Annotated in this window: 47 protein-coding genes and 5 tRNA genes (1 of these 52 running past the window's edge); 31 read left to right on the top strand and 21 right to left on the bottom strand. The window is 46.2% G+C overall.

Annotated elements, in window-relative coordinates; all coding sequences use genetic code 11:
* Positions 1 to 162: 162 nt before the first annotated feature.
* Complete coding sequence (ilvY, locus tag R7190_RS09860) at positions 163 to 1,053, bottom strand: HTH-type transcriptional activator IlvY (RefSeq protein WP_005379097.1); 891 nt, start codon at positions 1,051 to 1,053, stop codon at positions 163 to 165.
* 143 nt (positions 1,054 to 1,196) lie between these two features.
* Between ilvY and ilvC the strand changes: the two genes are divergently transcribed.
* Positions 1,197 to 2,681 (top strand): ketol-acid reductoisomerase, encoded by a 1,485-nt coding sequence (ilvC, locus tag R7190_RS09865; protein WP_005379098.1) that lies wholly within the window; start codon positions 1,197 to 1,199, stop codon positions 2,679 to 2,681.
* Between the two features lie 265 nt (positions 2,682 to 2,946).
* On the opposite strand, the gene ubiK is transcribed toward ilvC, so the two are convergent.
* The 4 genes from ubiK to R7190_RS09885 all read right to left on the bottom strand — a co-directional run bounded on the left by ubiK (position 2,947) and on the right by R7190_RS09885 (position 8,171).
* The gene (ubiK, locus tag R7190_RS09870; RefSeq protein ID WP_005379099.1) at positions 2,947 to 3,198 is read right to left on the bottom strand and encodes a ubiquinone biosynthesis accessory factor UbiK; all 252 of its coding nucleotides are present in this window, start codon (positions 3,196 to 3,198) and stop codon (positions 2,947 to 2,949) included.
* Positions 3,199 to 3,329: 131 nt separating this feature from the next.
* The gene (vmeD, locus tag R7190_RS09875) at positions 3,330 to 6,452 is read right to left on the bottom strand and encodes a multidrug efflux RND transporter permease subunit VmeD (protein ID WP_005379100.1); all 3,123 of its coding nucleotides are present in this window, start codon (positions 6,450 to 6,452) and stop codon (positions 3,330 to 3,332) included.
* Positions 6,453 to 6,464: 12 nt separating this feature from the next.
* Positions 6,465 to 7,571 (bottom strand): multidrug efflux RND transporter periplasmic adaptor subunit VmeC, encoded by a 1,107-nt coding sequence (gene vmeC, locus R7190_RS09880; protein WP_005379101.1) that lies wholly within the window; start codon positions 7,569 to 7,571, stop codon positions 6,465 to 6,467.
* A gap of 18 nt (positions 7,572 to 7,589) precedes the next feature.
* The gene (locus R7190_RS09885) at positions 7,590 to 8,171 is read right to left on the bottom strand and encodes a TetR/AcrR family transcriptional regulator (protein WP_005384254.1); all 582 of its coding nucleotides are present in this window, start codon (positions 8,169 to 8,171) and stop codon (positions 7,590 to 7,592) included.
* A gap of 170 nt (positions 8,172 to 8,341) precedes the next feature.
* Here R7190_RS09885 and rep point away from each other — a divergent pair, with 170 nt between their 5' ends.
* A complete protein-coding gene (gene rep / locus R7190_RS09890; RefSeq protein ID WP_005379104.1) occupies positions 8,342 to 10,357 on the top strand; it encodes a DNA helicase Rep in 2,016 nt (671 codons plus the stop codon).
* 73 nt (positions 10,358 to 10,430) lie between these two features.
* Here the strand turns inward: rep and R7190_RS09895 are convergent, their stop codons facing one another.
* The gene (locus tag R7190_RS09895; RefSeq protein ID WP_005384252.1) at positions 10,431 to 10,844 is read right to left on the bottom strand and encodes a c-type cytochrome; all 414 of its coding nucleotides are present in this window, start codon (positions 10,842 to 10,844) and stop codon (positions 10,431 to 10,433) included.
* Between the two features lie 335 nt (positions 10,845 to 11,179).
* On the opposite strand from R7190_RS09895, the gene R7190_RS09900 reads away from it, so the two are divergent.
* The 5 genes from R7190_RS09900 (at position 11,180) to R7190_RS09920 (ending at position 11,775) form a co-directional block, all read left to right on the top strand.
* Positions 11,180 to 11,256 (top strand) — tRNA-Arg (locus R7190_RS09900).
* A gap of 33 nt (positions 11,257 to 11,289) precedes the next feature.
* Positions 11,290 to 11,365, top strand: a tRNA-His gene (locus R7190_RS09905).
* Between the two features lie 69 nt (positions 11,366 to 11,434).
* A tRNA-Pro gene (locus R7190_RS09910) sits at positions 11,435 to 11,511 on the top strand.
* Between the two features lie 47 nt (positions 11,512 to 11,558).
* Positions 11,559 to 11,634: transfer RNA gene (locus R7190_RS09915), tRNA-His, on the top strand.
* A gap of 64 nt (positions 11,635 to 11,698) precedes the next feature.
* Positions 11,699 to 11,775, top strand: a tRNA-Pro gene (locus R7190_RS09920).
* Positions 11,776 to 12,113: 338 nt separating this feature from the next.
* On the opposite strand, the gene R7190_RS09925 is transcribed toward R7190_RS09920, so the two are convergent.
* A complete protein-coding gene (locus R7190_RS09925; protein WP_085570081.1) occupies positions 12,114 to 12,839 on the bottom strand; it encodes an HAD family hydrolase in 726 nt (241 codons plus the stop codon).
* 661 nt (positions 12,840 to 13,500) lie between these two features.
* On the opposite strand from R7190_RS09925, the gene R7190_RS09930 reads away from it, so the two are divergent.
* The 5 genes from R7190_RS09930 (at position 13,501) to R7190_RS09950 (ending at position 20,119) form a co-directional block, all read left to right on the top strand.
* Positions 13,501 to 15,216, top strand: a complete 1,716-nt coding sequence (locus R7190_RS09930) for a dipeptide ABC transporter ATP-binding protein (protein ID WP_213986418.1) — start codon at positions 13,501 to 13,503, stop codon at positions 15,214 to 15,216.
* A gap of 94 nt (positions 15,217 to 15,310) precedes the next feature.
* Complete coding sequence (locus R7190_RS09935; protein WP_318137543.1) at positions 15,311 to 16,864, top strand: ABC transporter substrate-binding protein; 1,554 nt, start codon at positions 15,311 to 15,313, stop codon at positions 16,862 to 16,864.
* Positions 16,865 to 17,011: 147 nt separating this feature from the next.
* A complete protein-coding gene (locus R7190_RS09940; protein WP_005379110.1) occupies positions 17,012 to 17,989 on the top strand; it encodes an ABC transporter permease in 978 nt (325 codons plus the stop codon).
* A gap of 2 nt (positions 17,990 to 17,991) precedes the next feature.
* Positions 17,992 to 18,942 carry an ABC transporter permease gene (locus tag R7190_RS09945; protein ID WP_033907403.1) on the top strand — a complete coding sequence of 317 codons (951 nt, stop codon included), beginning with the start codon at positions 17,992 to 17,994 and terminating at the stop codon, positions 18,940 to 18,942.
* Positions 18,943 to 19,099: 157 nt separating this feature from the next.
* Positions 19,100 to 20,119 carry an SPOR domain-containing protein gene (locus R7190_RS09950; RefSeq protein WP_213986419.1) on the top strand — a complete coding sequence of 340 codons (1,020 nt, stop codon included), beginning with the start codon at positions 19,100 to 19,102 and terminating at the stop codon, positions 20,117 to 20,119.
* Positions 20,120 to 20,326: 207 nt separating this feature from the next.
* Here the strand turns inward: R7190_RS09950 and R7190_RS09955 are convergent, their stop codons facing one another.
* The 5 genes from R7190_RS09955 to R7190_RS09975 form a co-directional block, all read right to left on the bottom strand.
* A complete protein-coding gene (locus R7190_RS09955; protein WP_132937271.1) occupies positions 20,327 to 22,648 on the bottom strand; it encodes an acid phosphatase in 2,322 nt (773 codons plus the stop codon).
* 263 nt (positions 22,649 to 22,911) lie between these two features.
* Positions 22,912 to 24,480, bottom strand: a complete 1,569-nt coding sequence (locus R7190_RS09960) for a hypothetical protein (protein ID WP_132937272.1) — start codon at positions 24,478 to 24,480, stop codon at positions 22,912 to 22,914.
* A 2-nt stretch (positions 24,481 to 24,482) separates the two neighbouring features.
* Positions 24,483 to 25,055: a sigma-70 family RNA polymerase sigma factor gene (locus tag R7190_RS09965; protein WP_005379118.1), complete on the bottom strand. Its 573-nt coding sequence runs from the start codon at positions 25,053 to 25,055 to the stop codon at positions 24,483 to 24,485.
* A 2-nt stretch (positions 25,056 to 25,057) separates the two neighbouring features.
* Entirely contained in the window at positions 25,058 to 26,530 is a 1,473-nt protein-coding gene (locus R7190_RS09970) for a chromosome partitioning protein ParA (protein ID WP_132937273.1), read from the bottom strand.
* A 13-nt stretch (positions 26,531 to 26,543) separates the two neighbouring features.
* Positions 26,544 to 27,896, bottom strand: coding sequence for a serine/threonine-protein kinase (locus tag R7190_RS09975; RefSeq protein WP_132937274.1), 1,353 nt, complete (start codon positions 27,894 to 27,896; stop codon positions 26,544 to 26,546).
* A gap of 219 nt (positions 27,897 to 28,115) precedes the next feature.
* Between R7190_RS09975 and R7190_RS09980 the strand changes: the two genes are divergently transcribed.
* The 4 genes from R7190_RS09980 to R7190_RS09995 all read left to right on the top strand — a co-directional run bounded on the left by R7190_RS09980 (position 28,116) and on the right by R7190_RS09995 (position 31,114).
* Positions 28,116 to 29,123, top strand: coding sequence for a substrate-binding domain-containing protein (locus tag R7190_RS09980; protein WP_017636149.1), 1,008 nt, complete (start codon positions 28,116 to 28,118; stop codon positions 29,121 to 29,123).
* Between the two features lie 55 nt (positions 29,124 to 29,178).
* Positions 29,179 to 30,114: a LysR family transcriptional regulator gene (locus tag R7190_RS09985; protein WP_005379132.1), complete on the top strand. Its 936-nt coding sequence runs from the start codon at positions 29,179 to 29,181 to the stop codon at positions 30,112 to 30,114.
* 269 nt (positions 30,115 to 30,383) lie between these two features.
* On the top strand, positions 30,384 to 30,788 hold the full coding sequence (locus R7190_RS09990; protein ID WP_005384225.1) for an SMR family transporter: 405 nt from the start codon (positions 30,384 to 30,386) through the stop codon (positions 30,786 to 30,788).
* Positions 30,785 to 31,114, top strand: a complete 330-nt coding sequence (locus tag R7190_RS09995; RefSeq protein ID WP_005478614.1) for an SMR family transporter — start codon at positions 30,785 to 30,787, stop codon at positions 31,112 to 31,114. The genes R7190_RS09990 and R7190_RS09995 overlap by 4 nt, the downstream gene beginning before the upstream one ends.
* A 710-nt stretch (positions 31,115 to 31,824) precedes the next feature.
* Here R7190_RS09995 and edd read toward each other — a convergent pair.
* Positions 31,825 to 33,621, bottom strand: coding sequence for a phosphogluconate dehydratase (edd, locus tag R7190_RS10000; RefSeq protein ID WP_318137544.1), 1,797 nt, complete (start codon positions 33,619 to 33,621; stop codon positions 31,825 to 31,827).
* Entirely contained in the window at positions 33,621 to 34,145 is a 525-nt protein-coding gene (locus tag R7190_RS10005) for a gluconokinase (protein WP_186584555.1), read from the bottom strand. The genes edd and R7190_RS10005 overlap by 1 nt, the downstream gene beginning before the upstream one ends.
* Positions 34,146 to 34,298: 153 nt before the next feature.
* On the opposite strand from R7190_RS10005, the gene R7190_RS10010 reads away from it, so the two are divergent.
* Both R7190_RS10010 and R7190_RS10015 read left to right on the top strand, forming a co-directional pair.
* Complete coding sequence (locus R7190_RS10010; protein ID WP_012841240.1) at positions 34,299 to 35,675, top strand: GntP family permease; 1,377 nt, start codon at positions 34,299 to 34,301, stop codon at positions 35,673 to 35,675.
* Positions 35,676 to 35,684: 9 nt separating this feature from the next.
* Entirely contained in the window at positions 35,685 to 36,296 is a 612-nt protein-coding gene (locus tag R7190_RS10015; RefSeq protein ID WP_005394384.1) for a bifunctional 4-hydroxy-2-oxoglutarate aldolase/2-dehydro-3-deoxy-phosphogluconate aldolase, read from the top strand.
* 105 nt (positions 36,297 to 36,401) lie between these two features.
* Here R7190_RS10015 and xapA read toward each other — a convergent pair whose 3' ends face one another.
* Positions 36,402 to 37,226 carry a xanthosine phosphorylase gene (gene xapA, locus R7190_RS10020; RefSeq protein WP_025793785.1) on the bottom strand — a complete coding sequence of 275 codons (825 nt, stop codon included), beginning with the start codon at positions 37,224 to 37,226 and terminating at the stop codon, positions 36,402 to 36,404.
* A 121-nt stretch (positions 37,227 to 37,347) separates the two neighbouring features.
* Between xapA and R7190_RS10025 the strand changes: the two genes are divergently transcribed.
* The gene (locus R7190_RS10025) at positions 37,348 to 38,253 is read left to right on the top strand and encodes a LysR family transcriptional regulator (protein WP_005379156.1); all 906 of its coding nucleotides are present in this window, start codon (positions 37,348 to 37,350) and stop codon (positions 38,251 to 38,253) included.
* Between the two features lie 80 nt (positions 38,254 to 38,333).
* Here R7190_RS10025 and gorA read toward each other — a convergent pair whose 3' ends face one another.
* Positions 38,334 to 39,689, bottom strand: coding sequence for a glutathione-disulfide reductase (gene gorA, locus R7190_RS10030; protein WP_005379157.1), 1,356 nt, complete (start codon positions 39,687 to 39,689; stop codon positions 38,334 to 38,336).
* Between the two features lie 259 nt (positions 39,690 to 39,948).
* Complete coding sequence (locus tag R7190_RS10035; protein ID WP_005379158.1) at positions 39,949 to 40,788, bottom strand: 23S rRNA (adenine(2030)-N(6))-methyltransferase RlmJ; 840 nt, start codon at positions 40,786 to 40,788, stop codon at positions 39,949 to 39,951.
* A gap of 399 nt (positions 40,789 to 41,187) precedes the next feature.
* Between R7190_RS10035 and prlC the strand changes: the two genes are divergently transcribed.
* Positions 41,188 to 43,230 (top strand): oligopeptidase A, encoded by a 2,043-nt coding sequence (prlC, locus tag R7190_RS10040; RefSeq protein WP_017635033.1) that lies wholly within the window; start codon positions 41,188 to 41,190, stop codon positions 43,228 to 43,230.
* 66 nt (positions 43,231 to 43,296) lie between these two features.
* On the opposite strand, the gene asnC is transcribed toward prlC, so the two are convergent.
* Positions 43,297 to 43,761, bottom strand: coding sequence for a transcriptional regulator AsnC (gene asnC / locus R7190_RS10045; RefSeq protein ID WP_005389595.1), 465 nt, complete (start codon positions 43,759 to 43,761; stop codon positions 43,297 to 43,299).
* 113 nt (positions 43,762 to 43,874) lie between these two features.
* On the opposite strand from asnC, the gene R7190_RS10050 reads away from it, so the two are divergent.
* From R7190_RS10050 to R7190_RS10060, 3 genes are all read left to right on the top strand, one after another.
* Positions 43,875 to 47,000 (top strand): EAL domain-containing protein, encoded by a 3,126-nt coding sequence (locus tag R7190_RS10050; protein WP_186584553.1) that lies wholly within the window; start codon positions 43,875 to 43,877, stop codon positions 46,998 to 47,000.
* An 89-nt stretch (positions 47,001 to 47,089) separates the two neighbouring features.
* Entirely contained in the window at positions 47,090 to 47,869 is a 780-nt protein-coding gene (locus tag R7190_RS10055; RefSeq protein ID WP_017635032.1) for a class I SAM-dependent methyltransferase, read from the top strand.
* Between the two features lie 186 nt (positions 47,870 to 48,055).
* Positions 48,056 to 48,628 carry a hypothetical protein gene (locus R7190_RS10060; protein WP_017635031.1) on the top strand — a complete coding sequence of 191 codons (573 nt, stop codon included), beginning with the start codon at positions 48,056 to 48,058 and terminating at the stop codon, positions 48,626 to 48,628.
* A 69-nt stretch (positions 48,629 to 48,697) separates the two neighbouring features.
* On the opposite strand, the gene R7190_RS10065 is transcribed toward R7190_RS10060, so the two are convergent.
* Positions 48,698 to 49,576, bottom strand: coding sequence for a carboxylate/amino acid/amine transporter (locus R7190_RS10065; RefSeq protein WP_025768287.1), 879 nt, complete (start codon positions 49,574 to 49,576; stop codon positions 48,698 to 48,700).
* A gap of 64 nt (positions 49,577 to 49,640) precedes the next feature.
* Positions 49,641 to 50,066 carry a universal stress protein UspA gene (gene uspA, locus R7190_RS10070; RefSeq protein ID WP_005379165.1) on the bottom strand — a complete coding sequence of 142 codons (426 nt, stop codon included), beginning with the start codon at positions 50,064 to 50,066 and terminating at the stop codon, positions 49,641 to 49,643.
* Positions 50,067 to 50,348: 282 nt separating this feature from the next.
* Here uspA and ftnA point away from each other — a divergent pair, with 282 nt between their 5' ends.
* The 3 genes from ftnA to R7190_RS10085 all read left to right on the top strand — a co-directional run bounded on the left by ftnA (position 50,349) and on the right by R7190_RS10085 (position 52,664).
* On the top strand, positions 50,349 to 50,876 hold the full coding sequence (ftnA, locus tag R7190_RS10075; RefSeq protein ID WP_005379167.1) for a non-heme ferritin: 528 nt from the start codon (positions 50,349 to 50,351) through the stop codon (positions 50,874 to 50,876).
* A 91-nt stretch (positions 50,877 to 50,967) separates the two neighbouring features.
* On the top strand, positions 50,968 to 51,291 hold the full coding sequence (gene uspB / locus R7190_RS10080) for a universal stress protein UspB (protein WP_005382937.1): 324 nt from the start codon (positions 50,968 to 50,970) through the stop codon (positions 51,289 to 51,291).
* Positions 51,292 to 51,470: 179 nt separating this feature from the next.
* On the top strand, positions 51,471 to 52,664 hold the full coding sequence (locus R7190_RS10085) for an NAD(P)/FAD-dependent oxidoreductase (protein WP_005382944.1): 1,194 nt from the start codon (positions 51,471 to 51,473) through the stop codon (positions 52,662 to 52,664).
* A 93-nt stretch (positions 52,665 to 52,757) separates the two neighbouring features.
* Here the strand turns inward: R7190_RS10085 and R7190_RS10090 are convergent, their stop codons facing one another.
* A complete protein-coding gene (locus R7190_RS10090) occupies positions 52,758 to 54,101 on the bottom strand; it encodes a sigma-54 interaction domain-containing protein (protein WP_005382945.1) in 1,344 nt (447 codons plus the stop codon).
* 435 nt (positions 54,102 to 54,536) lie between these two features.
* On the opposite strand from R7190_RS10090, the gene R7190_RS10095 reads away from it, so the two are divergent.
* The 5 genes from R7190_RS10095 to R7190_RS10115 form a co-directional block, all read left to right on the top strand.
* Positions 54,537 to 55,088 (top strand): BON domain-containing protein, encoded by a 552-nt coding sequence (locus tag R7190_RS10095; protein ID WP_005379174.1) that lies wholly within the window; start codon positions 54,537 to 54,539, stop codon positions 55,086 to 55,088.
* Between the two features lie 45 nt (positions 55,089 to 55,133).
* Positions 55,134 to 55,310, top strand: coding sequence for a DUF1328 family protein (locus R7190_RS10100; RefSeq protein WP_005379177.1), 177 nt, complete (start codon positions 55,134 to 55,136; stop codon positions 55,308 to 55,310).
* Between the two features lie 8 nt (positions 55,311 to 55,318).
* Complete coding sequence (locus tag R7190_RS10105) at positions 55,319 to 55,516, top strand: hypothetical protein (protein WP_005394413.1); 198 nt, start codon at positions 55,319 to 55,321, stop codon at positions 55,514 to 55,516.
* A 104-nt stretch (positions 55,517 to 55,620) separates the two neighbouring features.
* Positions 55,621 to 56,052 carry a hemerythrin domain-containing protein gene (locus R7190_RS10110; RefSeq protein WP_005379185.1) on the top strand — a complete coding sequence of 144 codons (432 nt, stop codon included), beginning with the start codon at positions 55,621 to 55,623 and terminating at the stop codon, positions 56,050 to 56,052.
* 144 nt (positions 56,053 to 56,196) lie between these two features.
* Positions 56,197 to 57,671 carry the 5' portion of a diacylglycerol kinase family protein gene (locus tag R7190_RS10115; RefSeq protein ID WP_186584552.1) on the top strand. It continues 190 nt past the right edge of the window, so only the first 1,475 of its 1,665 coding nucleotides appear in the window; its start codon is at positions 56,197 to 56,199; its stop codon lies off the right edge, out of view.

A 57,671-nucleotide genomic window follows, 5' to 3' on the forward strand; every position in this document is an offset into this window, starting at 1 on the left:
TCAGAAGTGAAACGAAATAGCGCCGATGGTAGTGTGGGGCTTCCCCATGTGAGAGTAGGACATCGCCAGGCTTTAAATTTAAGAAGCCCGCTCGAAAGAGCGGGCTTTTTTGCATCTATAGAGTTTTAAAATTAGCTCACTTTATACCTAAAAAGTGTTCATCTAAGGTGCGATATACTTGCTCTCTGCAACCTTCCAAAAGGCTTTAACAAGCGGATTCTCCAGCTGAGTTTTGTTGCAGCAAACACCAAGTTTAAAAGGTTTAATTGGTAAGACTTTTAAACGATTTATCTTTTCTCTTACCGGACTGTTGTTGATTACAACATCAGGTGCTATACCTACTCCACACCCCAATGCAACCATACTTACGATGGCTTCATGTCCGGAGGTTTGTGCGTAGATCTTTGGCTTTATTTTCATTTGTTTGAGCCAAGTATTGGCCCTGTCCCTTGCCGTTCCTGCTTCTGGGAGTATGAATGGAATGACCGACCAGTCTGGTTTTTCTTTTTGTAGCTCTTCAGCAAACGCACTAACCCCAACAGGTACGATGACAGAAAGTGGGATTTCACTGATCGTTTCAAATGCGATTTTATTTGGCATCTGTTCTGACTTGGCTGATATGGCAATATCGGCTTCATCTGCTAGTATTTTGTCGATCGCTTGAGCTGGATCGCCGGTTGATAGTTTGAACTCAATGAAAGGGTTCTGAATACGAAAGTCAGAGATTAGCTCCGGAAGATGGCTGTAGCTTGCAGTAACAGAACAAAAGAGACGGATTTCTCCTTTCAGTTCATCCTCGGTTCCCTTCAGGTGACTCTGATACTGCTGCCATTCGCCAAGAATCTTTAAGGCAACTGGGACTAGCTTTTTACCTTGGATAGTTAAATCAACGCTACGGTTGTCGCGTAAAAACAATTGTTGGCTGGTTTCCTCCTCTAATTTTTGTATCTGTCGGCTTAAGGCTGAAGGGCTAATATGCATTGCCGCTGCGGTCTTGGCGAAACTTTTACTCTCACAGAGATGAATGAAAAGTTGCAGGCTTTTGATATTCATTAAATTTTCATTTCCATGTTGCATAAATTGCAATAACTAATTGTGAATATATCACTTTAAGCAATCTCATGTCTGTTTTAGTATGAAGTTATTCGGTAAGGCAATTACTGACCTCAATGGAAGAATCTCAAAGGAGCACCCAGATGGCTAATTATTTCAATACCCTAAACTTGCGCGAGCAGTTGGACCAATTAGGTCGTTGTCGTTTTATGGACCGCAGTGAGTTCGCTTCAGAAGCGGATTATCTGAAAGGTAAGAAAGTAGTCATTGTAGGTTGTGGTGCTCAAGGTCTTAACCAAGGTCTGAACATGCGCGACTCTGGTCTAGACGTTGCTTATGCGCTTCGCCAAGCCGCGATTGATGAGCAACGCCAGTCATTCAAAAACGCAAAAGACAACGGTTTTGAGGTAGGTAGCTACGAAACGCTAATTCCACAAGCTGATCTAGTAGTAAACCTTACTCCAGATAAGCAGCACACAAACGTTGTTGAGACGGTAATGCCGTTAATGAAAGAAGGCGCAGCACTAGGTTACTCTCACGGTTTCAACGTTGTTGAAGAAGGCATGCAAATCCGTAAAGACCTAACGGTAGTAATGGTTGCACCTAAATGTCCAGGTACGGAAGTTCGTGAAGAATACAAGCGCGGTTTCGGTGTACCGACTCTTATCGCTGTTCACCCAGAGAACGACCCAAAAGGTGAAGGTTGGGATATCGCGAAAGCTTGGGCTGCTGCAACCGGTGGTCACCGTGCTGGCTGTCTAGAGTCTTCTTTTGTTGCTGAGGTGAAATCTGACCTAATGGGTGAGCAAACTATCCTTTGTGGCATGCTACAGGCTGGCTCTATCGTGTGTTACGAGAAGATGATTGCTGATGGTATCGATCCTGGCTACGCTGGTAAGCTTCTTCAATACGGTTGGGAAACCATCACTGAAGCACTGAAGTTTGGTGGTATCACTCACATGATGGATCGCCTAACTAACCCTGCAAAAGTGAAAGCATTTGAGCTTTCTGAAGAGCTAAAAGAACTTATGCGTCCGCTATACAACAAGCACATGGATGACATCATCACCGGTCACTTCTCTAGCACTATGATGGCTGACTGGGCAAACGACGATGCAAATCTACTAGGCTGGCGTGCAGAAACAGGTGAAACTGCTTTCGAAAACTACCCAGAAACTGACGTAGAAATCTCTGAGCAAGAGTACTTCGATAACGGCATCTTGATGGTTGCTATGGTTCGTGCGGGTGTTGAGCTAGCATTCGAAGCGATGACGGCATCTGGCATCATCGATGAGTCTGCTTACTACGAGTCTCTACACGAGCTGCCACTTATCGCAAACACTATCGCACGTAAGCGTTTATACGAGATGAACGTGGTTATCTCAGACACTGCGGAATACGGTAACTACCTGTTCGCTAACGTAGCAACGCCGCTTCTACGTGAGAAGTTTATGCCAGCCGTAAATACTGACGTAATTGGTAAAGGTTTAGGTGAAACGTCTAACCAAGTGGATAACGCGACTCTTATCGCTGTGAATGAAACAATCCGTAACCACCCTGTAGAGTACATCGGTGAAGAGCTACGTGGTTACATGACTGATATGAAGCGTATCGCGGTGGGCGGCTAAATGACTGGCCTTAAGGCTCCATTTCGGTGTCGAAGGTGCTCGTTTACTATCGTACTCCTAGAAATGAAACCTTAATACAGCGTAATTTACTTAGTCTCAAGTAACGCAGTAGATAAACTCCAGGCAGACTGGAGTGATAAATACAAAATAAAACACAACATCTAATCAAAAGGCTTGGTCGCCGTTGACCAAGCCTTTTTGTTTTTAGCCGATTTATCTGCGCGCCGATAAGAAAAACGCTCCTTTGTGAGGAGCGCTTTGATACTTATTTTTCAGCAAGCTTTTCTTCAAGTTGTGCCAACTTCTGTTCCATTTCTGTTAGCTTTTGACGTGTACGTAGTAAAACTTGAGTTTGAACATCAAACTCTTCGCGACTTACAACATCTAGCTTGTTTAGCTGGCCTTGGATTACTTGACGAACTTTCTGATCGACATCAGAGCCCAACTCTTTTACAGGTTGAGGCATTGAGTCGTGAATCTGTTTAGCAATTTGCTCTAATTTCTTTGGGTCAAACATAGTGGCTAAAACTCCTTTTGATTTGTCCTCATTTTAAGTAAATGATACGTGAAAGTCGCCATTTAGATGGCAAAAAAGAGAGCGGCAATAAAAAAGGCCACCGAAGTGACCTTTTTGAATGCCTTAATAGCTTATCTGTTATCCGCTAATTCACGATGAGCTGCTTTCGCTTCGTCAACTCGCGCTAACTTCTCCAAGTCTTTGTCTTCAACAAATACTGGCAGAGGTTTGTGTTTTTCAGCTAGGTAGCTGTAAATCACAGGTAGTACAAATAGTGTGAACAGTGTACCGATTGCAAGGCCAGCAACGATGACGATACCGATACTGAAACGTTGCGCGGCACCTGCACCTGTTGCGTACATCAGTGGGATAAGACCTGCGATCATCGCAGCAGTGGTCATTAGGATAGGGCGAAGACGCACTTTCGCAGCTTCCATCACCGCATCAATACGAGACAGTTTATTATGTAACTGCTCTTCCTTGGCGACTTCACAGATCAAGATACCGTGCTTGGTTATTAGGCCGACCAGCGTGATCAAACCAACCTGCGAGTAGATGTTCATCGAGGCCGTACCCCAGGCCAATGCGATCAAGGCACCACATATTGCCAGAGGTACAGATACCATGATGACAATAGGATCGCGGAGTGATTCAAATTGAATCGCCAGAACGAGGAAGATGATCGCAAGTGCAAGACCGAAGGTTGCATACAAGGCACTACCTTCCGTTACAAACTGACGAGATTCGCCCATGTAATCGTGGTTATAGCCTGCAGGCAGCTTGGTTTGTGCAATATTTTCAAACCAGTCGATTGCGTCACCCATAGCAACACTAGGCGATGGTACTGCACCCACAGTCGCTGAGTTTAGCTGGTTGAAGTGTGGCAAAGAGCGAGGCTCAGCCACCACATCGATAGTAATCAGACTGCCTAATGGAACCGCTTTACCATCCACAGAGCGTACATAGTAGTTCTTCATCGATTCTGGGTTTAGACGCCATTTACGCTCAACTTGAGGGATCACCTCATACGAGCGGCCATTCAGGTCGATTCGGTTTACATAACCATCTGCCATCATGGTGCTGAGAGTGATGCCAATGTCTTGCATAGTCACACCGTAGGCACCCGCTTTGTCTTTATCGATCTTGATCTTCATCGTTGCTGAATCGTAGTTCAAATCCAGGTCGGAATAGACAAACATTGGGCTACTTGCAACATCGGTTAGAATATCGCTAGCGATAGTAAACAAGCTCTCGAAGCTATTTGGTGTTGTAATTACAAACTGAACAGGTAGACCTGAGCCTGCACCTGGAAGCTCTGGCATTTGGAATGCAGTGACAGACATACCAGGTACACTTGATACTAGGCCACCCACACGTTTCGTGATTTCAGATTGGCTTGCCTCTCGTTCACTCCAAGGCTTCAATGTTGCTAGGCCAAACGCTTGGTTTGAGTTTGGTACACCATTAAAGACCTGCGCGTATTCCACCTCCGGTTGATCTGAGAGTATTTGGTTTACGTCATCCATGGTATTTTGGATATAGTCCAAGTTCGCGTTTGATGGTGCGGTACCCATCAGCATGACCACACCTTTATCTTCAGATGGTGCTAGTTCGCTAGGAATAAACTTGAACAAGACCGGTAAGCTTGCAAATACAATGATTGCAAACGCAATAACAACCGGACGATGAGCCATTACCGCTTTCAACATGCCTTCGTAACGAGTGGTCATGCCATCAAGGATATGGTGAACTTTTTGCTCAAACTTGCTTGGCTTCTCGTTCGCCTTCAGCATCTTCGAACACATCATTGGTGATAGTGTCAAAGCGATGATGCCGGATACGAATACTGAACCTGCCAGTGTCAAAGCGAACTCTTTGAACAATGAACCGGTGATACCACCCATCAATGCGATCGGTGCGTACACTGCACCTAGCGTCAATGTCATCGCGATAACTGGAACCGCAATTTCACGTGTACCAATGATTGCAGCTCGGAATGGTGATTCCCCTTCTTTGATGTGACGGTCAACGTTTTCTAGTACAACGATCGCGTCATCCACCACCAGACCGATGGCAAGCACCATCGCCAGTAGCGTCATCAAGTTCCAAGAGAAACCCATTGCCTGCATCACCATTGCCACACCAATCAATGAAAGTGGAATGGTCACGATAGGAATGATTACCGCGCGGAATGAACCTAGGAACAGTGTGATAACCACAAGTACGATTACTGCTGCTTCAAGAATCGTTTTCACTACTTCGTGAATCGATTCGTTGATGGCGATAGTTGAGTCGTACATTACGTTCATTTTGATGTTACTTGGTAGGTTGCGCTCAAGCTGAGGCAACAGTTCAAGTACGTCTGCTGCAATGTTGATTGGGTTAGCACTTGGCGCTGCGTTGATCGCCGCAACCACAGCTTCTTGACCGTTTGCACTTGCGCGATAAACGTCGTGACTCTTCTCTAGCGTTACTTTAGCGATATCACCTAGGCGGATGACATCCCCTTCACCAGTTTTCACGACCAATGCTTCAAGTTCAGCAACGTTTGATACCTGAGTATCTGCGCTACCGTTATAAAGCACGAACTCACCCGTCGCTTGACCGGTTGCAGATTGGTAGTTGTTGGCGTTAAGAACGCTCATCACATCGGTTGCGGTAAGCTTCAAAGCGCCCATTTTGGCAGGATCTAACCATACGCGCAGTGCGTACTTCATACCACCATACAGGTCAACTTTGGACACACCGTTTACGGTGAACAACTGCGGGTTGATTACACGCTCAAGGTAGTCAGTGATCTGGCTTGAAGATAACTCGTCACTCGTAAAGCCGATGTACAGTACCGCCGTTGTCGAACCTGTCGACATGGTTACGGTTGGGTCTTCGGCTTCTTTTGGTAGCTGTGAACGTACCGAGTTGGTTTTCGCCAGAATGTCAGACAACGCCGCATTTGGATCAGTATTCAACTTCATGTTTACAGTAATGGTCGATTTACCCAGTACCGATTGCGAAGTCATGTAATCAATATTATCGGCTTGCGCTACCGCTTGCTCCAATGGCTGAGTAATAAAGCCTTGGATCAAGTTGGCACTTGCACCGTAGTAACTGGTGGTCACGGTGACCACCGTATTCGTCATTTCAGGGTATTCACGAACCTGCATTTTGAACACCGCTTGCAAACCAAGCAATGCAATCAAAAAGCTGATCGATACCGCTAAAACTGGACGTTTTATAAAAACATCTGTAAAGCGCATGATGCCTCCAACTTAAAGCATTGGTGTTTCAGCAGGTGGGGTAGTTGCATCGCTTTCGACAATGCTTACTTTCGCATGGTTACTCAAACGGACTTGACCCGATGTCACCACTACATCACCTGGCTTCACGCCTTCTAGAATGTGTGCGATATCTTTAGAGCGTTCGCCAACTTTTACCACATGCTGCTTAACGCGTTTTTCGCCATCTTCTTCTGTTACGATGTAAACATTGTCGCCATACAGCGTAAATGTGATCGCGGTTTGAGGTAGCGTGACCTGATTTTCTAATTTAGGCAGAATGATGTTTGCACGCGCGAACATACCACTACGTAGTTTGCCGTCACTGTTAGGGATATCCGCTTGAACTTGAATCAAACCACTTTGTACGTTTACAGCTGGTTCAATCGCAGAAATAGACCCTTTGAAAGGTTGGTCTGGATAAGCGTCAACAAAGATATCCACTTCTTGATCGATATTGATACGTGAAATATCGGTTTGTGGCACGGTGAAGCGCAAGCGCATCACGCTGGTATCTTCAAGGCGAACAATATCGGTGCCCGCCTGTAGGTACTGACCGAGGTACACGTTACGAATACCTACCACACCATCAAATGGCGCTTTGATTTCACGTCGGTCGATGGTTGCTTTCAGGCTTTCAATATCCGCTTTTAAGGAGAAGTAGTTTGCTTCTGCTTCGTCATACGCTTCTTTAGAAATAGAGCCTTTTTTGAATAGGCCTTGGTAGCGTTTGTATTTCGCTTCTGCCGCTGGCAACTTAGCTTGCGAGCTCTTCAAATTTGCTTTTTCGACTTCAGAATCAAGCAACACTAATGGCTGACCCGATTTAACTTGAGTACCGGAATCAAACGCGATTTTATCGATAACACCGCTCGTTTCGTTCGCTACCGTCACGCCTTGGTTTGGCTCGATAAAACCAATTGCCTCGATGACTGGTACCCAATCCACCGCTTGCACTTCTGTCACGGTTACTGGGAACTCAGGTTCAGGACGGTTTGCCATGTATTCAGCGATCTTTTGTTGCTTAAATAAATTGAAACCTATCACGCTGCCGAACAAGAGAACGGCGATAAGTAACATAAAGAAAGTCCACTTTTTCATTCTATTAAGAACTCCAAGTTAGTGTTTAATAATTGCATCCCAACTGGCTTCAATAGCGGCCTCTAATGCCGTCTTATCCAGTTGATAAAATCCCAAAGCGTGTTTCCGAGCAAGTGCAACACTTGCCTCAAAACTTAATCCAGAAAGTACTTCGTTATCGAGAAGCTTGAATACTCCCTCGTCTTTGCCCTGATTGAAAAGAAGATCTACTTGGGCAAACATTTGTCTCTCAAGTTCCCGAGCTTTGCTACTATTTGAACAGGGTAAAGATTCATATTGGACTCGGTTGCTGATCGCACTTAAGTTCGAGCTCGCTAGATTCCAAATATTGAGCCACATGGTTCGATAACGCTGTTTTAAAGGCATCTCTTCACTAACACCTAGTTGCACCGCAGTAGCAACACGCTTAGCAACGTTAAGGCGTAGTTCCTCTAAAAGATGTTCTTTATCTGAGAAATAACGGTAAATCGTCCCTGCTGCGACACCTGCCTCATTGGCGAGCTTTTGCATGGAAAGCCCTTGAAAGCCAGATTCAGCAATGAGTTGTTCAGCAGCGACTAAGATTTGTTCTCGTTTATCTACAGCAGGGTTATCCTTCATAATGTCACCCTTTAGTGAATGAACGTTCATTCATTATAGCTTAAATACCCGCCATTTATGCAACAGAATATTGCACTTAATTGGTGTGAAAATTACAAGAAATCAGCATAGCTTTCACGAGGCCACCCCTTTATCATAGGCGCCACATTCATCACCCGCAGAGAATTTCTATGAAGCTGAACCCTAGTCAAGATGAAGCCGTGAAATACGTGTCTGGTCCATGCCTAGTGCTAGCTGGTGCTGGCTCGGGCAAAACTCGTGTTATTACCAATAAAATCGCTTATCTGGTTCAGCAATGTGGTTACAAAGCGCGTAACATTGCGGCGGTGACGTTTACCAACAAAGCGGCACGTGAAATGAAGGAGCGTGTAGGTCAAACGTTAGGGAAAGGTGAGTCTAAAGGTTTGATGGTATCAACATTCCACACTTTAGGATTGAACATCATCAAGCGTGAGTACAAGCATTTAGGGTTGAAAGCGGGCTTCTCACTGTTTGATGACCAAGACCAGCTAGCGCTGCTCAAGGAGCTTACTGAAAAGCAGCTTGATGGTGATAAAGATCTGCTACGTCAGCTTCTGAGTTGTATTTCCAACTGGAAAAACGACATGTTGACGCCAGAGCAAGCCAAAGCGCGTGCGCAAGGTGAACAGCAACAATTGTTTGCGTTCTGTTTTGATATGTACCAAAAGCAAATGAAAGCCTATAACGCGCTTGATTTTGATGACCTAATTTTGATGCCCGTTTTACTCTTACGTAATCATGAAGACGTTCGTCAGCGTTGGCAGAATCGTATCCGTTACCTACTGGTTGACGAGTATCAAGATACCAACACGAGTCAGTATGAGCTGGTCAAATTAATTGTCGGAGAACGTGGACGATTGACGGTTGTAGGGGATGACGATCAGTCTATTTATTCATGGCGTGGTGCGAAACCTCAGAACCTCGTGTTGCTGGGTGAAGATTATCCGAATTTGCGTTTGATTAAGCTAGAGCAAAACTACCGTTCAACGAGTCGAATCCTGCGTGCGGCCAACATTTTGATAGCTAACAACCCTCACGTCTATGAGAAGTCCCTGTTCTCTGAAATTCCTGACGGTGAAAAACTCAAAGTGTTGTTGGCTAAAAATGAAGAGCACGAAGCAGAGCGCGTAACGGGTGAACTAATTGCGCATAAGTTCCTAAACCGTACCGAATATAAAGATTATGCGATTCTATATCGTGGTAACCACCAATCACGTTTGATTGAAAAGTCTCTGATGCAAAACCGTGTACCGTATAAAATTTCTGGCGGCACCTCGTTTTTTGCGCGCGCAGAGATTAAAGACATCATGGCGTATTTGCGCGTTTTGGTTAATCCGGATGACGACAATGCATTTTTGCGCATTGTGAATACTCCACGACGTGAAATTGGCCCAGTAACGTTAGAGAAGTTAGGCAGTTATGCCAATATGCGAGGGAAGAGCCTGTTTGAATCGAGCTTTGAAATGGGGCTCGAACAGCACCTAACGGGACGTGGTCTAGAAAACTTGCGTCGTTTCACCCAATGGCTAGTGGCGATTGCTGATCAAGCTGAGCGTGGTGATACCGTCGAAGCGGTTCGTTCGCTAGTTCGTGATATCCATTATGAAGATTGGCTATACGAAACTTCAGCAAGTCCGAAAGCCGCTGAAATGCGAATGAAAAACGTTTCTGACCTTTATTCATGGATAGTGGCGGACCTAGAGGGTGACAACTACGATCAAGAAGAGAAAACGTTAAAAGAAGTCGTTCAACGTTTGACCTTGCGTGACATGATGGAGCGCGGTGAAGAAGATGAAGACAGTGATGCAGTACAACTGATGACCTTGCACGCATCAAAAGGCCTTGAGTTCCCATATGTATACTTAATTGGGTCCGAAGAAGGTATTTTACCGCACCAAACCAGTATTGATGAAGATAACGTGGAAGAAGAGCGTCGCCTGATGTACGTTGGTATTACTCGAGCGCAACGTGAACTGACTTTCACTATGTGCAAAGAGCGTCGGCAGTTCGGCGAGTTGATCAAACCGACTCAAAGCCGCTTTTTGGATGAGTTGCCATTTGATGACGTTGAATGGGAAGTAAACAAAAAGCCAGTATCAGCAGAAGAGCGTATGGCGAAAGGTCAAGCACACATTGCCAATATTCGAGCAATGTTTAAGAAGTAAAGTAACCTTGTTCTCACTGACTAAAAACAAAAAGGCTTGCCAACTGGCAAGCCTTTTTCGTTGATGTCTTTACTTATAGACCTTCAATCATGTGGTCAATTGCTGCGATGATTTCATCGTCAGAACAGTCCATACAGGTTCCTTTGGCTGGCATCGCATTGAAGCCTTCTAATGCGTGCTTCACTAACGTATCTTTGCCTTGTGCAATACGTGGTGCCCAATCATCGGCATTACCTGTTTTAGGTGCGCCGTTTACACCAGATGCGTGACAAGCAATACAAAAAGTACCATAAACTGTGGCGCCATCACGTGGACCGGTTGGTTCTTCTTTCACTGGCTCAGAACCCGCTAGATAAACATCACCGACAGGTTGGATGCGTTCTGCGATCGCATCGTATTCAGTTTGGCTGATGTCAGAAGCTAAAGCTGCCGTAGAAAACGTTAAGGCAGCGAACAAAACGCTAATCATTTGTCGAGACATATCCATTAAACCCACTTCACATTCCCGAGGTAAGTGACTTACCTATTTATATAGTTAGAGTATTAATGCCGAGCAGAGAAATCATTAAATTCCACTGAATGGCATAGAATGATTAGACAACTTGGTTGCAGCTGTTAAATCAATGTAAATAATGGGTGATTATATCCCGATAACTTGTTGCAATAAACAACAAGTTATCCATGACAGGGCGTGAATCACATCAAAAATCCACTTTAACGGAAGATAACTGTCGAAAAAGAGACCAAACGATAAAAAAAGTAAAAAAAGTACTAGACGGCATAGTGTGATATCCGTATTATTCCACTCCGCCGATAGGGCATGCGCCCGTAGCTCAGTTGGATAGAGCGTTGGCCTCCGGAGCCAAAGGTCGAAGGTTCGAATCCTTTCGGGCGTACCATTGCCTCGGAGGATACATCGGTAAAAATCAGTGGTGGCTATAGCTCAGTTGGTAGAGCCCCGGATTGTGATTCCGGTTGTCGCGAGTTCAAGTCTCGTTAGCCACCCCATTCTTTCTTTTTTAGATTGAATGCGGTAGCATTGCTCCCAATCTTGATTCAATCAAGATAAAACATCGTCGGTGAATAGCGCAGCTTGGTAGCGCATCTGGTTTGGGACCAGAGGGTCGGGGGTTCGAATCCCTCTTCACCGACCACTATTTAGTTTATGGCTATATAGAGCGGTAAACAGAAAAAATTGATGGTGGCTATAGCTCAGTTGGTAGAGCCCTGGATTGTGATTCCGGTGGTCGCGAGTTCGAATCTCGTTAGCCACCCCATTAATTAAGGTGATTTCTTAGTTGAAGTGTCCTGTCTGATTTGAGAAAATCAGCAAATACAGTTCGGTGAATAGCGCAGCTTGGTAGCGCATCTGGTTTGGGACCAGAGGGTCGGGGGTTCGAATCCCTCTTCACCGACCACTATTAGAAAGCCTGCTTTTTAGCAGGCTTTCGTCGTTTTAGAGTTTATGATCTCGCTTGGACTGTATTAGTCGGTAATGTATCAATGGATTTGAACCCAAGTGGGGTTCGCCTGAAGTTAGAATTCGGCTCTTCACCGACCGCTATTTAGAGCCCCAGTCGAAAGACTGGGGCTTTTTTACATCTCTCCTGAAAAGAATCGGCATTCCATTTCAATTTTCCCCAAAAGTGTACAGCTCTAGGGGCTTTTGACCACCTATGATCCAAATGCTTTTCGAGCTGACAAAATAAACCCCAGAGCAGTGTCTGGGGTTTTGTAGTTTTCTAATCCGCTGCTTTTATTGGGCGAGTGTTTTAAGGATTTCTTTCAGTTCTACCGTTTCTTGGATTTCAAAACTTGGCGTTATATCCGTTGAGTTGCTTGCGCCTGTCGCATTCACCCATACACTCAAAATGCCCATATTGTTAGCGCCAGCAATGTCAGCAGGTAAAGAGTCGCCCACGTGTAGAGCCTCTTCTGGTTTTACTTCGACCAAGTCGAGCGCTTTTTGGAAAATACTTGTAGCAGGTTTCTCTTCTGGCTCTTCTCCTCCCACAATAATATGGTCCACCCAGTTGCTCATTTGTGTCGCGTTTAATTTAGGGTGTTGAGAAAAAATCGGGCCGTTAGTGATCACGACGAGTTTGTAATGTTGACGAAGATCGCTGAGCATTTCTTTTACACCAGGGAAGAAAGTGAACGCGCCCATACGTGCAGAGTCAAAGTAGTCTTGAGCTTGTTGAGCCTCTTTTGCAGTGATGCTGACGCCTTGCTCCGCCAAGATGTTTTGGATCAAGCCACAACGGAAGGCATTTTCATCGGGTAGCAGAGCCACAAGGTGAGGGAACTCAGCATTCAGCTTTTTGTATACACCCTGTAAGTAGCGCTGCAAAAACGCTTTTGGATCAGTCACTTGTGGGTAGGTTTTATGAATCCAAGTTGTAAACGCTTGTCCTGCAACTTTATCGGCTTGTGACGTTGCACATAAAGTCTCGTCCATATCAAAAAAAATCGCTTTAAGCACAGGAGCTCCTTTTATTTACGGCTTGGCTTTGACACTGTTCATCTATTATCCCACTCTCAATTGTGTCGTAAAGGGTTAAAATCGGCGAGTTTTCTTATGACGTACGAATGAGGATAGCGGTACTTTCCTTTGCTTAGTCAATAAACCGCTTAAGTGGCGCATAATCTGCGTTGGAGCAGGATTTGTGTGGTTTTGCTGTTTTGTTCACGTTTTGACCGATCCTTTCTCTTCCTAAGTTTGGCTTTTTGTATTTGCCGACTATTTTATTAATAGTTTTTTATGTTGAAAAAACACTTTTTGCATATGATATTGTTTGTTAAATGTTAATAAATGCACATGAATAATATGGTTAATGATCTTGTTTAGCTCATGTTTACTTTTAGAGCATTTTTCTAGTTTTATTGGTGCATGACGCACAAAAATAGTGTGATATGAAAATGGTTAAATACTTGTTAATGCATTTTTATTCGCTAATTGTGCGTTTATTTAATGTTTTTTCGGCGGAATATACTTTAATTGTTGCTTTTTTGTGTGATTTTTGCCAAATTATTTCCGCATTAAGATTTCAGAGTATTATTCTGAATTTGAACGGATTCATTCAGGTGATGAATGGTGCCTTTGGCATGATTCGATACCACAGACAAGGCAGTAGAGGTCTGAAATGTCACTATTAGAAGTGAAAAACCTTCGTATTGAATACCCATCCCGACACGGCGTTCACGCTGCCGTGAAATCACTTTCTTTTCATATTGAACGTGGTGAAATCGTGGGTGTTGTTGGCGAATCAGGTGCGGGTAAATCCACCGTTGGTAACGCCGTTATTGATTTGCTTAGCCCTCCAGGTCGCGTTGCTAGCGGTGATGTATTCCTGGATGGAGAAAAAATTTCTGGCCTATCACCAGAAGCGATGCGTAAGGTTCGCGGCTCGAAAATAGGTTTTATTTTCCAAGATCCGATGACCTCGCTCAATCCACTTTTTACTGTTGAGCAACAGCTAAAAGAGACGATCCACGCCAACATGAAGGTCTCTGATGAAGAGGCGTATCAGCGCGCGCTTTCTCTTATGCAGCAGGTTGGTATTCCGCAACCAGAAAACCGCTTAAAACAGTACCCACACCAATTCTCTGGTGGTATGCGTCAGCGTGTTGTCATTGCCATTGCTTTGGCTGGTGAGCCAGATCTGATCATTGCCGATGAGCCAACTACGGCGTTAGACGTTTCTATCCAAGACCAAATCCTCAACTTGATCCGCGAGCTGTGTATCAAGAACAATGTCGGCTGTATGTTGGTTACTCACGATATGGGTGTCGTCTCCAACGTCACCGATCGCGTAGCGGTAATGTATCGTGGTGACTTGGTGGAGTTTGGACCAACAGCCAAAGTATTGGGCGATCCTGATCACTCTTATACTCGCAGTCTAATTTCAGCGGTACCACGTTCAGACAGAAAGCTAGATCGTTTCCCGTTAGTAAGCTATATCGAAGAAGCGGCGGAAATGGAGCCACTCGATATCAAGAACCACTGGTTAGGACAAAGCCAAGATGAGCGTGAGTACACTGGCCCGCTTTTGGACGTGAAGAACGTCAATCTTCGCTTTGTGACCAAAGACTCTTTGTTCGAGAGCCGTCGAGAATACGTGCAAGCATCTAATAATGTGAGCCTTGAAGTGCACGAAGGCGAAACCTTTGGTTTGGTGGGCGAGTCTGGTTCAGGTAAATCGACCATTGCACGTGTGATTGCTGGTTTATACCAACCTAACTCTGGTCAGGTGAAATTCGAGGGCATTGACCTGACCGCTTTAACCTCTGAGAAAGAGCGCCGCCCGATGCGTCGTCAAATGCAGATGGTGTTCCAAAACCCATATACTTCAATGAACCCTCGTATGAAGGTATTCGATATTATTGCTGAGCCAATCCGTTTCCATAAATTGACGAAAAACGAGTCGGAAACTCGCCAAATCGTGAATGACCTATTGGATCATGTTGGTTTGGGTCGAATGGCTGGGCTTAAGTACCCTCATGAATTCTCCGGTGGTCAGCGTCAGCGTATTTCTATTGCGCGTGCGTTGGCGACTCGTCCTCGACTTTTGATTTGTGATGAACCGACCTCAGCACTGGACGTATCGGTACAGGCACAAATTCTAAACTTGCTGAAAGATCTGCAAAGTGAGCTGAACTTGACTATGTTGTTTATCAGTCACGATTTACCTGTTATTCGTCAGATGTGTGACCGAGTAGGTGTGATGCAAATGGGTACACTTTTAGAAGTGGCACCAACAGAACAGTTATTCACGGCACCTCAACACGAATACAGCAAAAAATTGATTTCTCTGATGCCGGAGTTTACTGGCTTGCGAGAAGAGATCGAAACGGCATAAACCAAGCAATTCGCTTGGCTCTAACCTTTAGTCATAACAAAGACGCAAACACAACAACAAGGGATCCGTATCCCCGCATGAAGGAGTTATGCAAATGAAAACCATGAAAAGCAAATTAGCAGTGGCGCTAATGGCTGCGGGCCTAAGCTTTAACGCAATGGCAGCAGATATCAAAGTTGGCTATGCAGCTGACCCAGTATCGCTTGACCCACATGAGCAGCTATCAGGTGGCACACTGCAAATGTCACACATGGTATTTGATCCGTTGGTTCGCTTTACTCAAAAAATGGATTTCGAGCCTCGCCTAGCAGAAAGCTGGGAACGTATTAACGATACGACTGTTCGTTTCAAACTGCGTGAAGGTGTGAAATTCCATTCTGGCAATACTCTAACGGCTGACGACGTCGTGTGGACGTTCCAGCGTTTACAAAGCTCTCCTGACTTTAAAAACATCTTCGACCCGTACGAAAAAATCGTCAAAGTTGACGACAACACGTTCGATCTTGTAACTAAAGGTCCTTACCCACTAGTGTTGCAAACCGCAACGTACATTTTCCCAATGGACAGCAAGTTCTACACGGGCAAAACTGCGGACGGCAAAGACAAGTCTGAGTTAGTGAAGCACGGTAACTCATTTGCATCGACTAACGTATCTGGCACGGGTCCATTCATTGTGACTTCACGTGAACAGGGCGTAAAAGTGGAATTTGAACGCTTTAAAGATTACTGGGACAAAGAGTCGAAAGGTAATGTTGATAAGCTAACACTTGTGCCAATCAAAGAAGACGCAACTCGTGTAGCAGCGCTGCTTTCTGGCGGTGTAGACATGATTCACCCTGTAGCGCCAAACGACCACAAACGCGTTGAAGACGCAGACGGCATCGACCTAGTTACGCTACCTGGTACTCGTATCATCACGTTCCAACTAAACCAAAACAGCAACGAAGCATTGAAAGACGTTCGCGTTCGCCAAGCGATTGTTCACGCAATCAATAACGAAGGTATTGTGAAGAAAATCATGAAAGGCTTCGCAACGGCCGCTGGTCAGCAAAGCCCGGCAGGTTACGTGGGTCACGATGACAAACTGGTTCCTCGCTACGATCTGAAGAAAGCGAAAGAGTTGATGAAAGAAGCGGGTTACGAAAATGGCCTGACGCTAACGATGATCGCGCCAAACAACCGTTACGTGAACGATGCGAAAGTAGCACAAGCGGCGACGGCAATGTTGTCTAAGATCGGTATCAAGGTTGATCTGAAGACCATGCCAAAAGCGCAGTACTGGCCTGAGTTCGACAAGTGTGCGGCAGACATGCTGATGATCGGTTGGCACTCAGATACAGAAGACTCAGCGAACTTCAACGAGTTCCTAACGATGACTCGTAACGAAGAAACCGGTCGTGGTCAGTACAACTGTGGTTACTACTCAAACCCAGAAATGGACAAAGTGGTTGAAGCTGCGAACGTAGAGACGGATCCTGCGAAACGTGCAGAAATGCTGAAGGGCGTAGAAGCGACACTATACAACGACGCAGCATTCGTACCGCTACACTGGCAAAGTGAAGCATGGGGCGCGAAGTCTAACGTGAAAGCGGCAGATATCGTTAACCCGATGGTAATGCCTTACTTCGGTGACCTAGTGGTTGAATAATCACGGTTAGTCGACTTTGAGGAGGGATGGATTTCCCTCCTCAACTTAAAGCACTCGACTCAGCTTTGTTTCAGTCGGATTGAGTTGGTTATTTAGACTGAATTTTCTCTCTAATTTAGAGATCTATGGATAGTTAAGGGGCAAGGAATGTTTTCGTTTCTGGTCAAGCGCCTGTTTCAGGCACTGATAGTGATGTTTGTGATCAGTTTGGTGGCGTTTGCCATTCAGGACAACCTGGGTGATCCGCTGCGTGAGCTTGTAGGTCAGTCGGTTTCGGAATCGGAGCGTCAAGCGCTACGCGACGACTTAGGCCTGAACGATCCCTTTATCACAAAGTACACGCGCTTTGTGGGTAATGCACTGCAAGGTGATTTGGGTACCTCATATTTTTTCAAGCGACCTGCGGTTGAGGTGATTCTCGACAAGCTGGTAGCTACATTAGAGCTCGTGTTTGGCGCGACGCTTATCATCATTGTTTTCTCTATTCCGCTTGGGGTGTACTCTGCGATTCATCCTAAGAGTGTTTTTACCAAATTTGTCATGGCGATGAGCAGTGTCGGTATCTCGATTCCGGTGTTCTTAACCGCAATCATGCTGATGTATGTCTTTTCAATAGAACTCGGTTGGTTGCCTTCCTATGGGCGAGGTGAAACCGCTAACGTGCTCGGTTGGGAATCTGGCTTCTTTACCATCGATGGCATTAAGCACCTTATCCTGCCGTGTATTGCGCTAGCGTCTATCATGCTGCCGTTGTTCATCCGTCTGGTACGTTCAGAAATGCTGGAAGTACTGAGCTCGGAATACATTAAGTTTGCCAAAGCAAAAGGTTTGAACTTACAAAAGATTTATTACCAACATGCACTTAAGAACACCATGCTACCAGTATTGACGGTAGGTGGCGTGCAGATTGGTACCATGGTGGCCTACACCATTCTTACTGAAACCGTGTTCCAATGGCCGGGCACTGGCTTCCTTTTCCTAGAGGCAATCAACCGTGTAGATACACCGCTGATCACTGCCTACGTTATCTTTGTTGGTCTGATCTTCGTGGTAACCAATACCATCGTTGACTTGCTGTACGGCATCATCAACCCAACTGTGAACCTAACTGGAAAAGGAGCTTAATCATGAGCCAATCAAATTTAACACCAGCTCCTGCTCCATCAGCGTGGCAGCGTTTCAAAGAGTCAGATTTTCTGTATTACTTCAAACGCGACAAAGTGGCGATGGCGAGTTTTACCGTCTTTATGATGTTCTTAGTATTGGCATTGGCTGCACCGATTCTTGCGCCAACAGACCCGTACGATCTGACGTCTATCGACATCATGGATTCTGAGTTGCCACCTTCGTGGATGGAAGATGGCGATGAGCGCTTTGTGTTGGGTACTGACGAGCAAGGTCGCGATATTTTATCGACCATTCTTTACGGCTCTCGTCTGTCTCTAACCATCGGCTTCCTGGCTGTTGGCCTTCAGTTGGTACTGGGTATCATCATTGGTTTGTCGGCGGGTTATTTCGGTGGCCGTATCGATAGCTTCTTGATGCGTTTTGCAGACGTACAGTTGTCGTTCTCGACCATGATGGTCGCGATCATCGTGTCAGCTATCTTCAAAGCCAGCTTTGGCAGTGATTTTTACAGCCAATATGCGGTGGTCATGCTGGTGGTGATCATCGGTGTGGCAGAATGGCCGCAATACGCACGGACCATTCGCGCCTCGGTATTGGCAGAGAAGAAGAAAGAATACGTAGAAGCGGCACGAGTGATGGGCTTTAAAGCGCCACGCATCATGTTCCGTCACATCCTGCCGAACTGTCTATCACCAATCTTGGTTATCTCGACGGTACAGGTAGCGAATGCGATCATGTCGGAAGCGGCACTGTCATTCCTAGGTTTGGGTCTTCCTGTTGATCAGCCGTCACTAGGTGCGCTGATCAGCATCGGCTTTAACTACATCTTCTCAGGTGCGTGGTGGATTACTGCCTTCCCAGGCATCGTGTTGGTTACACTGGTTCTGGTTATCAACTTATTGGGTGACTGGTTACGAGACGTATTCAACCCGAAACTGTACAAAGGTTAAGAATTTTCCCGCCAAGCGTTGTAAATTTGCTTAATTCCTTCCTAAACTGAGAGCCGGATGCAAATTCCGGCTCTTTTTTTGCTAGTTATTCTTTGTTCACATTTTTTTGGCGCTTTGCCGCCATAATGACCTTACCCACTAATTTAGAGTGAAGTGTATGGAAATGAAGAAGGCACAACACCCATCTCGTATCTTCCAAGCAAGCCTGGCTTTGGGTTTGTTGCTAGTATGCGCCCAGTTTTCTAGCCCAGTATCGGCGGAGGAGTTCCTTTGCCAAGCCACTCAAGCCAGCGAGAAAGAATTACCGATGCTTGAGAAAACGTGCCCAATTGGTAACGGAGTATGGGGAAAGAAAGTGCCGCAGGGGGGCAACTACCTTTACTGGATTCAATGCGGATTGCTACCCAAGCCTATGTCTCTCGCGAAAGCTAAGCCTCTCTATAGTAAAATCACGACTGACGTATGGATGAAGCCTGAATCCAAAGGCTATCGCTGTTTGATTGGACCTTACAAGGCATTGTCTGATGCGAGGGATGACTTACGAGGAGTCAAAACCTTGTCGAATTACAAAGAGGCGTTCATCCGAGTGGTTGGGAAAGGGACGAAACAACCAGTAACACCACCTACACCTAAATCTACTGTATCGTCGAAATCAGCCGCATCTTCGGTTAAGCCAACACCGACGGTGACCCCGAAACCCGCGCCAGTTCCTGCTGTGCGAGCTGATACCGACGCCTTTAAAGCGCGGGCAGAGAAGCCAGATACCAAGGCAAAAAGTTTACGTGATAGCTCTTCGTCTACGCCTGTTGCTAAGACCAAAGCGAAGCCAATTGTCACTGGAAATGATGACATTGAAGTTCGGTTGAGAACTTCAGTACAGGGCAAAACGTACGTGGTCCCATATTTACTCGTTCACCATAATCAGTTTTACATGGAACATGGTAAGCCGTGGAACCGCCTCAACTACGAAAACTCGCACAAAGTATGTCAGCAACTGGGTATGAACTTAGCTAACCCTGCAGAGTTTAAAGCGCTGAGGGCGTCTGGGGTGATGGAAAAAAATCAATGGCCACTGCAACTGCCGTATTGGGGCAAAGATAAGAAAGGTTTGTTCGCCGATCGTGAGCCCAATCAGCTCACCGGGACCTCATTATTGAACGTGGTGTGCGTGAAATAACGACTCAGATATTGCGGTCAAAATATAGAAGAAAGCCCCGAGTTCGGGGCTTTTTGCGGTCTCAAATATTATCGCTATTTGAGTGGCGTTTCTTTGTGACAGTTAGAGCAGATATACACTTCTTTGATGCCGACCAATCGTTCCCAAAATGTTCTGCGTCTTCTACGCAAATGCACGCTATCACAGCAAGGGTTAACGATGGTTGCTTTAGTCATCATCACCAGGCTCCAAAATCGGTAGTGAACTCGCGATGCTTGTCATGGCTTCTTTGCTGTTAGAGTACAGACCATATTCCGGTGCGGATTCATGACCGTTTTGTTCTTTACTCCAACGAATACCAATATAAAAGTCACCAAAATCGCGGTTGATGTAACGATGACGAGTTTTGTAATCTGACTCTGAGCCTGTTTCTTCTAGAATCAGCAGTTCACGGTCTTCATCATTCTGGATTTCCCAATTACCTGGAGTTTGGAATCCTGTTGGCATGAACGAAGTGTAGTTGTAAGTATCAGTGTCGTATTCGTACGCACCTGACGAGTATTTCAGGACTGTGTCGTCGCCTGTGCCATTACTTTCTACCATCAAGTCATGCTCTACCGTGCCTTGTTTGATGTGTTCTGCAACCGAAAGTGATTCTGCGAATGGGGTATTGCTTGAGTCCATCCAGAACAGCTCATCATCTGAGATTTTAACGATCATTTGAGTGCCGTTATGCTCGGTTTTGTGCTGGTACAACATTTCATACTCGTCGCCGTAGCTGTTGTATAGCTTGCCGTCTTTCAACTCAACGTCGTTACAGTCTTTATTGTTGTATTCTGTGTAACCAGTTTGTTGGTCCAGATCGGCAAGAATGGCGTAAGCATCGTGTTCCCATGTGTCTTTTAGGAAGTCACTGATGTTCGCTTTGTACTCTTGACTCATCTCATCGTGGTTTGAACCCCAGCAGAATAGTAGGCCTTCAGAATCTTGCATCAACATGGCGTAGCCGATTTCACCATCTTTCTGTGCAAAGCTACCCATTTTCCATTCTTGACCGTTGAAGTGCTCGTGAGTGAAGCCCAAAGTCGGTACTACTGGTGGTGGCGTGACGCCTTCGATAACCGTTGGCATGCTGAGCGCAATTTGTACCGCGGTATGGCCATCTGTTGCGCTAATCGCAAGTGTTGCTCCAGCTTCACCTGCTTTTGTTGGTGTGCCTTTAATGGTGATAATTGCATTACCATCCTCAGATACTGTTAGACCTTCAATGTCCACATAGTCCGCTGAGTAGTCGGTGATATGACCGTCTTTATCTTGGAACAAGCTAGAAATATCGAGCGTTTGTTCAAATACTTCACCTTGTTGTAGGTACCAACCATCAACGATGGACTGCAGATGCGCTTGTTCTGTTTCTACAACCATTGGTGGTAAGTTTGCCGATTCGATTTCGAACTGAAATACGGTGCTTACCGTACCCAAAACCTTACCTGACGAATCAATGTCTTGCGCCGTTAGAACAATCTCAAAATCACCAGCTTTCTCTACGATTGCAGTTGGTTGTAGAACAATCAGGTTGCCAGTTTGCACAACTTCAATGCCTGTGCCTGCAAAGTTGTGCGTCAGTTTGGTTGTCACAAGGTTTTGGTCTTTGTCTGCAAATAGACCTTCAATGTCTAGCTCTAAGCCATCAAAGTCCACGCCTTGTACGATTTTTGGTAGATTTTCTAGCTTATCTTTAGCTGCCTTTTCGACGATTTTGTTTACGGTTAGCTTGTTATTAACTGCCGTTTCAGGTGCTAAGGTGTCGCTGTCTGGGGTCGCGTCAGTGATGATTGGACGTAGATTTGGGTCATTGATGTTTTCGCCAGATGCAACAAGACGTTCCACTTCTTGGTTTGCCGCTTGAGCAAACTCCGTGGCTTTTTTCTCGTAGTTCGTTGGGTTTTGTGCTTTCGAGTCGGTCAGAATCTGAGCGGTTTTATGTAGTTCGGCGTTTTTTGTCGCACCTTCAACAAAATCACTGTACAGATCAATTGGTGCTTCTTCTGAGCCTCCTAGCGCTTGGTTTACTTTCGCTTTCGCGTCTTCTTCACTAATGGCTGGATCTTTTGCCATTTCAATCGCAACAAGGTCCGTGATAGGTGAAATCACGTTTGACGATGTTGGTGCACGGAACACGATTTCGTGGGCCATGGCTTGGCCTGGATGATCCATATCAACCGTGTATTTGCCAGCGTACTCTTTAGCATCCAAAGCGATAAGCTGTTTCTGCTTTGCACCGTTTGGTGTAATGGTCTGCAGCGCTAGAGTGCTTTCTGGTTTTGCATCCAATTTAAGCTGACCTTTCTCATCGGTCAGACCAAGGAATGTTTCTTGAGTGTCCCATTGGCCGTTGTTGTTCGTATCTTCAAAAACAACGGCATGCTTGAAGTAGCCGTCAAAACCTGTGATCACAACGCCGTCGTTAGCACTGTTTGAACCACCATCTGAACCGCCACAGCCTGTAAGAGCGATAGCCACTGACGCTGCTAGTAAACTCACCTTATTCATTATTTATTTGTCCTTGTTTCGTTTCCGAATGAGAAAGTCGCTTTTTTTATTATTTTTTTCCTTATATCTCACTAGTGAGATATAAGAGAGTGGTGTCTTTTTAATGACTATTGAGCTTAGGTTCAAGACACGAAAATCCGCACAAAACCCGTAAAATTTATTTCTATTTTTTGTCTATGATGGAAAATTGATAATTTGATCACGCTTCCAGTTTTATTTTGGTGATGATTGTTTTGTCAAAATAACCACCTGTAAATAGAGGTTTATTGGGTGTCGCTAAGGACAGGGGCGTGATAAATCATGTTGATCTTAAATTCCTCAACGTGATCAGCGAGCTCAGGTTTCGGACGTAAAATGTAGCTATACACCTCGCCATCAAGTAGTTCATCGTAAGGGGAATAGTTAAGATCAAACGATAACGATTGTTGTCCAGTAGCAGGGGCGCTGATGAACTCGTGGCAATCAATTTGGTAAGTCGGATCGTCTGGGTTAGGGTCTGATATGATGTCTATTTGATAGTCTCCTTGACCAGCAATGACATGGCTGTGATACCAAATGGCGACATCGCTACAATACAGGTTAGGACCATAAGTTCGTAAATTGAGATCGGATTCGAGACTTTCACCATGCGGACCCACGACTTTAGTACCATAGTGATAAATATAATTGCCAGCTTCAGCAACCAGATACCCCCCGCTTGGGAGAGGTAACAAATAGTCAAAAAAGGATATCTGGCGTAAATATCGCCCTGTCGGTGCGTTGATGCGCTTTTCCATCGATTGCTTGTTTTTTTGCATGGTGTAGCTTTCGAATTGTTTACCATCAAACACGGTGGTGAAGTAGTTCCGAGTATCTTCATGAACCTGAGATGGGTATTCTTTTTTGATGGTCCAAATTTGGCGTACACCTTGGACATAAACGATCAACGAGTCATCACTGATTTTGTACTTGCCCACTTTTTTCAAGTCTCCCTTTTCAGGACACTGGCGTTTGTTGTGTGAGGCGGCATAACTTACTTCGCCCCCCTCAAACTGAAAGGCCTCGCAATACACCACTTCATACGCGTACGCGATACCTGCAAGATTTTGTGTCGTCTCTAGGCGATAAACTACATCGCCAACTAACGAGTGTTCTGTGTCATTTTGATCGGGTGTGATAACGGGTAACTCAAAGCGCGTTGTGACCCATGCATGATCGCTATTACCGTGATAATCATCGCGCGCTGCTACCGCCAAATATGTGGTGGTTTTTATTTCCTCAGGCGCTCCTTGCACCATCATTTGTCCTTGGTTGAGGACTCTTAACCCATTGGCGTTTTCAAGCCAAATCTGAGTGGTGAGGAGATCGCCATCTGGGTCTTCAAAAAGCTGGTTAAGGTTGAGCGAATAACTCACCGGAGAGTTTTGTTTCAGCTCCCAAGCATAAATAATGGTTTGTAGCTGCTGTTCCACAGTGAGGTTGATGATGGGTTTATTATTCTCTGATGGGTCCTCTTGTGGTCGGCTGTTCTTATCACCCAATGCTGACTCGTAAAACGTGTTGTCTTCTGTGGTATGAAATGGATTCGTAACAGGGCCTGGTTGTCCTAAAAGGGCGGAGTTAAATGCGTCATCTCCCGCTTTTTTATGAGTGCGATCCAACGCAGAACCTGTCAACGCTTGCTTTACTTCAACTAAAGATGTGCGCTCATATTGACGATGTGCTTGCTGGGTTGACTTGTCGGCGTTGTCTGACGAGTCTTCCACAGATGCCAAATTGTGTTTGTTTGAAATGAAGTAAATACCGAACAAACCGACGCATACTGCGCCGATTATCCAAAGCTTTTTGTTCATGATTACGTGTGCGCCATTCGTGATTGTAGCCAACTGCGAGAGAATTTGAGGTCTTTCTCTATCAGGCTTGCGCTGCATTCGAGTAGCTCACTGATTTCTTGGTTTTTCATGCCCATTAAATACTTGAGTTTGAGTGCGCTCGATTGGCGTGGATAGCGGCTACTGAAACTATCCAGAGCTTTATCCATGATAATCAATTGCTCGAAACGATCTTCTTCATCTCTCATCAATGTAATGTGTTGACGCTTTTGTGCTTGGTGCGAGCGTGCGTTGTCGATCAAAATTTGACGCATCACTTTGGCGGCCATCAAAAAGAAATCGCGCTTTGTTTCAATTTCACTCATGTCGCAGTTGGACATTTTCAGGTAAGCATCATGAATTAATGCCGTGGTGCTGTTGACGCTGTCTGCCAGTACTTTGTTGTCGGTGCCGTACTTTTCTGCATTTCGTTCACGCTCATGTTGGGCGATCTTACGCAACTGTAAATAAGCAAACTGATAGAGCTCGCTCTCAGCTCGTTTATCACCAGATTGCCATTGTTGAATGATTTGTGTCAGTGCTACTGCTGTTGCCATGGTTATACATCCTCGCTCACTTTGACAAATTCAGAAATGGTGTGGGTTTCAATGCGATCGGAACCGTCTTGGTTGCGCAGAACATTTTGTTGATAGCGATATAAAATGCCTTGCTCCCAAGTTGCACCAGCTGGCAAGTATTCCCAGGTGGTGTAATTGATTTCGGATGGGGTTGTTGACCAACGCACCATGACGTTCATTTGCGCGAGTTCGGCTTTGGGGGCGCTATTGTTGACCCACCACATGTCGGCAAATTCGCGGGTAACATCTTGGGTGTACAGGCTTGTATCGGTTGGGCAGGTGTCCGTATTTTTCGGCAGTCGCATGACTTGTTGATGGCGCATCAATAGGCATGATTGTGTCATGGACTGTTGGTGGTATTCGGTTTGCTGCCACACACCGAGGTAGTCAATGTCGTGTTCGCTAGTATTGGGATACGTAAACCAGAGCATTTCTGTACGGTTATTGTGTTGGATGTTTTTTTTACGCCCGAGACCTTGTACTTTTTCCATCAATAACTCGGTGCTCGGATCAAAATTGAGGGCAACGGAGCGGTACTTCCAGTCGCCTTCATCATCGAAGTCTTCGAGAGAGAAGCCATTCAAGTCGTTGCGGGTGCACCCTGTGATTGAACAACCAACGATATTAAACCAATCCGCAAACTTGCTTATCGGTTCGACGACATCTTCCGTGATGGGGCGTTTCATCGAGAGGAAGCAGCCTTGAAAATGATCGCCAATGCTTGGGTGTTCAATCAATGAGTCTTTGGTGATGGTGAATCGAGTTTCACCAATAGGAGGACGATATTTGGGATGATGCTGATAGCGTAGATCGTAAGCACAAGCGCGGCCTTGCCAATCCTTCTTTTTGATGACGATGTTTTTGAACGTCATGTCGCGAGGTTCAAAAATGATCTCATCAGAGGAAAAATTTTTTTCAATGTACTGCTGGCTTTCGTTTAGGTGCTCAATCGCCTCATTGACAGATACCCAATCGAGATTGAGGTAGCGTTTAGCGTCATCCAGGTAATTGAGATCAAGGCCTTTGAGCTGGCTTTGAAAGTGAGGATCAGACAGCACACGGTTTGCTAGGACAATTTCCTCACGATTCTCAGGCCTGCTGTCGAGAGAAAGCAGCAGACGCGTCATATTGATGCTGCGGCTAGGTTTGGTTGTCGCCATCGTCGGCGTCAGCACTTCTTGGCTTGATAAGGTCGTCAGCAGATAACCTTTATCATCGTTACCAAGGAAGAAGCTAATTACATCACCGGGTTGGTAATGAAATGCTCCTTGCTGAGTGACGCCAGTGATATTGGAACTGGTTTTGTAATACAGGCCAGTCACTGGGGCGTCGATAAAGTAGCCTTGCTTCAAGGTTGAAGCTGGTGGGTGTGAAGTGGCAGCTGAAACGTCTGCTGCCAACGTGGACGTAGCCGTCAATGCAGACAGCCAAAATACCACTGAACGTGTATACATCTTGTTTTAAGCCTTATTGGTTGGTGCTGTCCTTAGACGCACAATTTGGCTGACAACTCATTGGTGTAGTTAGGTGCTTCTCTGGCACCGGTGTCATCATCGCCAACAACATTTTTTGTTTTATATGTTTGGGGATATCTGGGTTAGAGAGTATCCGCCTTCGTGTTAACTCCATCATGGAGTTCACTGAGAGATGTTCGACATTTTGCCCCTTCGCGTGGAATATGAGGCGAGTCATTTCGTACATCATATCTTCTGCAATCTTTTTCTCTTGTTGCAGCTGGATATTCTTTTGCATCATGGCGCTGCCAAATAACACACCAGAGAGCACAATGATGCCTGACAATACCGAAGCAAGGGGACGTCGCTGTACCAAGCGAAAGGCGCTATACAATGGCCAGTTTTTTTTCTGCTCGATTGGACGGCGTTCGATAATTCGTTCGATATCAATGCGCAATGTTCTAACATCGGTATATCGCATTTGAGTGGCAGGACGCGTTGCGCGTCTTATCACCCAGTAAACATCAGACCAAATTGTTGGTGATGGAAACATCAAAGCGAGAATTTTGCCCAAGGAGTACACGTCGCTTTGCTCTGTTAGAACCAGTCCTGCTTGCTGCTCTGGGCTGGCAAAATTTTGGCTAAACGCAATCAGCGCTGAGGGTGAATCTTCTCGGTTGGAGTGCGCTTTTTGAGTCAAGTTGAAGTCAAGCAGCTTGGGACGCTTGCTACGATCAATCAGTATATTTTCTGGTTTTAGATCGGCATGCAAAACCTGGTGCTGGTGGGCGTGCTCCATCGCCTGGCAGATCTGCTTAAACAACAGCAGCTTCTCCGTTTTTTCTAGCTTATTTTCAGATAGATACTCATCCAAAGTTTGACCAAACACCCGCTCCATCACGATGTAAACCGAATCTTGATGGAGACCGCCGTCAAACACTTTCGCGATGTAAGGATGGTTTAGACGCGCGAGAAGTTGAGCTTCATCGAAGAGTGCGCGTTGCCCTAACACATTGCTCAAATTGCTTTGAATAAACTTGATAGCCAGATCTTGCTCGAACGTTTCATCTGCACGTAGAGCTGCGTATACGACACCCATGCCACCACGCCCCAACTCATGAGTTAGGCGGTACTTACTGATGATTTCTCCGCTTAGATCGACGTCTTGGTTCGTTGCCTGATGAGCACCAAAATAAAGTAACTGCGTTAGTTGTTCTTCCGGTGTCTCGTTGGCTAAAAGAGGAACGAGTTGTCGATACAGCTCAGGTTGACTTCGTTGCAATGCTTGGAGGTATTGCTGCTTTTGGGAGTCGTCCAGATCAAGCAGGTGGTAGTAAATCTGGGTTTCGCTAGAGCCTAACTGCACTGTGACTAATGTCTTATTCTTTTAGGTACGGCATTTTATAAGAACTTTGATATAAATGTCATTTATTTATTCGGTTTTGATTCACAATCCATGAAACGCAATTTGATGGCTAATGGAGTAATAACGTCATGATTTTGCGAATTATTTTCACTGAGCTTGTCGGCAGAGAGTCTATTCGTCATAATGTTACTTGTAACATTACTGATAAATCACATATTTATGGCTCAACAGAATAAGAAAACTCGTACGACATTGCAGGATGTCGCAGACCAGGTTGGCGTCACGAAGATGACCGTTTCACGCTATATGCGTAACCCTGAATCGGTGGCAGAAAAGACTCGGGCCAAGATTGCGACTGCGATTGAAGAGATGGGTTACATCGAAAACCGTGCACCGGCGATGTTGTCAAAGTCCTCCAGTAAAGCCATTGGTATTTTACTGCCGTCTTTGTCCAACCAAATTTTTGCTTCCTTTGTTCAGGGCATAGAGATGGTGACCAAAGCCAATGGCTATGAGACGCTTTTAGCGCATTTTAGCTACGATGAGCTTGAAGAAGAGCGCAAGATCGCGTCATTACTCTCTTATCAAGTCGATGGGCTTATTCTAACTGAAAGCCATCACACGCCGCGTACATTACAGATGATCAAAAATGCGGGCATTCCGGTGGTCGAAACCATGGAACTGCCATCGGAGCCGATTGATATGGCGGTTGGACTCGATCATGAAGATGCGTCGTACACCGTGGTTAAGCAGATGCTAGATACGGGGAAGCGTACAATCGTCTATTTTGGCGCGCGTCTGGATACGCGAACCAAATTGCGGATGCAAGGTTACGATCGCGCGATGACAGAAGCAGGGCTAGAACCTAAACATGTATTAACTGGTGATCATTCGAGTTTTTCTTTAGCGCATGATTTGCTCGAACGTGCACTGGAAACGCACCCAACGCTCGATGGGGTGTTCTGTACCAACGATGACATCGCAATTGGCACCATGCTGAGTGCGCAGCAACGTGGCATTCAAGTTCCACAGCAATTGGCAGTGGCGGGCTATAACGCGCTGGATATCGGTCAAACCATCAGTCCGAAACTGACCAGCGTTGATACGCCGCGTTTCCAAATTGGTGTAAAGAGCGCAGAGCTATTAATTGCGCGCCTGAAAGGCGAAACGCAAGAAGAAAAAGTCTTCGATATGGGTTATCAGATCACGTCGGGAGAGAGTGTTTAACTAATTGTTAACTGCTCTTTGTATTCGCTCATCAATGGTATTGGTAGGTTAGGGTATGGCACATCAGCTGGATGCATTGGATCTCAACTTAATGCGTTTATTAAAAGCCGTGGTGGAAAACCGCAGCATCAAGCTGGCCGCAATGCAGCTTGGCATTTCTCAACCGAGCGCCAGCCGCGGCGTGATGAAGTTGAAGCAAGTGTTTGATGACCCGCTTTTTGTGCGTAAAGCACATGGAGTAGAGCCATCACCCATGGCGATTCGTCTCGCCGCCGAGTTCGACAATATGGTTGCACCACTGGAAAAAGTGGTGCAAGAATTTGAAGTGTTCGACCCACTGCAATACCAAGGGCAGATTGCGATTGTAACTGACCCTTATTTGATGGATGAACAAGGGCAGCGACTGCTCACTGGTTGTCATCGAGCCTTTCCCAAAGCGCACTTTGCCTTTTCCAGCTGGAATACTTACTCGCACGATGAAATGTTAGAAGGCGAGCACGATTACTGCATTCTTGACCAAGAGACCGAGCTGTCGAAAGACATTTACATGCGCCCGTTATTCGTTGAAAAACGAGTGATTTTGGCGCGCAAAAACCACCCAACGTTGTCGAAAGTCAGCAATGATTGGGACACGGTGTCCAAACTACCACTCGTCTCTTTGCCTGCGCCTGCGTCATATAAACCGCTTTGTACCGTGGAGTCCGAGTATCGACGCATGGGTTATGAGCCAGTAGTGTTACTGAAGTCCTATAATTTGCGTTTGGCTTGCCAAATGTTGCAAGAAACCGACGCGATTATGTATGCCAGTCAAAGCTCGGCATTGTTGATGCCAGAACTCGCCTCTTACGCAATGCCACCCGTTAATCGTGAGTTCAGTCAGTTTGTGGTCTCTGGCGGTTTCCTTCAAACCAACCGCAACCATCCTTTGCACAGACACCTACATAAAGTGGTGCGACAAACCCTCAATACGCCGCTGATTTTTACGCAATGACGTCACCTGATGGCATCGGCTGAATGAGAGAGTAGATGCTTTAACCTTATCAATATTATGTGATTACATAGACAACTTACTTCTTAAGATATTCAAAAATGAATATCTCAATTACCTGTCTCTTTTTCCTACCCAGCGCTAACCTTATCTCAAATAGTCAGGAGAAGTGGCTCATTTTTATCTTTTTAACTTTTTGAATGTCGATACAGGTACGCGACATTCACCATTCTCCGTTATGCATTTTTTTAATTTCTGATGGAGGATTAATCATGCTAGTTGCACGTCTATTTTTATTGCTCGCCATCGTTGCCGAAGTGGCTGGTACCAGCACTATGTCTCTTATCGGACAAGGGCACGGGTGGTGGGGCTACATCGTAATGTATGTGCTGATCGCAATCTCTTACTACTTTCTCGCGTTTGCCGCGAAGAAAATATCGATAGGTGTGGCATACGCTGTTTGGGAAGGGTTAGGTATCTCGTTGATCACCGTGGTGTCGATCATCGCCTTTGATGCACACTTAAACCATCAAGAGTTGTTTGGTTTGATGTTAGCCGTTGTTGGCATTGTGTGTGTGACCTTAGGGGAATCACATGGTCAACCTAACGCCAAGAAAAATGCCGATAAACCGGCAAAAGAACGTTCATTTTCTACTAGTACAAGGTGCGAATCATGAGTCAATTTTTTACGATGTCATTTGGATTTGTCGTGATGGCTGCCTTGGTCGATATCATGGCCAATATGGCGCTGACACGCTCAAAAGGTTTTAAATATAAAGGCTGGGGCATTGCGGCGATTGTGTTGGTACTGACAGCATTCACGCTGTTGGCACAAGCGGTGAAAGAGATCGACTTAGCCATTGCTTATGCCTCTTGGGGTGCGATCGGTATCTTGGGTACCGCAGTGGGTGGAGCCTTGCTGTTTAAGCAGAAACTCAAACCAATCGGCTGGTTTGGTATCTTTGTGGTGATTGCTGCCGTCGTAGTGATGAAGACCGCTTGATGTAATTTACTGAATGCTAGATATCGTCATTCTGAGCAGCAAGAGACGAGCGTGATTCAGAATCTACCAACAAAAAGTGCTGTGGAAGAGGGGTTTTCTCTGGCTTCACAGCATTTTGCTATTAGATTCCTGATCTCGCCTAGGCTCGTCGGAATGACGGATTCATTCGTTTTTTAGAAAGAACTGAGGCTAATCCCAAAGCTCGTCATTCTGAACAGCGAGGGACGAGCGTGATTCAGAATCTACCAACAAAAAGTGCAGTGGTAGAGGAGTTTTCTCTAGCTTCACAACACGTTGATAGTAGATTCCTGATCTCGCCTAGGCTCATCGGAATGACGGATTCATTCGTTTAAAAAGAACCGAGGCCAATCCTAAAGCTTGCCATTCTGAACTGCGAGGGACGGTCGTGATTCAGAATCTACCAACAAAAAGTGCTGTGGCAGAGGAGTTTTCTCTGACGTCATAGCATGTCGATATTAGATTCCTGATCCTGCTGAGGCTCGTCGGAATGACGGATTCATTCGTTTTTTAGAAAGAACCGAGGCCAATCCTAAAGCTCGTCATTCTGAACTGCGAGGAACGAGTGTGATTCAGAATCTACCAACAAAAAGTGCAGTGGCAGAGGAGTTTTCTCTGACTTCACTGCACGCTGATATTAAATTCCTGATTTTGCTTAGGCTCGTCGGAATGACGAGGTTTTTCTTCTCGCCTTAAACAATAAAGCTTGCGCCTTCTTCTGCACTCGATACGTTTTGGCGGATCACGCTAAACAAGCCTCGTCCCCAAGTTTGTTGGGTCGATTCGGTATCGAAATGAATCAACTCGCGACCAGTGGTGTCGCTTAAGTTGTTCAGTTCGCCCGTTTGACAATCAAGGCGAATCAAATCACCGTTGCGCACTAAACCAATCGCGCCACCACGAATGGCTTCTGGAGAAACGTGAATCGCAGACGGAATTTTACCGGATGCACCAGATAAACGACCGTCCGTCACTAGCGCGACTTTAAAGCTCGCTTTTTGCACGTTCCCTAAAATTGGCATCAGCTTGTGTAGTTCAGGCATGCCGTTTGCCGCTGGGCCGTTGTGTGTGACCACAACGATGCAGTCTTTGTTCAGCTCGCCACGTTTGTACGCGGCCTCCACTTCGTGTTGGCATTGGAATACGATCGCTGGTGCAACAATCGCGCGTTGCTCTTCTTTCACCGCAGACACTTTCACCACGGCTTTGCCTAAGTTGCCAGTCAATACGCGAGTGCCGCCAGTATTTTGGAATGTGGCGTCTGGTTTGGCGATCACGTCACCGTCTTGGCTGCCTTGGCACGATGTCCAGGTCAGTTGGCCATCGACAAGGCTCGGTAGCGTCATTTGGTCTTCAAATTCACCAAACACGGGTTTCACATCGCGATGCAAAAGCTCGGATTCGTTCAAGCGGTGCAATAACGCTGGCACGCCCCCCGCGTCTTGGAACGCGTTCATATCGGCTGGGCCGTTCGGGTAAACGCGCGCTAATAAAGGAACCACATCCGACAGATCGCTGATGTCTTGCCACGTGAGCAAGATGCCAGCAGCACGCGCCACGGCGATCATATGAATGGTGTGATTGGTACTGCCGCCAGATGCGAGTAGAGCGATGATGCCGTTGACCAAGCTCTTTTCTGTGACCACTTCTGCCAACGGACGGAAGTGTGCAGAACCCGCCGTCATTGAGGCGATTTTCAGAGCCGCGTGATCGGTTAACGCTTTACGCAGTTGGGTATGGGGATGAATGAATGCTGAACCTGGCAGCATCAAGCCCATGGCTTCGAACACCAACTGGTTGGTATTGGCGGTGCCGTAAAACGTACACGTACCCGCAGAGTGGTAAGCGCGACACTCCATATCCAGCAGAGCGTCTTTGCCGACTTCTCCCGCTGCGTATTTTTGGCGCACGTCGACTTTCTCTTCGTTGCTGATGCCTGTTGCCATCAGACCCGCTGGCACAAACGCCGTTGGTAGGTGAGCGTAAGACAGCGCGCCCATCAGTTGCCCCGGTGCGATTTTGTCACAGATGCCAAGCAGTAATGTGGCATCAAAGACATTGTGACTCAAAGACAACGCCGTTGATTGAGCAATTAAGTCACGCGAAAACAGCGACATATCCATGCCTGCTTGACCTTGAGTCACCCCATCGCACATCGCTGGCACACAACCTGCGACTTGCGCTGTATGGCCGTAGTCCGCCAGCACTTGTTTGATTTGCGTTGGGTAGTCTTGGTACGGCTGGTGGGCGCTCAACATGTCGTTGTAGGCGCTGATCAGCGCGACATTGGCATGAGTAAAATCGAGAATATTTTTCTTTTCAGAAGAGCAAGAAGCGGCGACTGCATGGGCTAAGTTACCACAAGATAAACCAACACGGCCTTTGCCAGCTTCGGTTTGCACTTCGGTGCGAGCAAGAAACGCAGCGCGCGCTTCACGGCTGCGCTCGGTCAAACGTTGTGTGACCTCAAGAACAACAGAGTGAGTCATTACGCCACCTCGATCGCTTGCATTTTGATTAGCTCAGCGGCAGAGCGTTCCACCACGTCGCTGATGTCTCCGTCGATACTGATGATCAGAGTTTGAGGCTCGTTGTCTGGGCGCTCTAGCGTCTCGAATTGGCTCTTCACCATGTTTTCTTTCATGAAGTGGCCTTTGCGCATACGCATGCGATTAAGGATCAACTCCCTATCGCCATCAAGGAACAGGAAGGTCACGTTGTCGTTGCCTTCGCGGATCTGATCGCGGTAAATCTTTTTCAGTGCTGAACAGACAATAATGCCGTGTTCGTTTTTGCTTTCTAGGCTGTACGCCGCATCACGAATGCGTTCTAGCCATGGCTTGCGATCATCATCGTTCAGAGGCTGGCCCGATGCCATTTTCTGAATGTTCGCTCGTGGATGAAGATCATCACCATCAATGAATTTACGCCCTAGCTTTTTCGCTAGATGCTCACCAATTGTGCTTTTACCACTAGCACAAACGCCCATAACGATGACACTACTACCAGCCATAACTTATCCTCATAACCAAATTTGCGCGTGATCTCAATTTTTGAATTCACTTTAAAATATGGGTTTATCTTATTAATGTTATCGGTAACATGTTACCGGTAACTGAAATAAATGTGAACCATAACACAAACAATAATTCTTAAAGGTGAACCTATGGAGCAATTAACCCAAGCCCCAGATCCTACGTTCCTACTGACGATTGCAGGCCTTGCCATTGCAGCGTTACTCGTTCTGATCATTAAACTGAAAGTCCATGCTTTTGCTTCTCTTACTATGGTGAGTTTAGGTACGGCAATCGCCACTGGCGTTCCTTCAGAGAAAGTCGTATCGACCATGATGGGCGGCTTCGGCGGCACGCTGGCTTCCGTGGCATTGCTGGTTGGTCTTGGTGCGATGATCGGTAAAATTCTTGAAGTGACTGGCGGTGCGAAAGTGCTGGCAGACACTTTGATTGGTCGCTTTGGTAAAGAGCGCGCACCATTTGCTTTGGGCGTCGCTTCATTACTGTTTGGCTTCCCAATCTTCTTCGATGCAGGCCTTGTAGTGATGATGCCAATCATCCTAAGTGTGGCGGCTCGTTTTGGTGGCTCACCAATTAAATACGCGTTGCCTGCTGCCGGTGCTTTTGCGGTTATGCACGCGTTTGTTCCACCACACCCAGGTCCGGTTGCAGCGGCAGAATTCCTTGGCGCAAACATCGGTCTGCTATTGGTGGTGGGTATTCTGGTTGCTATTCCAACTTGGTACCTTGGCGCTTACCTATTTGGTTTGTACGCGGGCAAAAAATTCGATATCCCACTATCTAAAGCCTTCTTTAATGGCGAAGCGATGGTGGATGAGCGCAACGCACCAAAATTTGGCACGGTTATGACCATCCTTGTGCTGCCAGTCCTGCTAATCTGTTTGGATACGGTATTGAACACACTGGCGGTTGCGGGTGTGATTGATGGTAAAACGGCACTGGTTGAGTTCCTACGTATGCTAGGTAAAACCCCAGTTGCGTTGCTGATCACTTTGATTGTCTGTCTGGCTGTGTTTGCCAAAGACTACGGCATGGCAAAACTAGAAAAATTATGTGGTGAGTCATTGGCTCCTATCTGTGGTGTTATCCTAGTAACGGGTGCAGGTGGCATGTTTGGCGGCGTACTGCGCTCAAGCGGTATTGGTGATGCACTGGCTGACGTTCTTACAGACACAGGTATGCCTGTGATTGTGGCGGCGTTTGTGATTTCAACTTGTCTGCGTGTTGCTCAAGGCTCGGCAACCGTAGCGCTAACCACTACGGCGGCTCTTATCGCGCCAGTTGTGGCAGCATCAACAGGTTTGAGTGAGCTCGACCTTTGCTTTATCGTAATCGCGATTGCGGGTGGTGCAACGGTACTGTCTCACTTCAATGACTCTGGTTTCTGGTTGGTATCTCGTCTGCTTGAGATGGATGAGAAAACCACATTAAAAACTTGGACGGTAATGGAAACGTTACTTGGCGGTATCGCGTTTATTATCGTCGCAACATTAAGCTTTATTCTTTAGAGGTTCCCCATGACAACACTTGAACAACGATTAAGAGAAATAAAAATCGTCCCAGTTATCGCAATCAACGACGTAGCACACGCTCTGCCACTGGCAAAAGTGTTGGTAGAAAACGGTTTACCATGTGCGGAAGTGACATTCCGCACCGAAGCGGCGGCGGAGTCGATTCGCATCATGCGTGAAGCGTACCCAGAATTGTTGATTGGCGCGGGCACCGTTCTGACCACAGAACAAGTGGATATCGCGATCGAAGCGGGCGTGGACTTTATCGTTAGCCCAGGCTTCAACCCAACCACAGTGAAATACTGTCAGCAACGTGGTGTGACTATCGTACCGGGTGTAAACAACCCAAGCTTGGTTGAGCAAGCGATGGAAATGGGTCTGCGTACGTTGAAGTTCTTCCCTGCTGAGCCATCAGGCGGCGTAAACATGCTGAAAGCACTCACGGCGGTTTACCCAGTGGAATTCATGCCAACAGGTGGCGTGAGCCCATCCAACGTGGAAGATTACCTAGCGCTGAAATCGGTTGTAGCTTGTGGCGGTACGTGGATGGTGCCAACCGCAATGATGGACAACGGCGATTGGGAAGGCATTGCTGAATTGGTTCGCGCAGTTAAGTAAAACGCACAAACGGCTCCGAAATACCCCCGAACGTTAGAAAAAGTGATACGAAAAAGGGTCATCAAGTTACTTGATGACCCTTTTGCTTTTTGGAATGAAACAGCTTTAGAAGTGATGCTTAATAAAGCGCTTAATAAAGCGAATGAAATCTGCTTCGGCTAGCTTCGCGCACTTCAATGTTTGGGCGTGAGACAATTCTACATCTCCCAAGCCTTCTGCCATGTTGGTGATCGCACACACTGCCAATACGGGTAAGCCGCAATGCGCCGCAGAAATCACTTCTGGCACGACCGACATGCCCACCACATCACCACCGATGATTTGCATCATGCGGATTTCGGCTGCGGTCTCAAAGTTGGGGCCTGTGTAAGAGACAAACACACCTTCATTCAGGTGAATGCCATTGGCTTTTCCGACTTCAAACGCTTCTGCGCGCAGGTCTTTGTCGTACGCATTGGCGAGGCTGAAGAACCTCGGGCCGTACTCTTCATCATTCGGACCGATCATTGGCGATTCAGGCATGGTATTGATGTGATCATGAAATACCACCAGAGAGCCGACATCAATACGCTCAGGGCGAAGTGAGCCTGCCGCGTTGGTGACGAGCAGAAACTCACAGCCCAGCTTTTTAAAGGTGCGTACGGGCGTGGTCATGACCTTCATTGAGCCGTGTTCGTAGTAGTGACCGCGACCTTTCATGCACACTACGTCTACGCCGCCCATGGTGCCAAGTACCAACTCACCAGAGTGGCCTTGCACGGTGCTAACCGGAAAGCCTTCGAGCTCTTCGTATGGAATGACCACTTTGTCTTGTAGTTCGTCTGCCAATACGCCTAAGCCAGAGCCTAAAATAAACGCCGCTTTAGGTTGGAAGTTTGGTTTGCGTTCGCGAATGGTTTGTAGCGCGCCGATTACTGGATCGTGATTCATGTTAGTCACCTTCTGGTTGTGTGTTGATTCCATTGTGTGACTTTCTGCGCTGGTTATCTTTGCTTTATTCGCTACTATCATCCTTAAAAAGAGGATGATGAAATTCGCTAGGACTCAATGCATGAAGTCAGAACCATTTGAGCGCGTGACGCTGAAGATGCTGCGTTACTTTTACGAGGTCGCACAAACCAAGCATTTCACTAAGGCGGCCGAGAACCTCAATATCACCAATTCGCCGTTGAGCAATCGCATCAAAGAGTTGGAAGAGGTACTTAACGTCAAACTGTTTGAGCGTGATTCAAGAAACGTCATGCTAACGGAGGCCGGACGATTGTTGGAGTCCAAATGCCAACTGATTTTTCAGACCTTGGATGTCTCGCTCAATCAAGTGCAGCAAGTGGGGTTGAACCAGAGAAATATCCTGCGAGTTGGTGTGGTAAGTAGCGCATTTTGGGGCGGATTTGATCGTCTGTTACAGCGCTTCCATGCTGAGCATGACACTTATCACGCCGACATTTTTGACCTTAACCCAGAGACGCAAAAGAAGCACCTTAGCGAGAAGAAAATCGATGTGGGCATTGTGCGTTTTGCTGATGCACTCAACATTTATCCGTATCAGTCGGTATCTTTGGGCAAAGATGTGTTTGTGGTGGCGGTGTCGGAGCAACATGAGTTAGCCAGCAAATCTTTGCTGCGGCTCCAAGATTTAAAGACGTGTGAGTTTGCGTTTATGAGTTTGGCGAATTCAGCCTCGGCAAACTTCATCATCAATGCCTGTCTGCAAGAAGGCTTTTCACCCCATATTGGCAAACAAGTGGTGGAGCCAAGCACCTTGATGGCGTATGTGGCAAACAGCAATACCGTGACGTTGGTGCCGTCGACGTTTTCTCAGCATCATTGGCATGGGATTCGTTTTATCAAGCTGAAAGAGTCACTGCGTGCAGACTTGTGTCTGATTCATGATGGTAAGCAGGAGAGTGCTATTAAAGCCGAGTTTATTCGCACATTATTAGAGAATGCGAGTTAAGCATGGGATAACAAAAAAGGTCATCCTAAGATGACCTTTTCAAATGATTCGCTGAAATCAGCAATGCGATTAGCGCGTAATTAACGCATCGTTACGAACTCTTCTGAGCCCGTTGGGTGGATAGCCACAACAGAGTCGAAGTCTGCTTTGGTTGCGCCCATCTTCATTGCTACGCCGAAGCCTTGGATCATTTCATCTACCGTGAAACCGATGCCGTGCAGACCAACAACCGTTTCTTCTTCGCCCGCACATACAAGCTTCATCTTACATGGTTGACGGTGCTTAGTAACGGCGGTGTACATCGCCGTAAAGCCAGACGTGTAGACTTTGATATTGTCTTTGCCGTACTTCTCTTCCGCTTCTTGCGTTGTAAGACCGATAGTGCCGATTGGTGGGTGGCTAAATACCACAGTTGGTACCAAATCGTAGTCCATCTTCGCGTTTGGTTTGTTGTTGAAAAGACGCTCAGAAAGTTGACGACCCGCTTTCACTGCTACTGGTGTTAGCTCGATACCGCCTTCCATGATGTCACCCACACAGTAGATGCCTTTCACGTTAGTTTCTTGGTATTCGTCTACCTTGATGTAGCCTTTTTCGTTCGTTGCCACACCGGTTGACGCTAGGTTGATTGCGTCTGTCGCTGGGTGACGACCGATTGCCCAAATCAGTTGGTCAACGTTTTGGCTTTCACCGTTTTCTAGGTGCAGAGTTAGGCTGCCATCGGCTTCTTTTACCACTTCTTTTGGTACAGAGTGGGTGTGCAGTTTTGGACCTTCTGCGTCCATCACTTCAACCAATGTATCGATGATCATTGGATCGAAGCTACGCAGTGGTGACTCTTTACGTACGAACAGGTGCGTTTCTGTACCTAGCGCGTGCAGTACGCCAGCAATTTCAACTGCGATGTAGCCTGCGCCCACAACCGCAACGCGTTTTGGTTGCTCTGCTAGGTCGAAGAAGCCGTTTGAATCGATGCCGTATTCAGCGCCTGGAATGTTTGGAATAGTAGGACGACCACCAACCGCGATCAGTATGTGATCTGCTGTGTAGTGTTCACCGTTTACTTCGACAGTTTTTTCGTCAACAAACTTAGCAAAGCCTTTAATCACGTTTACTTTGTTGTTGCCAAGAACGCGATCGTAAGATTGGTGAATACGACCGATGTATGCCTGACGGCTCTCAACCAGTTTGCTCCAGTCGAAACCTTTCACGTCGACATCAAAACCGTAATCTTCTGCGTACAGGTTCATTGCTTCTGCGATTTGCGCGCCATGCCACATCACTTTTTTCGGTACACAACCTACGTTTACACAGGTACCGCCAAGGTCTTGAGCTTCGATTAGCGCAACTTTCGCGCCGTACATCGCCGCACGGTTTGCAGATGCGATGCCGCCACTGCCGCCACCGATACAGATATAGTCAAAATGAGTCGCCATTACTTTCTCCAAGAGCTTATAAATTTTATCTGGTACATAGATAGATTGGGATGACCTTGCCCGAACTCAATGCCACCGTTATCCCACTATCATAAATCGAATTCGACTAATTCCTAAATGGGAAAAAGCGACAATACTTATGACAAATAGCGATGAGAGGCACAAAAAGAAGAATAAGCACGACTGGAGGGAGAAGGTGAGAGCATAAAAAAGCGCAACGAGAATATCGTTGCGCTTGAAGATAGCAGTACTGAAGTGCTTACTCTGGCACAATCCAGTCCACTTTCCAGTGGCCAGTTGCTGGTGCGATCGCGTCTTGCAGGAATGGCAGAATCTCTTTCATCTGGCTTTCCAGTTTCCATGGCGGGTTAATCACAATCATGCCGGATGCCGTCATGCCGCGCTCGTTGGTATCTGGTGCAACACCTAACTCGATTTGCAGAATTTTACGAATACCCAGTGCTTCCAAGCCTTCGATCATATCTTCGATGTCGTGGCGGTTTACCACTGGGTACCAAATTGCGTAGATACCGGTTGCCCAACGTTTATGGCTCTGATGAATCGCTCGTACCACATCGCGATACTCTTTCGCGAGTTCGTATGGTGGGTCAATCAGCACCAAACCACGACGTTCTTGTGGCGGTAAGCTTGCTTTGAGGCGTTGGAACCCGTCCTCTTTGAAGATGCTCACTTGGCGATCACGATGGAATTCTTGCTCTAACAATGGGTGATCGGCCGGGTGCAACTCGGTCAGCACCATGCGATCTTGTGGGCGGATTTGCGCGCGCGCTACACGTGGTGAGCCTGGGTAGTAACGCAGCTTCTCGCCGTTGTTGAGCACTTTAATGGCATCGATGTAGCTTTTGATGTCTTCGGGAATGCTTGGGTTATCCCAAATACGTGCGATGCCTTGTTTGTATTCGCCCGTTTTTTCAGACCATTCGTGAGTCAGATCGTAACGGCCCACACCCGAGTGGGTATCGTGATAAACGAATGGCTTATCTTTTTGTTTCAGCGCATCAAGAATGAGGCTTTGAACGATGTGTTTGACCACGTCGGCATGGTTGCCAGCGTGGAAGCTGTGGCGGTAACTTAACAAATTAAACTCTCGAAACACTCTTTGGTTGAGTGTGGTCTGTGATTTTCACTCTATGGCGGTATTATACTCAAGTAACTTAAAGATGTAGAACTTCCAATCAAATCTGTTCCTCTGATAAGGGGACGCTATTGAAATTTCTTTAAGTCACCCACACTTACTATTGGTAATCGAATTGAACTAGGTAAGTTTCTCGCACTCAAAAGGGTGTGAAATCTCATTTAGGTATAACAAGACTCAAGGACAGAGTAGCGCTGGTTGACTATAAGATGGTCATCGCGGCATAGAGAAAGGGAACGGAGCTCCCCCAATCCATGTTGCTGGCTCGTCTGTACATTGAGTTGGCCTATCTACACAAAATAGACAGGCAATCACAGAGTCAAAACACAAAAGGAATTATTCATGTCTAATCCTCTTCTGACGTTTACGGACCTACCTCCGTTTTCTCAAATTAAACCAGAACACATCAAGCCTGCCGTTGAGCAAGCGATTGCTGACTGCCGAGCAAAAATCGATGAAGTTCTACAAGACAACGCTCACCCAACTTGGGACAGTGTGATTGCGCCAATTGAAGAAGCGGATGATCGCTTAAGCCGCATCTGGTCGCCAGTGGGTCACATGAACTCGGTAGTGAACAGCGAAGAGCTACGTGAAGCTTACGAAAGTTGCCTACCAATTTTGTCAGAGTACGGCACTTGGGTTGGTCAGCATAAAGGGTTGTACGAAGCGTACAAAACCATCAAAGCGAGCGAAGAATTTGCAACGTTAACTCGTGCCCAGCAGAAAACCATCACTGATGCACTGCGTGATTTCGAGTTATCAGGCATTGGTTTGCCATCCGATGAGCAGCACCGTTACGGCGAGATCAGCAAACGTATGTCTGAGCTGAGCTCTAAATTCTCTAACAATGTGCTGGATGCCACCATGGGTTGGACCAAGCACATCACAGACGAGAAAGACCTAGCAGGTATGCCAGAATCGGCGCTGGCAGCAGCGAAAGCTGCCGCAGAAGCAAAAGAGTTAGATGGTTACCTCATTACGCTAGATATCCCATCTTACCTACCTGTCATGACGTACTGCGATAACCAAGAGTTGCGTAAAGAAGTGTACGAAGCGTACGTGACGCGCGCTTCTGATCGAGGTCCAAACGCAGGCAAATGGGATAACTCAGAAATCATTACTGAGCAGCTAAAACTGCGCCATGAAATTTCACGTATGCTAGGTTTCAATACTTACAGTGAAAAGTCGTTAGCAACAAAGATGGCTGAAACGCCGGATCAAGTGCTGGGCTTCCTGAATGACCTAGCGACACGAGCGAAACCGCAAGGTGAACGTGAAGTCGAAGAGTTACGTCAGTTTGCGAAAAGTGAGTTTGGTGTTGAAGAGCTGAACGTTTGGGATATCGCTTACTACAGCGAGAAACAAAAGCAGCACCTGTTCCAAATTTCGGATGAAGAACTGCGCCCATACTTCCCAGAGTCAAAAGTCGTGAGCGGTCTGTTTGAAGTGCTAAACCGCGTGTTTGGCATGACCGTTACTGAGCGCGAAGGCGTAGACACTTGGCATGAGTCCGTGCGCTTTTTCGATATCTTTGATGCTGAAGGCACACTCCGTGGCAGTTTCTACCTAGATCTCTACGCTCGTGAACACAAACGTGGCGGCGCGTGGATGGATGATTGTCGTGGTCGTCGCGTTACGCTATCTGGCGAGCTGCAAACGCCGGTTGCGTATCTAACGTGTAACTTCAACCGTCCAGTGGGCGACAAACCAGCACTGTTCACGCACGATGAAGTCGTGACGCTATTCCATGAGTTTGGTCATGGAATCCACCACATGTTGACGCAAGTTGATACAGGTGCTGTTTCAGGTATTAATGGCGTGCCTTGGGATGCGGTTGAGCTACCAAGTCAGTTCCTAGAAAACTGGTGTTGGGAAGAGGATGCGCTGGCGTTCATTTCTGGTCACTATGAGACAGGTGAGCCGCTACCTAAAGCGATGCTAGACAAAATGCTCGCAGCGAAAAACTTCCAATCTGCGATGGGTATTTTGCGTCAGCTAGAATTCGGCTTGTTCGACTTCACGCTTCACACCGAATATGACCCTGAAGTGGGTGCGCGTGTACTGGAAACTCTGGCGAAAGTGAAAGAGAAAGTCGCGGTAGTTCCTGCGGTTGAGTGGGCGCGTTTCTCACACAGCTTCGGCCATATTTTTGCTGGTGGCTACAGTGCGGGTTACTACAGCTACCTGTGGGCTGAAGTGCTGTCGTCAGACGCGTATTCTCGCTTTGAAGAAGAAGGCATCTTCAACAAAGAGACGGGTCTAAGCTTCCTGAACAACATCCTAGAAATGGGGGGCAGTGAAGAGCCAATGGAGCTGTTTAAGCGCTTCCGTGGCCGCGAGCCACAAATCGATGCACTGTTGCGCCATTCGGGTATTGCGGCGTAAATTGAGCAAAAAACATCAAGGCCAACCGTTCGGTTGGCCTTTTTTGTACAGTTTTTATAAAAAATTTTACGGATTTACGTTTCGGTTGATCGGGTTCTGCAACGATATCAATGTCTCCGTGGACTGAACCTCATCAATGGCTTGCAGCTTGTCGATCAGTACAAATTGCAGCTCTTCAATCGATTTGCACATCAATTTGACGAATATGTTATACGCGCCCGTGGTGTAGTAAGCTTCAACGACTTCGTCGAGCGCGTTGAGTTTTTCTAACGCGGAGTGGTAATCACGAGCTGCATTGAGGTTAATACCAATAAAGCAGCACACATCGTAGCCAAGCTTTTTAGTATTGATGATCACCTCCGTTCCTTCGATGATGTCAGCCGACTTCATCTTCTCGATACGCACATGGATAGTGGCAGGGCTGACATCGAACTGCTTTGCCATTTCTGCGTAGGGCGTTCTGGCGTCAGCCATTAGTGTTTTTAATATTGCGCGGTCAAGGTCGTCGAGTTTCGGCAGGCTCGCATTCATACTATGATTTCCGTTAGGGATAGAGTTTTACCTCCCTTTTATACTCATAGCGGATAGGATTCACAAGGTTTGGCAGGAGTAACTGCGGGTTAACTCCGAGCTATGGAGATAATGTGCAGCGTTTTCTGGTTATTGCCGCGCTATGTTGGAGCGCGTTTGCTACGGCCTCAGATCCGAAGGTGTTGGTCGTGCACTCCTATCATCAGGGTTTTTTCTGGACGGACTCCATACAGCGAGGCATCGAGCAACAGCTGGGCGATCGAGCGCTGGACATGCGTGTGCTCTATCTAGACTCGAAACGTAACCAGAGTGAGCAGTTTTTTGCACAACTAAAATCCTTATATCTTACGAAATTACGCAAAGAGCGATTCGATGCCATTTTAGTGAGCGATAACAATGCGCTTGAACTCATGCAGCGTTTAGCCCCAATCATCAAAGACACCCCAGTTATATTTAACGGCATTAATAACGACCATCCTTCTTTACATCGTTCTCTGAATGCAACCGGAGTCATGGAAGATGTCGATTTGGAAGCGAATCTCGCTCTTATTGAGCGCTTACATCCGAACTACACACAAGTTCTCATCGTCAGTGACCACTCGGTGACCGGTGAGGTGTTGCGTTATCAAATCGACAATTTTGTCCTCAAGTTCCCGCAATATCGAGACAAAATCGTACAACTTGTCCCAGACAGCATCATCGATCTAAAACAACAAGTCGCAAAACTGAGTTCCGATAAAGTCGTCTTGTTCTGGACCTATTACCGAGATAAACAAGGTATGGTTGGCAGCGAGCGTGACTGGGTTGGTGTCAACAAAGTCTCAAACGCGCCGCTGTTTATGGTGCATGACATTGGTTTGGGTCATGGCGCAGTTGGAGGGGTTATTCAAAGTGGTTATCGGCATGGTATTGAGAGTGCAGAGATGCTTGAATTCGTTTTGGATAACCCTGATCAGCCTCTGCCTGCCGTGAAAAAAAGTGATTCTGAAATAAAGCTCGATTACCAAGCGGTAGCGCGTTGGGGATTGGGGGCTGAACAAGAGGTTTCTGCGGTATTTTTTAATAAGCCAATGAAGCTTTCTGAACGTTTTGCCAAGGAAATTCGCCTGTTTGGTAGTCTGTTTGTGGTGATGTCGGTGGTCATTTTGCTGATGGGTTATTATTTACAGCGGATGCGTCGCAGTGAGAGCGCTGCGCGAGAAAGCCAGGCTATTCTAGAATCGATTTTCGATCAGAGCATGCAGTATATGGGCATTTTGGATGCCAACGGTGTGCTTAAATCGGGCAACGATCACCTTCAATCCTTACTTTATCACCAAGGACTGCGTTTAGACCGACCACTTTGGTTTCATCCCAACTGGAGTGAGAAAGCCCAAGCGCTGCTAGAGGAGTATTTCCATGCGCCTCACCATCAAGTGTCGACGTTTGAAGCTGAAATTTGGAGTAAAGAACACGGCGCCTTGGTGTTAGAAGTTTCGCTCAAGCCTTTTTCTCAGCAAGTAGGGAATCATAAGCAATACTTGTTTGAAGCGCGCGATATTACCAGTCGTAAATTGATGGAGGACAAGCTCTACCAACGTGAGTCAACCCTACGCAACTATTATGAGCAGCAGCCCGTGATGATGGTGACGCTTGATAGTAATAACCGAATTCAAGAAGTGAATCGATTTGCTCAACTACTTCTTGGCTACAAACCGATGGACATGCTCGGACATCGCCTGAGGGAGTTCTATTTTGATGACAAAGTTCTGTTCCCTCGCCAAGTGTTATTGCAACCCAACCAGCAAGTGCATGGTGTTTGGCGACGTGAAGTCGAGTATCGTCATGCAAATGGTCATCGTGTTTGGGTGCGCGAGAATATTCGTCCGCTGAGTGAATCTGAGCAACTGCTGATTGTGGGCGAAGATATTACCGAAACCAAACTGCTCTCCGAGAAATTGGAATACCAAGCTCGCTATGACTTACTGACGGGGACTTACAACAGAAACCATTTTGAACTAGAGCTTAAGACCGCACTGTGCGAAGTGGACAGCCATCGTCGAGTCCACGCCATGTTGTACCTCGACTTAGATCAACTAAAAGTCCTCAATGATACGGTTGGGCATGATGCAGGTGATGCGGCGATTCAATTCTGCGCAAGTATGCTGGAAGGCGTTCTGCCGTACAATTCCATCTTGGCTCGAATGGGAGGCGATGAGTTTGCGGTGTTACTCAAAGACTGTGACGAATATGGCGCCATCAATATTGCCAAACTGATCATCTCGACACTAAGCGAACACCTCTTTATTTGGGAAGACACACGCCTGTTCATCAGTTGCTCAATTGGTATCCGTATCATCGATCATACCGCTGATACGCCACAAATGGTGCACGCTCAAGCAGACTCTGCTTGTCACGCCGCTAAAGAGCAAGGCCGTAACCGCTATAATCTATTCAGCTTAGATAACGAAGAGTTGCAGCGTCGTCAGATGGAAATGCAGAGCGTCAATTTGGTGCATGAGGCATTGTCGAATCAACGTTTAGAACTGTTTGCTCAACCGATAAAAAGCTTACAAAAGCACGAGACTCAAATGTATTTTGAGATTTTGGTGCGTATTCGCAATGGGTACGGTGATTATGTTTCTCCTGCGCTGTTTATCCCTGCTTCCGAGCGCTACAACATTGCCCATTGGATTGATAAGCAGGTTATTACTCAAACACTAGAGTGGTTTGAACAGCGTCCTGAGGTGGTTGAACAGCTTGGTCGCTGTTCGATAAACCTTTCAGGTCAATCTATGGGGAATCAAGAGTTTATTGACTTCTTATTGGAGCGATTGGAAAGTTCGACTCTGCCGTGTGAAAAAATCTGCTTAGAAATCACCGAGACAGCGGCGATGAGCAATCTGGATCAAGCCATTGAGTTGTTTACCAAGCTAAAGTCTTTGGGTTGCATGATTGCATTGGATGATTTCGGATCTGGATTGTCTTCATTTGGTTACTTAAAGAAACTTCCTGTCGATATCGTGAAAATTGATGGTCTTTTCGTGCAAGATATCAACGTAAATGAAATGGACCGCGTGATGGTTCGTTCAATCAATGACTTGGCGAAGCAACTAGGCAAAGTGACGGTGGCGGAGTTTGTCGAAAATGACCAGGTCATGCAGCATTTGATAGACCTCGGTGTGGACTACGGCCAAGGCTACGGTATTGGCCATCCTAAGCCGCTTTCTGAGCTAGTGGAGCAACTGACGGCTGTATAACCTCTGCGTAGCAAGCTCAACCTAGCATTAATAGGTAACTTAGGTATACACTCAGCGCCAGTTACCTCGATTTTTATTGGAGCCTCCTTTTGCAACTGCAATTGATCTGTGAAAACCCGTCTCAACAATCTCATCTTGATGAACTCGCTGCGCGTTGGCAGCTTTCACACACTGACGATAGCGATTTTGCTTTGGTGCTAACCACCGAGCGTTTGGAGCTACGTAAAGTGGATGAGCCAAAGCTGGGTGCAATCTTTGTGGATTTGATTGGTGGTGCGGTCGGTCATCGTCGCAAGTTCGGTGGTGGTAAAGGCCAGGCAATTGCGAAAGCTGCGGGGTTGAACAAAGGGGCAACGCCAACCGTGTTAGACGGCACGGCAGGTCTTGGTCGTGATGCGTTTGTGCTCGCCTCGCTAGGTTGTAAAGTGCAGATGGTCGAGCGTCATCCAGTCGTAGCGGCTTTGTTAGATGATGGCTTGGATCGAGCGAAACAAGACCCAGAAATCGGCACCTGGGTATCTGAGCGCATGTCGCTAATCCATGCTTCTAGCCATGATGCGCTGGAACAATTGGCGCAAGATAAAGACTTTGTCCAGCCAGATGTGGTGTATCTTGACCCGATGTATCCGCACCCAGAAAATAAAAAGAAGTCGGCGCTCGTGAAAAAAGAAATGCGCGTTTTCCAATCGTTGGTTGGCGCTGATTTGGACGCCGATGGCCTACTAGGACCAGCCATGGCGTTAGCCACAAAGCGTGTAGTAGTTAAACGCCCGGACTACGCGAATTGGCTGAACGAGCAAAAGCCAAGCATGGCGATTGAAACCAAAAAGAATCGTTTCGACGTCTACGTCAAAGCCTCGATGGCATAACCTCCTGACTCGCAAAAACTTCTCGTCACAGCATTGAACCAAGTGCTGTGACGCTGCCATTCTTTCCTGAACACTATTGATAGTTTTCACTTGCTAATTCGACACTCTGACTGTATATCTAACTAAGAATTATTATTATTTCACTTGTTGTGATGCTGTCGATAATTGGGAAGCTGGAGTAGTCGAATGTCTAAACGCTTATGTAAGATGAACCGCAAACAAATTGCGGCCAACTTGGGTGACATTCACCGTTTGGTCGTCGCACCTAAGTTCGTTTGTCGCTCTTGTGCACGCTCTTCCGCTTCTAAAGACTCATTGTGTAAGCCTGCCGCAATTCCTCCACAAAAATGCCAAGACAAGCCGTTAAACGAGCAACAAGCATGCGGTTTGTTAGCTGAAGCGCTGCCTGCGCAATCCATTTCCGTCACGTCAAAACACAGCGCAGAAAAGGCGGCGATCGTGAAACGTGTGGTCGAGCGAGTGAAAGAGAAGAAACAAGCCGCGAAAGTGGTGACACCAGTGTCGATGGCGGCTCCTGCACTGTTTGATTTGGCCGATAAAAAATCGCTCAAGAAAGCGAAAAAAGCACTGAAAAAGCACTATAAGCAGCAAAAGAAGTTGCTAAAAGTGGCGAAAAAACAACAAAAGTTACTTAAGCGTCAGCGTAAACTGGAAGCGCGTAATGCGAAACTAGAAGTGTTGCTGCCAACGCCACCTAATGCTTTGATGAACGCAATCTCACAAGCCAAAGTGCATTAATCAAATAAAAAAACGCTCTCCAGTCGGAGAGCGTTTTTTATTGTCGAAATGTTTATAGGATTAGCTGCGTTACTTATTGGCGTAGCTCATCTCTACGCGCTTTTTCACCCAGGTTTCGTTAATCCATAGGGATAGCATGATGATCGCACCGCCAATGGCGAGTCGCATGACATCAACATCGCGGTTCCAAATCACAATGTTTACAATCAAGCCCGCCGGAACCAATGCATTGTTCATTACTGCCAGTGCACCTGCGTTCACCATAGTCGCGCCTTTGTTCCAAGCAAAGTAACCAAAACCAGAAGCAATCAACCCAAGGTATGTCAGAATGCCCCATTGCGTTGTAGTGGTTGGTAGTTTGTCGAGGTTACCCATGAGCGCGAAAGCCACGGTTGCTACACAAAGTGCACCTAAGTAGAAGTAGCCAAACACGGTGTGTTGTGGCAAATCGACGGGCTCACTCTCCATGATATATTTGTAGCCCACCTGACCGATGGCAAAGCAGAGGTTTGCTCCTTGTACGACCAAAAAGCCCAGTAGGAAATCTTCATTAATGCCTGCAAATTTAATCCAGGCGGCACCAAATACGGCTATTGCAGCGGTAACTAAGTACCAAGGTGAAAAGCGACCTTTCAAGAAGTCATAGATTAGCGTGACGTAAATGGGTGTGAATACGGTGAACAGCAATACTTCTGGCACGGAAAGGAGCAAAAAAGATTGGTAGTAGAAGCAATACATCAAACCGAGCTGGAAGCCACCGACAGTCATCAGTTTCGCGATTAGGGATTTGCTAACGCCACGGAATTTCAAAAAGGGAATGAAAACCAAACTCGCCAGTGCCACGCGCATGAACACCGAGAACCAAGAATCAACCTGACCGGCGAGGTAAACGCCGATCAGGCTAAATGAGAATGCCCAAAGTAGGGTAACTGCGGATAGATAAGCCATGGATGAGAATCTTTATCAACAACAAATGTGCCCGCAGTCTAACCAAGTTTTATCGTTGCGCCAATCAGTCTTTTAGCGGTACGACCAGCATATCGACTGGTGAGCAGTTAATAAGCTGTCGAGTCGAAGATAGAATCTTGCTCCAGAAATCTTGGTGATGACCACAAACCACCAAATCGATACTGTAGTCTTGAATGGTATCGCACAACTCATTACTCAAATCGCCACTACCGACTAAAGTATGGGCAATTGGGTATTGCGCATATTCTGCGAAGTTTGCCAATTGTGTGCGCGATGCTTCCATTGCTTGATGTTGCGCTTCTGCCATATTGATATCGATAAGCCCAGTGTAGAGTTCTGCGTAGTTCACGTCGATGTGAATAAAAGAGACTTTCGCATCCAGAGGTTTAGCCAGTGATACGGCTTTCTTAATCAACACTTTACTGTCGTCTGAAAGGTCGACTGCCACAAGTATGTGTTTGTAACTCATATTGCTATCTCCTTGTAAGGTCATAGTTTTAGATTAGCACCAACCCCAAAAAAAATTTGCTGAAGTGATCTCATATCGGTGCCGTAGGTACAAAGTCTTGTCTCAGTAATCATGTTATAGTGGCGTTATACCCAAGTGACTTTGATATGCTGAAATAAGCGTAGTGTTACTGACTGGAGTTGAAGTGAAACTTCGCCGTGTCTGCCAGACCAAGCTATTCTCGCAGCGTCATTTATTTCGAGGTTACTTGGGTATATTGCATGCACAATAATAGGAGTTAACATGCTGTCTCAAACTATGGTCGAACAATTGAATGAGCAAATTAACCTAGAATTTTTCTCATCCAATCTATACTTACAAATGAGTGCTTGGTGTGAAGACAAAGGTTTTGAAGGTGCGGCTGAATTTTTACGCGCTCACGCCGTAGAAGAAATGGAGCACATGCAACGCCTATTCACTTACGTGAGTGAAACTGGCTCAATGCCAATCTTAGGCGCTATTGATGCGCCAAAGCATGACTTTGCGAGCCTAGGTGACGTTTTTCGCGAGACATTTGAACATGAGCAAATGATCACGGAAAAAATCAACAAACTGGCGCACGTTGCATTTACTAGCCAAGACTACTCAACGTTTAACTTCCTACAGTGGTACGTGTCAGAACAGCACGAAGAAGAGAAGTTGTTTAAAGGGATTTTAGATAAGATCGAACTGGTAGGTGAAGACGGTAAAGCGTTGTTCTTCATCGACAAAGATCTAGCACAAATGGCGAAAGAAGGTTCATCTTCAATCATGGATGCTCCAGCTGCGTAAACGCGTTTTGGGACGTTGTAAGTAGCGGGTAAAGACGAAGTCTTGGTCGTCTTTTTCTCTTGAGCATTGTTGAAGATGTAGGGAGGAAAAGATGATCAGTGGAGACACAATCTTATTTGCGCTAATGGTGGTAACTGGAGTTAATATGATCCGGTATCTCACCGCTCTTCGTTCTCTAATTTATATCATGCGTGAAGCGCATCCGCTGTTATATCAGCAAGTTGATGGTAATGGTTTTTTTACTACTCATGGAAATGTCACCAAGCAGGTGAGGTTGTATCACTACATTAAAAGTAAAGAATATCATCATCACCACGATGAAATTTTTACTGGTAAGTGTGAAAGAGTGCGTGAATTGTTTGTTCTATCGACCGCGTTGCTCGGCGTGACGCTACTTGCGGCCTTCATTCTCTAAGAGTCAATAATCCAGAAGTTGTTCTGTCTGAGATTTTGCGGACATACAGAGCGCTTAGAGTTTAAGCGCTTTTCCCTTTCGGTATTTGTCGGTAGAATGTCGCGCCTAGAAAGCAAGGATGTGCAATGTGCACATCCTTTTTTATTTTGATTCGATACCAATCAGTCTAAGAGCTACCGATGAGTAAGAAATTTGATGTTGTTGTAATTGGCGCAGGCGCAGCAGGTTTAATGTGTGCTGCAGAAGCAGGCAAGCGAGGCCGCCGTGTTTTGGTGCTCGATCATGCTAAAAAGCCAGGACGTAAAATCCTTATCTCGGGCGGTGGTCGTTGTAACTTCACTAACTACGACGTTTCAGCTAATCACTATTTGTGTCAAAACCCGCACTTTGTTAAGTCGGCGCTCTCCCAATACACTAACTGGGATTTCATCTCGATGGTGTGTAAACATGGCATTGAGTTCGAAGAGCGTGATCACGGCCAGTTGTTTTGTGTCGATGCATTTACGGCCAAAGATATCGTGAAGATGTTGTTAGCTGAGTGTGACATGCCGAACATCGAGCAGCGTTACCAATGCGATGTTCATTCGATTGAAAAAATTGATGAAGGCTTTCGTTTGCATGCTGGTACTGAGATTGTCGAATGTGAGTCTTTAGTTATCGCAACAGGTGGTTTGTCGATGCCAAAACTGGGGGCGACACCATTTGGTTATAAAGTCGCGGAACAATTTGGTCTTCGAGTTATCCCAACCACGGCAGGTCTTGTACCATTTACTCTGCATAAAGAAGACAAAGAAGACTTTGCTGAGTTATCCGGTATCGCGGTACCTGCGGAAATTACGGCTGAAGATGGCACCATGTTCAAAGAAGCCCTGTTGTTCACACATCGTGGGTTATCTGGTCCAGCAGTGTTACAGATTTCTTCATTCTGGCGGGCCGGACAAAAGGTGTTGATCAATCTTGTGCCAAACGATGATGTTGCTGAGTTATTAGAACGCAGTCGTGAGAAGCATCCAAATCAGTCACTCAAGAATACGCTTGCCAAAGTGCTGCCTAAGCGTCTGGTTGAAGTCTTAATTGAACGTAAAGAGCTAGTCGATAAACCGCTAAAACAGTTCAATCAAAAGGAGCTTGCGGCGATTGTGGAGCGCCTAGAGCATTGGGATATCGCCCCGAATGGCACTGAAGGCTACCGAACTGCGGAAGTGACACTCGGCGGTGTCGATACTGATCACTTATCCTCGAAAACCATGGAATGCAAAGACATTAAAGGGCTTTATTTTATTGGTGAGGTGATGGATGTGACTGGTTGGCTAGGGGGCTACAATTTTCAGTGGTGCTGGTCGAGCGGCTTTGTTGCGGGGCAGTGGGTTTAATCAAACACCAAACGCAGCCTAACTGCATAAAAGATAAGATACAAAAAGAGCACTGAATAAAAGTCAGTGCTCTTTTTGTATTCCCATAGCGAGTTACTCGTCTTGATACTTTTCGAGTTTGTTATAGAGCGTTTTCACGCTAATGCCTAACTCCTGCGCTGATTCCGTTTTATTGCCTTGATTCTCTTCAAGGGTATTGAGAATGGCGGCTTTTTCTAGCTCTTCTAGCGAAACGCCCGCCGGAACAAGGTCTTCGATGCTGGTGCCTGTTTCCAATGGTGGTGTGTCGAAGATAAGGTGTTCATCTCGGATGGTGTCATCAGCCAAAATAAATGCACGCTCGATCGTGTGTTTGAGCTCACGGACATTACCTGGCCAGTCGTGTGCAGCGATTTTTTGGATCGCAGAGTCAAGAATCGTTTTGGTTTTTGCCTCATTGGCGTTGCGGTGCGCGATAAAGTGCTTGGCCAGACCGACGATATCACCGCCTCGTTCTCGCAGTGGCGGTATCGTTAATGGGAAATGCGATAAGCGGAAAAACAGATCTTCACGCAGGAACTGCTCCTCAATGGCGATTTTAGGATCACGGTTTGTAGCAGCAATGATGCGAGTATTAGCGATATGAACCGTATTACTGCCAACTGGGCGATACTCTCCGGTTTCTAGCACCCGTAATAGCTTCACTTGATGCTCGATAGGCATCTCGGTGATTTCATCTAAAAATAGGGTGCCGCCCTCTGCCTGCTTAAATACACCTTGGTGAGTTTTATTTGCTCCGGTAAAAGCGCCTTTCTCATGGCCAAACAGTTCACTATCAACCAATTCAGGGCTAATGGCACCACAGTTAATCGCTATAAAGGGCTGTTGTTTACGCTCACTCGCTAAGTGGATGGTCTGCGCCACCAGTTCTTTGCCTGATCCACTTTCACCGACAATAAGGACGTTGGCTTCTGTTTTAGCAACGCGCCTGATCATACGATAGAGCTGATGCATCGGAGAGGAAGAGCCGACCAAAAGACCAAATTGGTCAAGATCGCTGGTGGACACTTTACGCCCTTGATCTTGTTTGTGTTGATAGTACTGGCTGACTTCGCTCAGGGTGTCCGTCAGAATGGCAATATCAACGGGCTTTCTGTAGTGAAAAATAGCACCCAAGTTCATCAGCTTATCCAAGTTCTCGTTTGGAGCGCCTGAGCTAATGATGATCAAGTCCATATCGTAGATGTCTTCGATATTAGAAAGACGTTGATAATCTGCACTAGTAAAGTGGGCGACTTCAACAATCGCAACTTCCGGTTTGAGTTGTAGGAAATCTTCAATCCATTGGTCTGCGGCATCGATGTCATGCAGACGAAATTTGTTCAGTTCCTGGCAAGAAGCGATGGCATTTTTAAGTGATGGATCTTGTATTCTTAGAAACAGGCTTGGCATCGACATAGAAATGTCCTCTTTACTATGACAGAAACAATGTACGTGGATTATTCTCACTTCACAAGACAAAATATTGTCAGCATAGATTTAAGGATTTGTTCGGTATTTTTATGTTGTTAGCCCCTTTTTGATATATATCGGTGAGAGCCATCAGTAGATATTTCCTTTTGTTCAGATTTTTATTTTTTAAATAATAATTTTGCTATTAATTGATTCTGGAGAAATAGCCTTTCTGTTTTATCAGGTTATTTCGGCACAAGTGACGGAGGCTTATCACCGATTAAAAATTACATTTTTTACGTGTAAATAATTCATGCTTATACTTTATTGCTCATCTCATTTTTACCTCTTTTCTTTATTAGTTAATTAAAAACAATAAGTTATAAAGTTGGCACATGGTTTGCTCCTAGGGAAGTGCAACGTCAATAAAGGAGAATTACCATGAATAACATCGCAGCTAAAATTGTACTTACGTCAGTTCTTGCTACTTCATCTACAGCAGTCTTAGCGAGTGATAAATGGGAAAAAGAATCCATGGACGCTTGGCTAGATGGTAAAGCTGAAACCACACTACTGCTAAACAGCAATCTCAACTCTTTTGATATCAATACCGATGTTGAGAATCAGGTCGTTACCCTTTCTGGTTCGGTAAACAATGATCTTGAAAAATCACTTGCCGAAGAGCTTGTTACTGGTCTTGATGGTGTGAAAAAAGTAAACAACGAATTGTCAGTAGTGAATGAAGGCAAGAAAGAAACTGATTCAGAAGCTTTAGCTACACTGACCGATTCTAAAATCACGACTATAGTTAAAACGCGCCTACTAATGGATACCAATGTGAGTGGTACGGATATTGATGTAACGACAGAACGCAAAACGGTAACGTTGGCAGGTAAAGTTAATTCAGATGCGGAGCATGATCTTGCAATTTCAATTGCAAATAACACCAATGACGTAAATAAGGTGATTGATAAGCTAGAAGTGGTTCAATAATAGCGAGCCGAGTGATTTAACCCACTTTTATTAGGAGGTAACACTATGGTTCGTTGGATGTTTATTTTTCTGGCACTGGCACTAATTTCTGCACTATTAGGCTTTACTGGTATTGCAGGAGCTGCTGCCTCTATCGCGCAAGTGATATTTTACCTATTCCTATTGTCATTAATTGTATCAATAGTGATTGTTCTGCTAGGAAGAAAAAACGTAAATAGATAGGAGATTCCATGCAACTTACGTCATTTATTTACCGTATCGCCGCAGTATTCGGTTTGGTGTTTGCGTTGGCAGCTTGTAGTGAAGAAGGGCCAATGGAACAGGCCGGCAAAAAGATAGATGAAGCCGCCGAAGAAACCCAAAATGCGATTGAAGATGAATGTGAAAACATTAAAGAAAATCTAAACGCTGAAGACCAAGACTGTTAGCCGAATCAGGTTAGGTTTTTTACGCATAGCTATGTAAGAGAGGGGCGGTCAATCACCGCCCTTCCTTTTGTCCCAATTGTTTACAATCAGATAAGGAGTCAAAGATGAAAAACATATTTGATGTACTGAAAGAGAGTCATGAAAAGCAGCGCCTTTTACTCGATGCTCTGATGGAAACGTCTGGAGATTCCCCCGCTCGTGAAGAGTTTTACCACAACCTTAAAGAGGAACTCGAACAGCACGCAGCGGCAGAAGAGCGATTTTTCTACGCGCCTTTAATAGATAGCGATAAGACCATTGATCTCACTCGCCATGGCATCGCAGAGCATCATGAAATTGATAAAGTGATTGCACAGCTTGATGCAACCGATATGAGCTCGCCAGCGTGGCTCAACCTAATGAAAACCTTGCGTCACAAAGTGTTGCACCATCTTGAGGAAGAAGAACAGCGTTTCTTCCAGTTAGCCGGCAAAGTAATGACCGATAAGCAGAAAATGAAACTAGCGGATGGTTATGTTGAAGAGATGGCAAGCTAGGTAGAGTGTTGGACCTTTTCGTGCCATTTCGGCACGGGAAGGCACTCAATCAAGGCGTTTACTCAAGTTCATGTATCCAAGCTCAATCCCCCGCGTATTCTAACTTCCACTAAAAAGTGCACTCGCTGAAGGCAAGGAGAGCGAATGTTTATCATCAAATATTATATTCTTGGCGCTCTGATCAGTTTATTGGCCGCTATATATACGCCTCAAATTATCGTTAGTTTGCTGTTCTTGTGGATATCTCTTTCTTTAGCGTTGGTCAGCGTAGCCTACGTATTCGACATTCCCTCTATTTTTAGAAAAAACCAAGATGGCAAGATTGTCAGGTGGATTCGCTGGGCATTCATCCCATTTCTATTGGGGGCTAGAGCGTATAACGCCTGGGAAAGACGGCGTGATACAGTGCCTCCAATCCAAAAAGTCAGCGACAATTTATACCTATCTCGCCGTTTGTTTCAGAGTGACTTAGATTTTCTCGAATCCAATGAAATCTCTTGTATTGTCGATGTCACCGCAGAATTTGCAGGCCTTGAAAGTGCGATGACCGACAAGCAGTTTCATTACCTTTCGATTCCGGTACTCGACCACAAAGCCCCGACGCTAGAGCGCCTTCGCCATGCGATTAACTGGATTGATACTCAAATCTCGTGCTCGCGGGCAGTGGTTGTGCATTGTGCGTTAGGGCGTGGTCGTTCAGTGTTTGTTGTGGCGGCGTATTTACTGAGCAAAGACCCGTCACTGACGGTTGAATCCGTGATGAAAAAAATCAATGACGTACGCAGTACCGCGAGATTGAATAAATTACAGATTAGGACGTTACGAGCGATCAGTGAAAAAGGCGTACTGGGGCTGGATCAATCCACTTGGATGGTGGTTAACCCTGTTGCAGGTGGCGGCAAATGGGAGGAAAACGAACAGCACTTGATTCGTGAACTAACCAAAAAATATCGCTTGAGTATTCATCAAACCACCACAAACCTCAGCGCCGAGCAGCTAACACAACAGGCAAAAGAAAGTGGAGCTAAGCAAATCATCGTAGCTGGTGGCGATGGCACAGTAACAGAGGTGGCGAGCCAATTGGTGGATACCGACCTCAAACTCGGTATTGTTCCGCTCGGAACTGCCAATGCGTTATGTCATGTGCTCTATGGCGTTGGCGCAAAATTCTCACCAGTCGAAAAAGCGTGTGAAGCGTTGCTTGGCGGACACTGCCAACGTATTGATACTGCGGAATGTAATCAGCGGCTTATTTTATTGGTCTTAGGCATTGGGCTAGAACAGAAAATGATCGAGCACGCTCAGCGAGAAGAGAAAAATGTTTTTGGACAACTCGCTTACCTCACCGGCTTTTTTAATGCTGTAGTGGCGGAAGAAACGCAAGCTTTAACCGTTTCGTTAGATGCTCCAACTGGAGATGGAAACCACGACAATAATACACAAACGCTTGAAGTCCATAGTTTTGTCGTTGCGAATATCGCTCCATTTAGTACGTTGCTTGCCCAAGGTGGTGATGCGCCGCAGCCTGATGATGGCAAGCTGCATATCACATATTTAGATCACACCGAGTCTTTAGGCGGACGTCTTATCGCATTGTCGGATCTGACATTAACGAGCGT

Source organism: Vibrio sp. 1078-1, from assembly GCF_033340475.1.

What these genes read in the sequence shown, in the direction of transcription:
- ilvY (WP_005379097.1), bottom strand. Translation starts at nt 1,053, where the DNA reads ATGAATATCAAAAGCCTGCAACTTTTCATTCATCTCTGTGAGAGTAAA.
- ilvC (WP_005379098.1), top strand. Translation starts at nt 1,197, where the DNA reads ATGGCTAATTATTTCAATACCCTAAACTTGCGCGAGCAGTTGGACCAA.
- ubiK (WP_005379099.1), bottom strand. Translation starts at nt 3,198, where the DNA reads ATGTTTGACCCAAAGAAATTAGAGCAAATTGCTAAACAGATTCACGAC.
- vmeD (WP_005379100.1), bottom strand. Translation starts at nt 6,452, where the DNA reads ATGCGCTTTACAGATGTTTTTATAAAACGTCCAGTTTTAGCGGTATCG.
- vmeC (WP_005379101.1), bottom strand. Translation starts at nt 7,571, where the DNA reads ATGAAAAAGTGGACTTTCTTTATGTTACTTATCGCCGTTCTCTTGTTC.
- R7190_RS09885 (WP_005384254.1), bottom strand. Translation starts at nt 8,171, where the DNA reads ATGAAGGATAACCCTGCTGTAGATAAACGAGAACAAATCTTAGTCGCT.
- rep (WP_005379104.1), top strand. Translation starts at nt 8,342, where the DNA reads ATGAAGCTGAACCCTAGTCAAGATGAAGCCGTGAAATACGTGTCTGGT.
- R7190_RS09895 (WP_005384252.1), bottom strand. Translation starts at nt 10,844, where the DNA reads ATGGATATGTCTCGACAAATGATTAGCGTTTTGTTCGCTGCCTTAACG.
- R7190_RS09930 (WP_213986418.1), top strand. Translation starts at nt 13,501, where the DNA reads ATGTCACTATTAGAAGTGAAAAACCTTCGTATTGAATACCCATCCCGA.
- R7190_RS09935 (WP_318137543.1), top strand. Translation starts at nt 15,311, where the DNA reads ATGAAAACCATGAAAAGCAAATTAGCAGTGGCGCTAATGGCTGCGGGC.
- R7190_RS09940 (WP_005379110.1), top strand. Translation starts at nt 17,012, where the DNA reads ATGTTTTCGTTTCTGGTCAAGCGCCTGTTTCAGGCACTGATAGTGATG.
- R7190_RS09945 (WP_033907403.1), top strand. Translation starts at nt 17,992, where the DNA reads ATGAGCCAATCAAATTTAACACCAGCTCCTGCTCCATCAGCGTGGCAG.
- R7190_RS09950 (WP_213986419.1), top strand. Translation starts at nt 19,100, where the DNA reads ATGGAAATGAAGAAGGCACAACACCCATCTCGTATCTTCCAAGCAAGC.
- R7190_RS09955 (WP_132937271.1), bottom strand. Translation starts at nt 22,648, where the DNA reads ATGAATAAGGTGAGTTTACTAGCAGCGTCAGTGGCTATCGCTCTTACA.
- R7190_RS09960 (WP_132937272.1), bottom strand. Translation starts at nt 24,480, where the DNA reads ATGAACAAAAAGCTTTGGATAATCGGCGCAGTATGCGTCGGTTTGTTC.
- R7190_RS09965 (WP_005379118.1), bottom strand. Translation starts at nt 25,055, where the DNA reads ATGGCAACAGCAGTAGCACTGACACAAATCATTCAACAATGGCAATCT.
- R7190_RS09970 (WP_132937273.1), bottom strand. Translation starts at nt 26,530, where the DNA reads ATGTATACACGTTCAGTGGTATTTTGGCTGTCTGCATTGACGGCTACG.
- R7190_RS09980 (WP_017636149.1), top strand. Translation starts at nt 28,116, where the DNA reads ATGGCTCAACAGAATAAGAAAACTCGTACGACATTGCAGGATGTCGCA.
- R7190_RS09985 (WP_005379132.1), top strand. Translation starts at nt 29,179, where the DNA reads ATGGCACATCAGCTGGATGCATTGGATCTCAACTTAATGCGTTTATTA.
- R7190_RS09990 (WP_005384225.1), top strand. Translation starts at nt 30,384, where the DNA reads ATGCTAGTTGCACGTCTATTTTTATTGCTCGCCATCGTTGCCGAAGTG.
- R7190_RS09995 (WP_005478614.1), top strand. Translation starts at nt 30,785, where the DNA reads ATGAGTCAATTTTTTACGATGTCATTTGGATTTGTCGTGATGGCTGCC.
- edd (WP_318137544.1), bottom strand. Translation starts at nt 33,621, where the DNA reads ATGACTCACTCTGTTGTTCTTGAGGTCACACAACGTTTGACCGAGCGC.
- R7190_RS10005 (WP_186584555.1), bottom strand. Translation starts at nt 34,145, where the DNA reads ATGGCTGGTAGTAGTGTCATCGTTATGGGCGTTTGTGCTAGTGGTAAA.
- R7190_RS10010 (WP_012841240.1), top strand. Translation starts at nt 34,299, where the DNA reads ATGGAGCAATTAACCCAAGCCCCAGATCCTACGTTCCTACTGACGATT.
- R7190_RS10015 (WP_005394384.1), top strand. Translation starts at nt 35,685, where the DNA reads ATGACAACACTTGAACAACGATTAAGAGAAATAAAAATCGTCCCAGTT.
- xapA (WP_025793785.1), bottom strand. Translation starts at nt 37,226, where the DNA reads ATGAATCACGATCCAGTAATCGGCGCGCTACAAACCATTCGCGAACGC.
- R7190_RS10025 (WP_005379156.1), top strand. Translation starts at nt 37,348, where the DNA reads ATGAAGTCAGAACCATTTGAGCGCGTGACGCTGAAGATGCTGCGTTAC.
- gorA (WP_005379157.1), bottom strand. Translation starts at nt 39,689, where the DNA reads ATGGCGACTCATTTTGACTATATCTGTATCGGTGGCGGCAGTGGCGGC.
- prlC (WP_017635033.1), top strand. Translation starts at nt 41,188, where the DNA reads ATGTCTAATCCTCTTCTGACGTTTACGGACCTACCTCCGTTTTCTCAA.
- asnC (WP_005389595.1), bottom strand. Translation starts at nt 43,761, where the DNA reads ATGAATGCGAGCCTGCCGAAACTCGACGACCTTGACCGCGCAATATTA.
- R7190_RS10060 (WP_017635031.1), top strand. Translation starts at nt 48,056, where the DNA reads ATGTCTAAACGCTTATGTAAGATGAACCGCAAACAAATTGCGGCCAAC.
- R7190_RS10065 (WP_025768287.1), bottom strand. Translation starts at nt 49,576, where the DNA reads ATGGCTTATCTATCCGCAGTTACCCTACTTTGGGCATTCTCATTTAGC.
- uspA (WP_005379165.1), bottom strand. Translation starts at nt 50,066, where the DNA reads ATGAGTTACAAACACATACTTGTGGCAGTCGACCTTTCAGACGACAGT.
- ftnA (WP_005379167.1), top strand. Translation starts at nt 50,349, where the DNA reads ATGCTGTCTCAAACTATGGTCGAACAATTGAATGAGCAAATTAACCTA.
- uspB (WP_005382937.1), top strand. Translation starts at nt 50,968, where the DNA reads ATGATCAGTGGAGACACAATCTTATTTGCGCTAATGGTGGTAACTGGA.
- R7190_RS10085 (WP_005382944.1), top strand. Translation starts at nt 51,471, where the DNA reads ATGAGTAAGAAATTTGATGTTGTTGTAATTGGCGCAGGCGCAGCAGGT.
- R7190_RS10090 (WP_005382945.1), bottom strand. Translation starts at nt 54,101, where the DNA reads ATGTCGATGCCAAGCCTGTTTCTAAGAATACAAGATCCATCACTTAAA.
- R7190_RS10095 (WP_005379174.1), top strand. Translation starts at nt 54,537, where the DNA reads ATGAATAACATCGCAGCTAAAATTGTACTTACGTCAGTTCTTGCTACT.
- R7190_RS10100 (WP_005379177.1), top strand. Translation starts at nt 55,134, where the DNA reads ATGGTTCGTTGGATGTTTATTTTTCTGGCACTGGCACTAATTTCTGCA.
- R7190_RS10105 (WP_005394413.1), top strand. Translation starts at nt 55,319, where the DNA reads ATGCAACTTACGTCATTTATTTACCGTATCGCCGCAGTATTCGGTTTG.
- R7190_RS10110 (WP_005379185.1), top strand. Translation starts at nt 55,621, where the DNA reads ATGAAAAACATATTTGATGTACTGAAAGAGAGTCATGAAAAGCAGCGC.